A 57,671-nucleotide genomic window follows, 5' to 3' on the forward strand; every position below is an offset into this window, starting at 1 on the left:
TCGTCGTCGTGCGGGAGCCCGCGCAGGGGGACCACGACCGTGTCCCGTTCCCCGACCGTCATGGCCCGTAGTGTGCCGAGCCCCCCTGCCGTCGCGGGGCCGTTCCGCGGAACTGGCGGCCGGGCGGACCGGAGTCGGACCTGTGGCGCCCCCGGCAGGACTCGAACCTGCGACCTTGGCATTAGAAGGGCCTTGCTCTGTCCATCTGAGCTACGGGGGCCGACCCGTCACCAGCCTAGTCGGGGTGGTCGGGATCGCAGCCCGTGCCCGACGCGGCCCCTACCCTGGAGCCGTGGCCGGACCGAGCACGACCGACGCCGGGGCCCCGCCCGGGCCTCGTGGCCGTCCGTCGACCACCTCCACCGTGCTCTCGCAGGTCCTCCCCGGTGCGGCGGTGGCGGCGGTCGTCGCGCTCGCGCTCACCGCGCTGTCCGGTGCGGAGACCTACGCCCGGCTCGGTCTCCCCGACCCGGGCCCCGTCGTCACCTACGGCCTCCCCGTGGTGCGCGCCCTCACCGAGTCGGCGGCCGTCGTCACGGCCGGGCTCCTGCTCCTCGCAGCGCTCCTCGTCCCGCCGCGCGGTCTCGGCTGGCTCGGCGCGGACGGCTACCGGGCCGTGCGCATCGCTTCCTGGACGGCGGCGGCCTGGGCCGGGGGCGCGCTGGTCACGGGCGTGTTCGCCGTGGCCGACGCCTTCGCCCGCCCGCTGTCGGTGGTCCTGACCACGAGCACGCTCAGCGAGTCCCTCGGCGGCCTCCCCGCCGCGCGCACCTGGTTCCTGACGGCGGGTGTGGCGCTCTGCTGCGCGGTCGTCTGCCGCCTCGGGTTGTCCTGGCTCACGACGACGGGCGCCTTCGCGCTGTCCGTGCTCGGGCTCCTGCCCGCCGCCTTCGGCGGCCACTCCGGGACGGGCTCGGCGCACGACGTCGCCATGAACAGCCTCGCCCTGCACGTCGTCGCCGCGGCGCTGTGGATCGGCGGGCTGGTGGCCGTCCTCGTGCACGCCTCCGTCGGAGGGGGCGACCTCGCGACGGGCCTGCGCCGCTTCTCGACGACGGCCTTCTGGTGCTGGGTGGTGCTGGCGCTGTCCGGGACCGTCAACGCCCTCCTGCGCGTGAACCCGGCCGACCTGCTCACGAGCACCTACGGGCTCCTCCTGCTCGCGAAGGTCACCGGACTCGTGGTGCTCGGTGTCTTCGGGGCGGCGCACCGCACCCGCACGGTGCCCGAGGTGGTCGCGGGCTCCCGGGCGGCGCTGGTGCGGTTGGGCGGCGTCGAGGTCCTGATCATGTTCGCGACCGTCGGTGTCGCGGTCGCCCTGGGGCGCACCCCGCCCCCGGAGATGTCGGGGCCGCTGCCCACGCGGGTCGAGGCGCTCCTGGGCTACTCGCTCGACCGACCGCTCGACCTGACGGGACTGGTCACCGCCGCACGCCCGGATCTCCTGCTCGGCACCGCCGCCGTCGTCGCCGCGCTCGCCTACCTCGCGGGTGTCCGCCGCCTCCGTCGTCGGGGGGTGTCGTGGCCCGCCGCCCGGACGGCTTCCTGGCTCGTCGGGAGTGCGGTGCTGCTCGTGGCCACCTCGAGCGGGATCGGGGCCTACGCGCCGGCGCAGTTCAGCGTGCACATGCTCCAGCAGGTCCTGGTGATGGTCGTCGTCGCTCCCGCCTGGGTGCTCGGACGACCGGTGGCCCTGCTCGCCGCGGTCCGCCCGCCCGCCGCGGAGGGGCCGCCCGGACCGGTGGAGTGGCTCGCCGCGGTCGGCCGCTCCCGCCCCGGCCGGGTCCTCACGACGCCGGTGGCCGCGGGTGCGCTCTTCGTCGGCACGGGGTGGGTGCTCGACGCGGGTGGGTTGTTCGACGTCCTGGTGACCGGTCACGTCGGGCACCTGACGATGACGGTCTGGGCCCTGGTCGCCGGGTGCCTGCTCGCCCGGGCCGTCACCGACCCCGACCGCTCGACCCGCGCCCGGGTCGCGACGGTGCTCGTGGCTGCCGCCGCGCAGATCGCTCTCGCGCTCACGGTGGGCACGTCGTCCCGCATCGTCGGCGCGGAGTACTGGCGACAGTTGGGGTTGGCGTTCATCGACCGTCCGGCCGACCAGATGGCGGGGGCCGTCGTCCTCGCTGTCGCCGCCCTCCCGGTGCTGGCGCTGGCCGCGGTGGTGCGCAGACCCGCTGACGTGCAGGTTTCGACCTGACCGACCCCCGGTGAACGGGCCCTGCCAGCGGGGCGTAGTGTTCTCTTCGCACCCGGGGAACGGACGCTGACAGCGGCCGGCCGGGACATCGGATCACTGCTGAGGAGCACTCCTCCGGGTCCGGTACAGTCGAAGACGGAGCGGTCCACGAGCCTTCGTGGCGGAGTCGGACCGCTTCCCGGTTGCTTGCCCAAGGGCGGGCCCACTCCGGGGTTCACCCCCTGGATTCGGGTCCGAAGAGCTTCCGGTACAGTGGAATCACCGCGACGGAATCCGCCGAGAAATCGGCCGGCACAAGCGCGTGTGGTCGTCCTTTGAGAACTCAACAGTGTGCTGACGTTTTTGTGTTCTGGCCCCGACTGTGGTTGGGGTTTGTTTGGATTGCTAGTTTTTGTCAGGGACTTTGATCGTCTCTAACTGTTTTTGTTGGAGAGTTTGATCCTGGCTCAGGACGAACGCTGGCGGCGTGCTTAACACATGCAAGTCGAGCGGTAAGGCCCTTCGGGGTACACGAGCGGCGAACGGGTGAGTAACACGTGGGTGACCTGCCCTCCACTCTGGGATAAGCCCGGGAAACTGGGTCTAATACCGGATAGGACTACTGGGTGCATGCCTGGTGGTGGAAAGTTTTTTCGGTGGGGGATGGGCCCGCGGTCTATCAGCTTGTTGGTGGGGTGATGGCCTACCAAGGCGACGACGGATAGCCGGCCTGAGAGGGTGATCGGCCACACTGGGACTGAGACACGGCCCAGACTCCTACGGGAGGCAGCAGTGGGGAATCTTGCGCAATGGGCGGAAGCCTGACGCAGCAACGCCGCGTGGGGGATGACGGCCTTCGGGTTGTAAACCTCTTTCGCGATCGACGAAGGCCCACTTTCTGTGGGTTGACGGTAGGTCGAGAAGAAGCACCGGCCAACTACGTGCCAGCAGCCGCGGTAATACGTAGGGTGCGAGCGTTGTCCGGAATTATTGGGCGTAAAGAGCTCGTAGGCGGTGTGTCGCGTCGGCCGTGAAAACCTGGGGCTCAACTCTGGGCGTGCGGTCGATACGGGCATCACTTGAGTTCGGCAGGGGAGACTGGAATTCCTGGTGTAGCGGTGAAATGCGCAGATATCAGGAGGAACACCGGTGGCGAAGGCGGGTCTCTGGGCCGATACTGACGCTGAGGAGCGAAAGCATGGGTAGCGAACAGGATTAGATACCCTGGTAGTCCATGCCGTAAACGTTGGGCGCTAGGTGTGGGGTCCATTCCACGGGTTCCGTGCCGCAGCTAACGCATTAAGCGCCCCGCCTGGGGAGTACGGCCGCAAGGCTAAAACTCAAAGGAATTGACGGGGGCCCGCACAAGCGGCGGAGCATGTGGATTAATTCGATGCAACGCGAAGAACCTTACCTGGGTTTGACATGCACCAGACAGGCGTAGAGATACGTCCTCCCTTGTGGTTGGTGTGCAGGTGGTGCATGGCTGTCGTCAGCTCGTGTCGTGAGATGTTGGGTTAAGTCCCGCAACGAGCGCAACCCTTGTCCCATGTTGCCAGCGGGTTATGCCGGGGACTCATGGGAGACTGCCGGGGTCAACTCGGAGGAAGGTGGGGATGACGTCAAGTCATCATGCCCCTTATGTCCAGGGCTTCACACATGCTACAATGGCCGGTACAGAGGGCTGCGAAGCCGTGAGGTGGAGCGAATCTCGTAAAGCCGGTCTCAGTTCGGATCGGGGTCTGCAACTCGACCCCGTGAAGTCGGAGTCGCTAGTAATCGCAGATCAGCAACGCTGCGGTGAATACGTTCCCGGGCCTTGTACACACCGCCCGTCACGTCACGAAAGTCGGTAACACCCGAAGCCCGTGGCCCAACCCGCAAGGGGGGGAGCGGTCGAAGGTGGGACTGGCGATTGGGACGAAGTCGTAACAAGGTAGCCGTACCGGAAGGTGCGGCTGGATCACCTCCTTTCTAAGGAGCATCTGCCTCGGATCGTCGTCACTGGTCCTGGTGACTGCTGCCTATTTCGGGTGGCGGCCGGAGTCCGGTGCGGCGGAGGGCCACCGCATCTCGCAGTGTCGTCTTCTTGGATGGTGCTGTGTGGGTGGGTGGTTGCTTACTGGATTGAAGTGGAACGGAACACGAGCTTCTCCTGGTTTTCGGGCCGGGGGGCGTTGGCACACTGTTGGGTCCTGAGGGGACGACGCGCCCTCACATTCATCGGCCTGCTTCTCCTTTCGGGGGGAGGGTTTTCGGGTTGGTTGGGTGTGGGGGTTGTTGTTTTCTCTGGACAGTCACTGCCGGTGCCCCTGTGGGGTGGTTCGGTGGTGGTCTGTGGGTTGGGTTGTCAAGTGGACAGTGGACGCGAGCATCTTTTTTCTGGTCGCCACGATGCTTCCGGTCTGTTCTCTTCGGAGGGCGGGGTCGGTGGTGGTTGTGGTGTGACCGAGTTTTGCTTGATGACTATTGTTGATCGCCGATGGCCGCATGCATGTGTGTGTGGTTGTTGTTGGTGTGTTGGTCAAGTTGTCAAGGGCGCACGGTGGATGCCTGGGCATCAGGAGCCGATGAAGGACGTGGGAGGCCGCGATAGGCCTCGGGGAGCTGTCAACCGAGCTGTGATCCGAGGGTGTCCGAATGGGGTAACCCGGCAGCCGTCATGGGCTGTCACCCCCGCCTGAATGTATAGGGCGGGTGGAGGGAACGCGGGGAAGTGAAACATCTCAGTACCCGCAGGAGAAGAAAACAACAGTGATTCCGTGAGTAGTGGCGAGCGAAAGCGGAAGAGGCTAAACCCCGCTTGTGTGATAGCTGGCAGGTGTTGCTGGTGGGGTGTTGTGGGGCGTCATGTCCGGGGGCTGCTGACCCTGGGCGTGGTGGTGGATGGTTAGTCGAAGGCGTTGGGACGCGCCGGCGTAGAGGGTGAGACCCCCGTAGACGAAAACTGTTCATCATCGCGTGGTGACGTGCCCGAGTAGCAGCGAGCCCGTGAAATTCGCTGTGAATCTGCCGGGACCACCCGGTAAGCCTAAATACTTCCTGATGACCGATAGCGGACAAGTACCGTGAGGGAAAGGTGAAAAGTACCCCGGGAGGGGAGTGAAATAGTACCTGAAACCGTGTGCCTACAAGCCGTCAGAGCCTGGTCTTCGGATCGGTGATGGCGTGCCTTTTGAAGAATGAGCCTGCGAGTTAGCGGTACGTGGCGAGGTTAACCCGTGTGGGGTAGCCGTAGCGAAAGCGAGTCCGAACAGGGCGTCGATAGTCGCGTGCTCTAGACCCGAAGCGGAGTGATCTACCCATGGCCAGGGTGAAGCGCCGGTAAGACGGTGTGGAGGCCCGAACCCACCAGGGTTGAAAACCTGGGGGATGAGCTGTGGGTAGGGGTGAAAGGCCAATCAAACTCCGTGATAGCTGGTTCTCCCCGAAATGCATTTAGGTGCAGCGTCGCGTGTTACTCACCGGAGGTAGAGCACTGGTTGGCCTAGGGGGCCTACAAGCTTACTGAAGTCAGCCAAACTCCGAATGCCGGTGAGCTCGAGCGCGGCAGTGAGACTGCGGGCGATAAGGTTCGTAGTCGAGAGGGAAACAGCCCAGATCGCCGGCTAAGGCCCCTAAGCGTGCGCTAAGTGGGAAAGGATGTGGGATCGCCCAGACAACCAGGAGGTTGGCTTAGAAGCAGCCACCCTTGAAAGAGTGCGTAATAGCTCACTGGTCAAGTGGTCCTGCGCCGACAATGTAGCGGGGCTCAAGCGCACCGCCGAAGCCGCGGCAACACCACGGACACCTAACGGTGGTGGTGTTGGGTAGGGGAGCGTCATGCGGGTGGTGAAGCGGCGGAGTGATCCAGCCGTGGAACCCGTGTGAGTGAGAATGCAGGCATGAGTAGCGACAGCAGAGTGAGAAACTCTGCCGCCGGATGACCAAGGGTTCCTGGGCCAGGTTTTTCCGCCCAGGGTGAGCCGGGACCTAAGGCGAGGCCGACAGGCGTAGTCGATGGACAACGGGTTGATATTCCCGTGCTCGTGTAGGCGCGTCCATGGCGAGCCCAGGTGTGCTAACCGCCCGAACCCCATGACTCCTTCGGGAGTCGGACGGGGGAGCGCGGGATCCTGCCTGGTAGTAGCCAAGCGATGGGGTGACGCAGGAGGGTAGCTCCGCCAGTGAGTGGTTGTACTGGTGCAAGCGTGTAGGCCGGCGTATAGGCAAATCCGTACGCCACATAAGGCTGAGACGTGACGCATAGCCGTTGAGGCGAAGCAGAGTGATCCCATGCTGCCGAGAAAAGCCTCTAGCGAGTTCCTACGCGACCCGTACCCCAAACCAACACAGGTGGTCAGGTAGAGAATACCGAGGCGTTCGAGCGAACTGTGGTCAAGGAATTCGGCAAAATCCCCCCGTAACTTCGGGAGAAGGGGGACCCTGTTACCTGAAGCTCTTCGCGGGCTAGGGTGGTGGGGTCGCAGAGACCAGGGGGAAGCGACTGTTTACTAAAAACACAGGTCCGTGCGAAGTCGCAAGACGATGTATACGGACTGACTCCTGCCCGGTGCTGGAACGTTAAGGGGACCGGTTAGGCCTCACGGCCGAAGCTGAGAACTTAAGCGCCAGTAAACGGCGGTGGTAACTATAACCATCCTAAGGTAGCGAAATTCCTTGTCGGGTAAGTTCCGACCTGCACGAATGGAGTAACGACTTCCCCGCTGTCTCGACCACAGACTCGGCGAAATTGCACTACGAGTAAAGATGCTCGTTACGCGCGGCAGGACGGAAAGACCCCGGGACCTTCACTACAGCTTGGTATTGGTGCTCGGTTCGGCTTGTGTAGGATAGGTGGGAGACTGTGAAGCTCGCACGCCAGTGCGGGTGGAGTCGCCGTTGAAATACCACTCTGGTCGAATTGGGCATCTAACTTCGGGCCATGATCTGGTCCAGGGACAGTGCCTGGTGGGTAGTTTAACTGGGGCGGTTGCCTCCCAAAGGGTAACGGAGGCGCCCAAAGGTTCCCTCAGCCTGGTCGGCAACCAGGTGTCGAGTGCAAGTGCACAAGGGAGCTTGACTGTGAGACCGACAGGTCGAGCAGGGACGAAAGTCGGGACTAGTGATCCGGCACCACCTTGTGGAAGGGGTGTCGCTCAACGGATAAAAGGTACCCCGGGGATAACAGGCTGATCTTGCCCAAGAGTCCATATCGACGGCATGGTTTGGCACCTCGATGTCGGCTCGTCGCATCCTGGGGCTGGAGTAGGTCCCAAGGGTTGGGCTGTTCGCCCATTAAAGCGGTACGCGAGCTGGGTTTAGAACGTCGTGAGACAGTTCGGTCCCTATCCGCCGCGCGCGCAGGAGACTTGAGGAAGGCTGTCCCTAGTACGAGAGGACCGGGACGGACGAACCTCTGGTGTGCCAGTTGTCCCGCCAGGGGCACGGCTGGTTGGCTACGTTCGGAAGGGATAACCGCTGAAGGCATCTAAGCGGGAAGCCCGTTCCAAGATGAGGTCTCCCACCCCATGAGGGTTAAGGCCCCCACCAGACCAGTGGGTTGATAGGCCAGACATGGAAGTACCGCAAGGTATGCAGTGGACTGGTACTAATAGGCCGAGGACTTGCCCGACACACCACCAACACCCACACACTGGGTCGGCGGTGACTCAACAAGTCCCTCAAGCGCAACCGAAAAGCTCTGCTCGCGTCCACATCCACACAACCCGACCCCCCACAGCACGACCGTGGGGGTGGTTCGGTGTTCCGGTGGTCATAGCGGAGGGGAAACGCCCGGTCCCATCCCGAACCCGGAAGCTAAGCCCTCCAGCGCCGATGGTACTGCGACCGCCAGGTCGTGGGAGAGTAGGACACCGCCGGAACACCCAACCACCCCCACCACAAGCCCCCCGAGCCACAGGCCCGGGGGGCTTTCGTGCATCCAAGGCACACACGCGCCCCACCCGCTCCCGCCATCTGCCGGCCCTCGGCCCCCACCGGCGCAGCCGCGAGATACACACCAGGCACCCGGAAAGTGCTCGAAGCCTGACTGATGTGCACCTCGGCGAACCGGGCGCCTGTGGGTTCGCCCCACGAGACCCCGAGACGCACACCAGGCACCTGGGAAGGGCTCGGAGCCTGCCTCATGTGAACCTCGCCGAACGAGCTGGGCTTTGGTACCGCCAGCACAACGCGAGATACACACCAGGCACGTCCCAAGCGGCCGGGCCTGCCTGACGTGCACCTCGCGAACGGCCCCCGAGGGCTTACTGCCCGCGGACTCGAGATGCACACCAGGCATCCGAACGGCCGTCACGGCCTGCCCCACGTGCACCTGGCCGATCGGGCCCGCCAGTCGACCGACGCGGAGCACCGCGAGACGTACGCCAGGCACGTTCAAGGCGGCCGAAGGCTGCCTCATGTGAATCTCGCCGAGGGGCGAGTTGGTCGCCCCCGGGAGCTGCGGCCACGAGATGCACACCAGTCATGTTCGGGGCCTCCGGGACCTGCCCCACATGCACCTCACCGAATGGGCTGACGACGAACCCACGGCACGCGCGACGGGCCTGCCGGCTTCCTGGTGAACGCTGTCCACGCGAGATGCACGTCAGGCACGGCCCGAGGCCGCCACGAGCTGCTACCGATAGACCGTGCACAGGCATTCCGAAGCCCTTGATGCACTCCAGTGGCTCCCGTGGTCCGGGACGCATCTCCTTCAGTCCCGACTGCGCGAGGTCGCGGCGAGTCAGGCTTCTCGAGGTCGCTCGTCCGGCAACCCGCACTCTGTCCCCGCCTTCCCGGCCGGTCGTACTCACCGTTCGATCGCGCCTCCGCCGCACGGTTCCTTGCTCCGGACGGTCCACCGACTTGTCCCCACCGGCACATCCGCCGGCAGTTCTCCACAAGGCGGACGTCGAGATTCCCGGTCTCCGTCCCGACGCGGGCAGGCTCGAACCCGCACGAGCCGGCCGTCCGCCGGCGCAGCGAGGGGATGAGAACCATGTACGAGACCTGGGTGACGGTGTCCGGCAACGTGGCCACCGATGTGACGTGGCGACGGGTCGGGGAGAGCACGGTCGCCAACTTCCGACTGATGAGCAACGAGCGCCGCTTCGACGGACAGAGTGGTACCTGGCAGGACGGCAAGCGGCTCGCCGTGCGCGTGACCTGCTGGCGGGCGCTGGCCGAGAACGTCCGCATGTCGGTCACGAAGGGCGACCCGGTGGTCGTCCACGGCCGGCTCCACACGAGCGACTACGAGCAGGACGGCGTCAAGCGCAGCTCGACCGAGATCGACGCGCAGAGCGTCGGTCTCGACCTCCGCAAGGTGTGCACGAAGGTCGTCGTGCTGCAGGACGCCGGAGTGGACGACGGCCGCGGACCCGTGGACGTCTCGCACCTGACCGTGGTGGAGGACGACCTGCCGGCCGCCCGGTACACGGACCTGAGCGGTCCGCCCGCGGGGCCGATGTCGGACCTGGAGGACGACGAGGTGTTGGGGGAGGAGGCCCTCGCGGGCTGAGGGGCGACCGGGCCCGGGGAGCGGTGCGTACCGCCAACTACCATCGAGGGCGTGGCTGAGTTCATCTACACCATGAAGAAGGTTCGCAAGGCCCATGGCGACAAGGTGGTTCTCGACGACGTCACGCTGAGCTTCCTGCCGGGAGCGAAGATCGGCGTCGTCGGACCGAACGGCGCGGGCAAGTCGAGCGTTCTCAAGATCATGGCCGGACTCGACCAGCCCAACAACGGCGACGCGTTCGCCGCTCCCGAGGCCACGGTCGGGATCCTGCAGCAGGAGCCCCCGCTCAACGAGGAGAAGACGGTCCTCGGCAACGTCCAGGAGGGCGCCGGGGATGTCGCGGTGAAGCTCGCGCGCTACAACGAGATCGCCGAGCTGATGGCCACCGACTACTCCGACGAGCTCATGGAGGAGATGGGTTCGCTCCAGGAGGACCTCGACAACGCCGACGCCTGGGACCTCGAGTCCCAGTTGCGGCAGGCGATGGACGCCCTGCGCTGCCCGCCCGGTGACTCGCCGGTCACGCACCTCTCCGGAGGGGAGCGTCGTCGGGTCGCGCTCTGCAAGCTCCTGCTGAGCAAGCCCGACCTGCTCCTGCTCGACGAGCCCACCAACCACCTGGACGCCGAGAGCGTGCAGTGGTTGGAGGGTCACCTCGCGTCCTACGCGGGTGCCGTCCTCGCCGTGACGCACGACCGGTACTTCCTCGACAACGTCGCCCAGTGGATCCTCGAGCTCGACCGCGGTCGGGCCTACCCCTACGAGGGCAACTACTCCACCTACCTGGAGAAGAAGGCGGAGCGCGTCGCCGTCCAGGGCCGCAAGGACGCGAAGCTGCGCAAGCGGCTCGCGGACGAGCTGGCGTGGGTCCGGTCCGGCGCGAAGGCGCGGCAGGCGAAGAGCCGGTCCCGTCTGGCCCGCTACGAGGAGATGGCGGCGGAGGCCGAGAAGACGCGCAAGCTGGACTTCGAGGAGATCCAGATTCCGCCGGGTCCGCGTCTCGGCAACGTGGTCGTCGAGGTGTCGCACCTCGACAAGGGCTTCGACGGCCGGGTGCTGATCAAGGACCTGTCCTTCTCCCTGCCCCCGAACGGCATCATCGGCGTCATCGGACCGAACGGCGTCGGCAAGACGACGCTGTTCAAGACGATCGTCGGGCTCGAGCAGCCCGACAGCGGCACGGTGAAGGTCGGCGAGACGGTCAAGCTCTCCTACGTCGACCAGAACCGCGAGGGGCTCTCCGGCACCGAGAACGTCTGGCAGGTCGTGTCCGACGGGCTGGACTACATCCACGTCGGGAACGTCGAGATGCCCTCCCGTGCCTACGTCTCCGCATTCGGCTTCAAGGGGCCCGACCAGCAGAAGCCGGTCAACGTGCTCTCCGGTGGCGAGCGGAACCGGCTGAACCTGGCCATGACGCTGAAGCAGGGCGGCAACCTGCTGCTGCTCGACGAGCCGACGAACGACCTCGACGTCGAGACGCTCTCCTCGCTCGAGAACGCCCTGGAGAACTTCCCGGGCTGCGCGGTGGTGGTCTCCCACGACCGCTGGTTCCTCGACCGCGTCTGCACGCACATCCTGGCGTGGGAGGGCACGGACGACGACCCGGCGTCGTGGTTCTGGTTCGAGGGCAACTTCGCGGACTACGAGCAGAACAAGATCGCTCGGTTGGGTCAGGAGGGCGCGCGCCCGCACCGGGTCACGCACCGCAAGCTCACCCGGGACTGAGGTCCCGCGGGGTCGCGGGAGGGTCCTGCGGCCGGGTCGAGAAGGGAGCGGTCGTGGCCGCACGTCGCGAGCACGGCGCGCCGTCCGCGCTCACCGTCCTCGAGGTCGCCGAGGGGCTGCGGTGGAGCGACCCCGCCCTCGGGGCCTCGCTGGCCGAGCACGTCCGGCGTCTCGCCGGGGACGACCCGACCGTGCGGGCGGCGGCCGACCGCTCGGTGATCCGGTCCCTCAGCGAGTCCGACCGGTACGACGACGTCGTCGAACGCGGGGTCCCGTTGCTCACGGAGGCACGCAGTCGGGGCGATCGCGAGGACGGTGCCGCCGTCCTCGTCGAGCTCGCGGCCGCGGCCACCGCCCTGGGGGACCCGCAGCTCGCCCGCCGTGTCCTCGACCGTCTCGGACCGGTCCACGACCTGCCGGCCCGCGTCGGTGCCACGGCCTGCGCGGCCCGGGCGGAGGCCTGCGCGGCGGAGGGCGACGTCGCCGCCACGGATGCCGCCGGCGATGCCGCTGCCACCATGCTCCTGCGCGTCGCCCAGCCGGAGTCCGCCGTGGTCCGGGCCCGCATCGAACTCGCGCGCGGCGTAGCCCGCCGACGAGCCGGCAATGTCGAGGGTGCACTCGCCGTGCTGACCTCCACGGTCTCCGCCGATCCTTCCGGGGACGTCGACGGTGGGCGGCGGTCCCTGGCGGCCGCCGCGGAGGTCGCCGAACTCCTCGTCGAGGCCGGACGTGCGGAGGAGGCGGCGAGCCGGGTCCGCACGCTCCTGCCGGACGGGACTCCGGGCCCCCACGTGGTTGCGGCGGTCGGGCGCATCCGTCTGGCGCTGGCGGCAGGCTCCGACGACGGCGGCGCAGCGGCGACCAGAACGGCCGAGGAGCTCGAGGCGGCCGGACGGAGTGCGGACGCCGCGCGCGCCTGGGACGTGGTCGCCGCCCTCGCGGAGGCGAGCGGAGACCTCGGGCGGGCCCTCGCGGCGCTCCGTCGCGGACACGCGCTGGCGTCGACGGCGCGGGGCACCGGTGACCGTGCGCTGCGGGACCTGTCCGCGGTCGCAGAAGGTGCTGGTCTGCTGGCCGAGCCGACCGGCCCGGAGAGCCTCGGGGGGCCCGATGGCACGGGGACTGCCGGTGGCTCGAACGACTCCGACGGTGTCGCGGCGACGCCGACGCCGGTCGGGCGTCGTGGCCGGCGCAACGGCACCGCCGGTGAGCCGACAGCGCCACCGCAACCGGTAGCGGCGGCTCCGGAGTCGGCGGCCGGTGAGCCGGGAGAGGCGATGCCACCGGAACCCGGCGCCCCGGCGCGTCCCTCGGTCGACCTCGCACCTCCTCCACCGCTCGCAACGTGGCCGGACGCGAAGGAGCTCGTCGGCCACGGAGCGGTCGAGGGATCCCCGGAGCGCACTGGTGCGGCCTCCCCCTCCGAGGGAGTCGCCGAGTTCTCCGCTCCCGCGTCGTCCGGTCCGACCTTGCCGCCCGCGGAAGCGGCTCCACCGGAGCAGGAGCTCACGGCAGCCGTCGGTGCGCCCCGTTCCTCCACCCGCGACGAGCTCGCCGAACTCCTGGCCTCCCTCACACGCTCCGTCGACTCGTCCCGTGCGGCGGCCTCGGCGATGGGACTGGAACCCGCGCCGCCGGCGTCCGCGCCCGAGAACCCGTCGGCGTCCACGGACCGGCTTGTCGAGCACGCCCCGGCGCCCTTCGCCTTCGGCGCGGAGCCGGCCGTGGACGCGGACCCGCCGTCGAACCCCCGACCGACGGCGGAGCCGTTCGCGACGCGTCCGACGTTCGACGCCTTCTCGACGGCGCCGTTGCGAGACGACGCGGCGGACACCGACGGTGCGAGGACGCCGGTTGCGCCGCTTCCTGACGACAGGTTCGCCCCGGCGGACGACGGCCGGTCGAACGACCGATCCGCCGAGATCGCCCCCGGGACCACCGTCGGGTCCTATGCCGCCGGCACTTCGGACGACCTCCTCGGAGGTTTCTCCGGGTGGGGGGCCTCCGACGACCGCGCGTCGGAGGTCCGACGGGCGGCGGGCGCCGCCACGACGCCGGCTGCCGGGGACGACGGGCGACGGCTCGACCCCGGTGTCGCGCCGACCCGTCCTGCTCCGTCGCCGCGGCCGGTGTCCGCGGCCTCGAACGGGAGCACATCGCCTCGTTCCGAGGACCGGCGGGCCGAGTCCGACGACCAGGGCCCGTCGGCCTCGGGAGCGGAAGCCGGTCTGACGAGGCGGGACGAGGCGGCGGTCGGCTCGACGACGACGTCCGCCCCGGAGAACGGGACGAGGCCGCCCGCCGATGCGCGGCCGCGCTCGCGGAGCAGCGCGCCGCACGACGGCGATGCGAACGGACTCTCCGACGGGGACGTTCGCCGTGCGTCGTCGGACGACCCGATTCGACGCGGGTCCGGCGCGGACGCCGAGGTGCGTCGCGAGGTGCGAGGGGATGTGGGACGTCCGCGGCCGGACCAGGATGCCGTCGCGCGCTCCGAGCAGACGCGACCGGACGAGCACCGCCGGACGCCTGCGCCCACGCCGGGCCCTGCAGCCGATCGGCCTGTCGACGAGTACGGCGAGGAGCTCGCGCTCACGCTCGCCACCGTGCTGGGCGAGTACCACCTCCCGGACGTGCCGATGCCGCCGCGTCGTGACGGTCGACGTGCGACGCCCCCCGACCCGGCCGGAAGCGGAGCGGCCGGCGAGGTGTCGGTCCCCTCCGCACGCCGACACACGTCGGGCTCGATGCCCGTGCCCGGGGAGCCCGGTCGCGTGTCGCGCGCCGAGCCGCCGGTCGACCCCGCGTCCCCCGTGGCGGGCGCGCAGGGGCGGGACGGTTCGTCGGCCGGTCGGGGGCGGCCACCCGAGTCCGGAGCACGTCTGGCCGACCTCCTCGCCGAGGCGATGGACGCCTTCCGGCACGTGGGGCCCGACGCCCAGGATGGCGCTCGCGGGCCCGGAGTGGGGTCACGGAGGGCCTGAGCTGCGAAAAGCCCGAAAGTGGACCCCCCTGAAACGGGCCCTGATCGGGCGTGTAATGTTCTCCATGTCGCCAGAGCGAAGGGGTTGCCCCGGAGCCGGGCGGCGGGATAGGTTCGAGGGGTTGCCCTCCAGCTAGTCTGGTAGGCTGAAGCCTCGAACGGAACACCGAGCGGTGCCGCATCCCGGTGGGGTGCAGGGCAGGTTCGTGTGGTCGTCCTTTGAGAACTCAACAGTGTGCTGACGTTTTGTGTTCTGGCCCCGACTTTGGTTGGGGTTTGTTTGGATTGCTAGTTTTTGTCAGGGACTTTGATCGTCTCTAACTGTTTTTGTTGGAGAGTTTGATCCTGGCTCAGGACGAACGCTGGCGGCGTGCTTAACACATGCAAGTCGAGCGGTAAGGCCCTTCGGGGTACACGAGCGGCGAACGGGTGAGTAACACGTGGGTGACCTGCCCTCCACTCTGGGATAAGCCCGGGAAACTGGGTCTAATACCGGATAGGACTACTGGGTGCATGCCTGGTGGTGGAAAGTTTTTTCGGTGGGGGATGGGCCCGCGGTCTATCAGCTTGTTGGTGGGGTGATGGCCTACCAAGGCGACGACGGATAGCCGGCCTGAGAGGGTGATCGGCCACACTGGGACTGAGACACGGCCCAGACTCCTACGGGAGGCAGCAGTGGGGAATCTTGCGCAATGGGCGGAAGCCTGACGCAGCAACGCCGCGTGGGGGATGACGGCCTTCGGGTTGTAAACCTCTTTCGCGATCGACGAAGGCCCACTTTCTGTGGGTTGACGGTAGGTCGAGAAGAAGCACCGGCCAACTACGTGCCAGCAGCCGCGGTAATACGTAGGGTGCGAGCGTTGTCCGGAATTATTGGGCGTAAAGAGCTCGTAGGCGGTGTGTCGCGTCGGCCGTGAAAACCTGGGGCTCAACTCTGGGCGTGCGGTCGATACGGGCATCACTTGAGTTCGGCAGGGGAGACTGGAATTCCTGGTGTAGCGGTGAAATGCGCAGATATCAGGAGGAACACCGGTGGCGAAGGCGGGTCTCTGGGCCGATACTGACGCTGAGGAGCGAAAGCATGGGTAGCGAACAGGATTAGATACCCTGGTAGTCCATGCCGTAAACGTTGGGCGCTAGGTGTGGGGTCCATTCCACGGGTTCCGTGCCGCAGCTAACGCATTAAGCGCCCCGCCTGGGGAGTACGGCCGCAAGGCTAAAACTCAAAGGAATTGACGGGGGCCCGCACAAGCGGCGGAGCATGTGGATTAATTCGATGCAACGCGAAGAACCTTACCTGGGTTTGACATGCACCAGACAGGCGTAGAGATACGTCCTCCCTTGTGGTTGGTGTGCAGGTGGTGCATGGCTGTCGTCAGCTCGTGTCGTGAGATGTTGGGTTAAGTCCCGCAACGAGCGCAACCCTTGTCCCATGTTGCCAGCGGGTTATGCCGGGGACTCATGGGAGACTGCCGGGGTCAACTCGGAGGAAGGTGGGGATGACGTCAAGTCATCATGCCCCTTATGTCCAGGGCTTCACACATGCTACAATGGCCGGTACAGAGGGCTGCGAAGCCGTGAGGTGGAGCGAATCTCGTAAAGCCGGTCTCAGTTCGGATCGGGGTCTGCAACTCGACCCCGTGAAGTCGGAGTCGCTAGTAATCGCAGATCAGCAACGCTGCGGTGAATACGTTCCCGGGCCTTGTACACACCGCCCGTCACGTCACGAAAGTCGGTAACACCCGAAGCCCGTGGCCCAACCCGCAAGGGGGGGAGCGGTCGAAGGTGGGACTGGCGATTGGGACGAAGTCGTAACAAGGTAGCCGTACCGGAAGGTGCGGCTGGATCACCTCCTTTCTAAGGAGCATCTGCCTCGGATCGTCGTCACTGGTCCTGGTGACTGCTGCCTATTTCGGGTGGCGGCCGGAGTCCGGTGCGGCGGAGGGCCACCGCATCTCGCAGTGTCGTCTTCTTGGATGGTGCTGTGTGGGTGGGTGGTTGCTTACTGGATTGAAGTGGAACGGAACACGAGCTTCTCCTGGTTTTCGGGCCGGGGGGCGTTGGCACACTGTTGGGTCCTGAGGGGACGACGCGCCCTCACATTCATCGGCCTGCTTCTCCTTTCGGGGGGAGGGTTTTCGGGTTGGTTGGGTGTGGGGGTTGTTGTTTTCTCTGGACAGTCACTGCCGGTGCCCCTGTGGGGTGGTTCGGTGGTGGTCTGTGGGTTGGGTTGTCAAGTGGACAGTGGACGCGAGCATCTTTTTTCTGGTCGCCACGATGCTTCCGGTCTGTTCTCTTCGGAGGGCGGGGTCGGTGGTGGTTGTGGTGTGACCGAGTTTTGCTTGATGACTATTGTTGATCGCCGATGGCCGCATGCATGTGTGTGTGGTTGTTGTTGGTGTGTTGGTCAAGTTGTCAAGGGCGCACGGTGGATGCCTGGGCATCAGGAGCCGATGAAGGACGTGGGAGGCCGCGATAGGCCTCGGGGAGCTGTCAACCGAGCTGTGATCCGAGGGTGTCCGAATGGGGTAACCCGGCAGCCGTCATGGGCTGTCACCCCCGCCTGAATGTATAGGGCGGGTGGAGGGAACGCGGGGAAGTGAAACATCTCAGTACCCGCAGGAGAAGAAAACAACAGTGATTCCGTGAGTAGTGGCGAGCGAAAGCGGAAGAGGCTAAACCCCGCTTGTGTGATAGCTGGCAGGTGTTGCTGGTGGGGTGTTGTGGGGCGTCATGTCCGGGGGCTGCTGACCCTGGGCGTGGTGGTGGATGGTTAGTCGAAGGCGTTGGGACGCGCCGGCGTAGAGGGTGAGACCCCCGTAGACGAAAACTGTTCATCATCGCGTGGTGACGTGCCCGAGTAGCAGCGAGCCCGTGAAATTCGCTGTGAATCTGCCGGGACCACCCGGTAAGCCTAAATACTTCCTGATGACCGATAGCGGACAAGTACCGTGAGGGAAAGGTGAAAAGTACCCCGGGAGGGGAGTGAAATAGTACCTGAAACCGTGTGCCTACAAGCCGTCAGAGCCTGGTCTTCGGATCGGTGATGGCGTGCCTTTTGAAGAATGAGCCTGCGAGTTAGCGGTACGTGGCGAGGTTAACCCGTGTGGGGTAGCCGTAGCGAAAGCGAGTCCGAACAGGGCGTCGATAGTCGCGTGCTCTAGACCCGAAGCGGAGTGATCTACCCATGGCCAGGGTGAAGCGCCGGTAAGACGGTGTGGAGGCCCGAACCCACCAGGGTTGAAAACCTGGGGGATGAGCTGTGGGTAGGGGTGAAAGGCCAATCAAACTCCGTGATAGCTGGTTCTCCCCGAAATGCATTTAGGTGCAGCGTCGCGTGTTACTCACCGGAGGTAGAGCACTGGTTGGCCTAGGGGGCCTACAAGCTTACTGAAGTCAGCCAAACTCCGAATGCCGGTGAGCTCGAGCGCGGCAGTGAGACTGCGGGCGATAAGGTTCGTAGTCGAGAGGGAAACAGCCCAGATCGCCGGCTAAGGCCCCTAAGCGTGCGCTAAGTGGGAAAGGATGTGGGATCGCCCAGACAACCAGGAGGTTGGCTTAGAAGCAGCCACCCTTGAAAGAGTGCGTAATAGCTCACTGGTCAAGTGGTCCTGCGCCGACAATGTAGCGGGGCTCAAGCGCACCGCCGAAGCCGCGGCAACACCACGGACACCTAACGGTGGTGGTGTTGGGTAGGGGAGCGTCATGCGGGTGGTGAAGCGGCGGAGTGATCCAGCCGTGGAACCCGTGTGAGTGAGAATGCAGGCATGAGTAGCGACAGCAGAGTGAGAAACTCTGCCGCCGGATGACCAAGGGTTCCTGGGCCAGGTTTTTCCGCCCAGGGTGAGCCGGGACCTAAGGCGAGGCCGACAGGCGTAGTCGATGGACAACGGGTTGATATTCCCGTGCTCGTGTAGGCGCGTCCATGGCGAGCCCAGGTGTGCTAACCGCCCGAACCCCATGACTCCTTCGGGAGTCGGACGGGGGAGCGCGGGATCCTGCCTGGTAGTAGCCAAGCGATGGGGTGACGCAGGAGGGTAGCTCCGCCAGTGAGTGGTTGTACTGGTGCAAGCGTGTAGGCCGGCGTATAGGCAAATCCGTACGCCACATAAGGCTGAGACGTGACGCATAGCCGTTGAGGCGAAGCAGAGTGATCCCATGCTGCCGAGAAAAGCCTCTAGCGAGTTCCTACGCGACCCGTACCCCAAACCAACACAGGTGGTCAGGTAGAGAATACCGAGGCGTTCGAGCGAACTGTGGTCAAGGAATTCGGCAAAATCCCCCCGTAACTTCGGGAGAAGGGGGACCCTGTTACCTGAAGCTCTTCGCGGGCTAGGGTGGTGGGGTCGCAGAGACCAGGGGGAAGCGACTGTTTACTAAAAACACAGGTCCGTGCGAAGTCGCAAGACGATGTATACGGACTGACTCCTGCCCGGTGCTGGAACGTTAAGGGGACCGGTTAGGCCTCACGGCCGAAGCTGAGAACTTAAGCGCCAGTAAACGGCGGTGGTAACTATAACCATCCTAAGGTAGCGAAATTCCTTGTCGGGTAAGTTCCGACCTGCACGAATGGAGTAACGACTTCCCCGCTGTCTCGACCACAGACTCGGCGAAATTGCACTACGAGTAAAGATGCTCGTTACGCGCGGCAGGACGGAAAGACCCCGGGACCTTCACTACAGCTTGGTATTGGTGCTCGGTTCGGCTTGTGTAGGATAGGTGGGAGACTGTGAAGCTCGCACGCCAGTGCGGGTGGAGTCGCCGTTGAAATACCACTCTGGTCGAATTGGGCATCTAACTTCGGGCCATGATCTGGTCCAGGGACAGTGCCTGGTGGGTAGTTTAACTGGGGCGGTTGCCTCCCAAAGGGTAACGGAGGCGCCCAAAGGTTCCCTCAGCCTGGTCGGCAACCAGGTGTCGAGTGCAAGTGCACAAGGGAGCTTGACTGTGAGACCGACAGGTCGAGCAGGGACGAAAGTCGGGACTAGTGATCCGGCACCACCTTGTGGAAGGGGTGTCGCTCAACGGATAAAAGGTACCCCGGGGATAACAGGCTGATCTTGCCCAAGAGTCCATATCGACGGCATGGTTTGGCACCTCGATGTCGGCTCGTCGCATCCTGGGGCTGGAGTAGGTCCCAAGGGTTGGGCTGTTCGCCCATTAAAGCGGTACGCGAGCTGGGTTTAGAACGTCGTGAGACAGTTCGGTCCCTATCCGCCGCGCGCGCAGGAGACTTGAGGAAGGCTGTCCCTAGTACGAGAGGACCGGGACGGACGAACCTCTGGTGTGCCAGTTGTCCCGCCAGGGGCACGGCTGGTTGGCTACGTTCGGAAGGGATAACCGCTGAAGGCATCTAAGCGGGAAGCCCGTTCCAAGATGAGGTCTCCCACCCCATGAGGGTTAAGGCCCCCACCAGACCAGTGGGTTGATAGGCCAGACATGGAAGTACCGCAAGGTATGCAGTGGACTGGTACTAATAGGCCGAGGACTTGCCCGACACACCACCAACACCCACACACTGGGTCGGCGGTGACTCAACAAGTCCCTCAAGCGCAACCGAAAAGCTCTGCTCGCGTCCACATCCACACAACCCGACCCCCCACAGCACGACCGTGGGGGTGGTTCGGTGTTCCGGTGGTCATAGCGGAGGGGAAACGCCCGGTCCCATCCCGAACCCGGAAGCTAAGCCCTCCAGCGCCGATGGTACTGCGACCGCCAGGTCGTGGGAGAGTAGGACACCGCCGGAACACCCAACCACCCCCACCACAAGCCCCCCGAGCCACCGGCCCGGGGGGCTTTCGTGCATCCACAGCAGTTTGCGGGCCGCCCGACACAGGCCAGTCCTCCTCCACGAGATGCGCACCAGACACCCCGCCAGCCCCCGCAACCTGCCTGATGTGCACCTCGCCGGCCGAGCAGGTGCAGCATTCCCTCGCGGCGCACCGCGAGATACACACCAAGCACCTATTCGGACCTCGGAACCTGTCTGATGTGCACCTCGCCGAACCGGGCGCCTGTGGGTTCGCCCCACGAGACCCCGAGACACACACCAGGCACCTGAGAAGTGCTCGGAGCCTGCCTCATGTGAACCTCGCCGAGTGAGCCCGCCGAACTCCTGGCACATGCCGAGCGGGTTCGTGTCATCCAGCCCAGAACGCAACGGGCACCCGCTGTCGGGCGCAGCGAGATGCACATCAGGCAGCCCGACAGGGATCGGCACCTGCCCCACGTGAACCTCGCGGAACGGGGCTCGGGGCACTCGTCGCACGCGGCCGCTAGATACACACCAGGCATCCCGGCAGCAGCCAGGACCTGCCTCACGTGAACCTCGCGGAGCGGGGCGCCGTTCCCGTCACCGCACCGCGCGGACGTCAACCCATTCGTCGGCGTCGTCCACCGTCCACGCCGACGAGCGCCCGCCGGTCGGCGGATGGCTCTACTCCGCAACGCCGCCGTTACAGTGGCCGACGTGCTCACGCCCTGGTGTGGCCCTGTCCCTGCGCCCCCGGTGGTGTGTCGATGACGGCCCCGGCGGCCGTCGACGTGCAGGCGCTGCGCGAGGCGGCGCGGGACTCGGCCGCGGACGACGCACAGCTCGGTGACCTCGCGGCGCTGTACTACGCCCGGGTCGGTCCCGGGGAGATCGGGCCGGACCCGCAGGCGGCGCTCGCGATCGTGCGGGCCCACCGGAGCCTGGCCCGGCTGCGGGTGCCCGGGCGTCCGGTCACCGCCGTGCTCGGTGCGGGTGCGGAGCCGGCGCCCGGTCTCGTCGCGCCGGACCCGGAGCGGGTGTCCGTCCTCGTCGTCACCGAGGACATGCCGTTCCTCATCGACTCGGTGGTCGCGGAGCTGTCGCGCACCGGGGCCACCGTGCACCGGGTGGTGCACCCCGTGGTCGTCGTCCGCCGGGACACCGACGGCGCCCTGCTCGAGGTGTGCCCCGACGCGGACCCGAGCGACCCGCCGTCGGGAACGGTGGCCGAGTCGTGGATGAACCTGGAGCTCGAGCCGGAGACGGCGTCGGTCCGGGACCTGGCACGGGACCTGCACGAGCGGTTGTCCGCGGTGCTGGCCGACGTCCGCGACGTGGTCGAGGACGGCGCGCGGATGCTGGAGCAGGCCCGTCGTCTGGCGGAGGAGCTCGAGGCCACCCCGCCGCCGGTCGCGGAGTACCGCACCGCCGAGACCGTCGCCCTGCTGCGGTGGCTGGCGGACGGCAACCTGACCTTCCTGGGCCACCGGTACCGACCGGTGACCGGAGAGGGTGCCGAGGGCCTCGGCATCCTGCGCCGCGACACGGAGTACGCGCGCACGCTGACCGCGGGTCCCGATCTCGCCGAGCAGGAGGAGACGGTCGACGAGGACGGGGTGCTCCTCGTTCTCACGCGGGCCGGTGCCCGGTCGACCGTGCACGCTCCGGTGCACCCCCTCTTCGTCGGCGTGAAGGTCTACGAGGGCGGGCGGGTGGTCGGGGAGCACCGGTTCCTGGGTGTTCTGTCGGTCGCGGCCCGCAGCGCGGACGTCACACGCATCCCGGTGGTGCAGCGTCGGGTGACCGACGTGATCAGCGGGATCGAGCTGCCGGTCGAGTCGTGGTCGGGCCAGCGGATGCTCGAGGTGCTGCAGACCTACCCGCGGGCCGAGCTGCTCTGCACGGACCGGGCCTCGCTGCAGGAGACCGTGACCGGGGTGCTCGCGCTCGCCGAACGACGGCGGGTGCGGCTGTTCCTGCGCCGGGACCGGTGGGGCCGCTACTTCTCGGCGATGGTCTACCTCCCGCGCGACCGGTACACCACGGCCGCCCGGCTCCGCATGCAGCAGCTGCTCCTCGACCGTCTCGGCGGCGCCGACATCGAGTACACGGCGCGCGTGACCGAGGACCAGCTCGCGCTCCTGCACGTCACGGTGCACACCGGGCAGCGCGAGCCGGTCCGGCCCGACGTCGCCGCCCTCACCGACGAGCTCGCCGAGGCCGCCCGCACGTGGGACGACCGGCTGCGCGCCGCCGCCGGGCCCGGGGTCCGCGCGGCGATCGCCGCGGTGGGCGAGCCGTTCAGCCAGGCCTACCAGGAGGACTTCCCGCCCGAGCGCGGCGTGGCCGACCTGCTGGTCCTCGACGGGCTGCAGGGGCCGGACGACCTCGCGGTGCGGCTCTACCGTCCCGACGACGACGGGATCGACCCGGAGGCCGGCGACCGGCGCCTCAAGCTCTACCTCGTGGGGCGGCGCATCACGCTCTCGACGGTGCTGCCCGTGCTGCAGTCGATGGGCGTGGAGGTCGTCGACGAGCGCCCCTACGAGGTGCGGCGCAGCGACGGCCGCCTCGCCTGGATCAACGACTTCGGGCTGCGGATGCGGCTCGACACCGCCGCGGCGCAGGACGAGGACCTCACCCGCCGGGCCGCCGAGGCGTTCACCGAGATCTGGCGTGGCCGGGTCGGCACCGACGGGTTCAACGCGCTCGTGCTCACCGCCGGGCTGACCTGGCGGCAGGCCGGCCTGCTGCGCGCCCTCGCCCGGTACCAGCGGCAGATCGCCAGCACCTACGGCCAGAGCTACATCACCGACGTGGTCGCCGCCCACACCGACGTGGCGGTCGGCCTGGTCCGGCTGTTCGAGGCGCGGTTCGACCCGGACCAGGACGACGACCGCGAGGCCCGGGTGGCCGAGCTCGACGGGCAGGTCGAGGCCGCCATCGACGCGGTGACCAGTCTGGACGCCGACCGCATCCTGCGGGCCCTGCTCGGCCTGGTCCGCGGCACGCTGCGCTCCACGTACTTCCTCCGCGACGCCGAGGGCGCCCCGCGGGACGTGCTGGCGTTCAAGCTCGATCCCTCCCTCGTCCCGGGGGTGCCGGAGCCGCGGCCCGCCATCGAGACGTTCGTGCACTCGAACCGCGTCGAGGGCGTGCACCTGCGCTTCGGGCCGATCGCGCGCGGGGGACTGCGCTGGTCGGACCGGCTGCAGGACTACCGCACCGAGATCCTCGGCCTGGTGAAGGCGCAGGCGGTGAAGAACGCCGTCATCGTGCCGGTGGGCGCCAAGGGCGGGTTCGTGGTCAAGCGTCCGCCGGCGCCCACGGGCGACCCGGGGGCCGACCGCGACGCCCAGCGCGCCGAGGGGGTGGCCTGCTACCGGTTGTTCATCGGGGCGCTGCTCGACCTCGTCGACGACCGGCGGGGGCACGCGGCGGACTCGCCGTCGGTGACCCCGGAGCGGATCGTGCGCTACGACGGGGACGACACCTACCTCGTCGTCGCCGCGGACAAGGGCACCGCGACGTTCTCCGACATCGCCAACGACGTCGCCATCTCGCGCGGCTTCTGGCTCGGCGACGCGTTCGCCTCCGGCGGGTCCGTCGGCTACGACCACAAGGCCATGGGCATCACCGCCAAGGGCGCATGGGAGTCGGTGCGCCGCCACTTCCGCGAGCTCGGCCGGGACGTCGCGTCCGACGAGATCACCGTGGTCGGCGTCGGCGACATGTCCGGCGACGTCTTCGGCAACGGCATGCTGCTCTCCGAGCACCTGCGCATCGTCGCCGCGTTCGACCACCGGCACGTCTTCCTCGACCCCGACCCGGACCCGGCGGTGTCCTTCGCGGAGCGTCGCCGCCTGTTCGAGCTGCCGCGGTCGTCGTGGGCGGACTACGACGAGTCGTTGATCAGCGCCGGCGGCGGGGTCTATCCGCGCACGCTCAAGCGGATCCCGGTCTCCGAGCAGGTGGCCGCGGTCCTCGGCACCACCGAGGGCGACCTCGACCCGCCGTCGCTGATGCGCGCCATCCTCCAGGCCCCCGTCGACCTGCTGTGGAACGGCGGCATCGGCACGTACGTCAAGAGCACCGAGGAGACCCACGCCGACGCCGGCGACAAGGGCAACGACGCGGTGCGGGTGAACGGCGACGAACTGCGGGTGAAGGTCGTCGGCGAGGGCGGCAACCTGGGCCTCACCCAGCGCGGCCGCATCGAGTACGCCCGGGCCGGCGGCCGGGTGAACACCGACGCCATCGACAACTCCGCGGGCGTCGACTGCTCCGACCACGAGGTCAACATCAAGATCCTGCTCGACTCGCTGGTGGAGCGCGGGGAGCTCGTCGAGGAACGGCGCGACGAGCAGATCGCGGCGACCACGGAGGACGTGGCCGCGCTCGTCCTCGCCGACAACATCGCGCAGAACGACGTGCTCGGCGTCGCCCGCGCGCACAGCGCCGACATGCTCAACGTCCACGAGGCCCAGGTGACCGACCTCGAGGCCCGCGGGCGGATCGACCGCGAGCTCGACGTGCTGCCCGACGCCGAGGGGTTCGAGGCCCGGCGGCAGGCGGGGGAGGGGCTGTCCGGGCCGGAGCTCGCCCAGCTCATGGCGCACGTGAAGCTCGACCTCACCGAGGCGCTGGCCGAGAACGACCTGCCCGACGCCGAGATCTTCACCCGACGCCTGCCGTCGTACTTCCCGCCCGTGCTGGCGTCGACCTACCCGTCGGCGATCGCGGCGCACCCGCTGCGGCGGCGGATCGTCACGACGATGGTGGCCAACGAGGTCGTCGACGGCGGCGGGCTCTCCTACGTCCACCGCCTGGTCGCGGAGGTCTCGGCGACCCCGGCGGACGCGGTGCGCGCCTACCAGGTCGCGACGCGCGTGTTCGGGCTCGACGCCCTCGCCGCGGACGTCGCCGACGCGACGGCCGCCGGGCTCCCGACGACGGCCGCGGACCGGCTGACGCTGGCCTCCCGGCGGATCCTCGACCGGGCGGCGCGCTGGCTGCTCACCCACCGCCCCCAACCGCTGGCCATGGGCGCGGAGATCCAGCGCTTCTCACCCGTCGTCGGGACCCTGGGGCCGCAGGTCGCGGGGCTGCTGCGCGGCACGGAGGCCGAGGGGCTCGCCGAACGCGTCGACGCGATGGTCGCGCTGGGCGCGCCGGCGGAGCTCGCCGGGCGCGTGGTGGGCGGGCTGTACGGCTTCGGGCTGCTCGACGTCACCGAGATCACCGAGATCGCGGAGGCCGACCACGACGACGACCCGGACGACCTGCGGGCGGTCGCGGAGCTGTACTACGCGGTGTCCGACCACCTCGGGATCGACCGGCTGCTCACGGTCGTGGCGTCGCTGTCGCGGCGGGACCGCTGGGACGCGCTGGCCCGGCTCTCGCTGCGCGACGAGCTGTACTCCTCGTTGCGCGCGGTGACGCTGGACGTGCTGGCGGACACCGACAACAGCGAGACCGCGGATGAGAAGATCGCGCACTGGGAGCAGGCGAACGCCTCGCGGCTGATGCGTGCGCGCACGTCGCTGGCCGAGATCGCCCGCTCCGGTCGGACCGACCTGACCACGGTGTCCGTGGCCGCCCGCCAGATCCGGAGCATGGTGCGATGAGTTCGACCTACGACGTCGACGTGGCGGTGCGCTGGTCCGACCAGGACCCGTACCAGCACGTCAACCACGCGAAGGTCGTCACGTTGCTGGAGGACGCGCGCACCGCGCTCCTCTTCGACGCCGCCGCCCGCGCGGGGGTCGCGGCCTTCGAGGCCGGCCTGCTGGTGGCGCGGGTGGACGTGCGCTACCGCCGTCCGATCCCGTGGACCCGGCGCGGCGTGCACGCACGGATGTGGGCGCACTCGGTGCGGGCGGCGTCGTTCACCGTCGGCTACGAGCTGCTCCTTCCCGACGACGGGAACGGCTGGGATCCGAAGCCCGCGGTCACCGCGGACACCCAGCTGGTGCCCTACGACCTCGCCGCCGCGCGCCCCCGTCGTCTCACCGACGAGGAGCGCACGTTCCTGGCCCGCTACGAGGTGTCGGCGTGATCGGGACCGGAGACGCAGCGGAGCGGAGCTCGACCCGCGTGCGGGCCGCGCTGTCGGTGCCGGACGCCGCGCACCGGGAGGACCTGGCCGGGTTCGTGGGCCGGGCGGTGCGGCTGGACCCCGCCGTCGTGGTCCGGCTGCGGGCCCGCCCGGGGGAGGTCGACGCCGTCGAGGCGTTCGCGCCCACCCCGTTCGACGCGCTGGTCACCCGCAGCGCCCCGGGCACGCTCGAGCCCGCGGACGTGACGGTGGTGGGGTCGGATCTGCTGGCCGCCCTGGCCGTCGCGGGTGGCCCGTCCGTGGAGCCGGGGACGTCGGTGGACGAGCGGTGGCGCGGTCCGCTGCCGCCGCTGCGCCCGGACGCGCGGTGGCAGGTGGTGGGGGAGGTCCCGGCGAGCGCCCTGGACGGGCTCGCGGAGAAGGGCGTCGCCGCGGCGCGGGCCGGCGACCCGAGCGGGCGGCCGTCGGCGGCCCTGCTCGACCAGATCGTGCTGACCGTGACCGACGACGCGTCGGGGGCCGAGGTGCGGGTGCCGATGCGCTGCGTGTTCGCGCTGTCGGGGATGGGCTTCGTGGGGCCCGGCGCCGACGGCGACGACGTGGTGCGCGTGTCGACCGACGGCGGGTGGTTGCGGCTCGACGCGCGCGGCGGCGCCGTGGTCCGACGCCGCCGCGCGCAGCTGCCGCTGCTGTAGGTCAGCCCAGCTTCGCGCGCAGGAAGTCGCGCGTGGCGCTCCAGGCCTTGACGGCCTGCTCGGGGTCGTAGGTGCCCATGTGGTTCTCGTCGTTGAAGAAGGCGTGACCGGCCGGGTAGATCCGGAAGTCGGGGCGCACGCCCGACTCGGCCTCGATGCGCTCCGCGAGCTCCTCGACGGCGTCCGGCGGGGCCATCTCGTCCTCCTCGCCGAAGTGGCCGAGCAGCGGCGCGGACAGCTTCTCGAAGCTCGGGTAGTCCTCGCCGAGCACGCCGTAGAACGGCACCGCGGCCCCGATCTTGTCGCCCTGCTGGGCCGCGAGGACGAGGACGAAGCCACCGCCCATGCAGAACCCGACGGCGCCGACCTTGTCCCCGACGACCGCCTCGTGGCCGAGCAGGTAGTCGACGGCGCCGCCGAGGTCGGTGGCGGCCTGCTGCACCGGGAGCTCCTGCATGAGCTTCCCGGCCTCGTCGGAGTCGTGCGTGGTGGTCCCGCCGTAGAGGTCGGGGGCGAGCGCGACGAAGCCCTCGGCGGCGAGCCGGTTGGTGACGTCGGCGATGTGGGAGGTGAGTCCCCACCACTCCTGGATCACCACGACGCCGGGCCCGGAGCCGGACTCGGGCAGCGCGAGGTAACCGTGGGCGGTGTGCCCGTTGGAGGGGAAGGAGACGTTCTGGAGCGGGTTCTCGGTCATCGGGGCCGGAGTTCCCCGGGCGGGCACCGCAGGAACACCGCAGGAGCTCAGAAGCTCTTGTTCATCATGCTCATCGCCGCCATCTCCATGTACTCCCAGATCTGGCGGTGCCGCTCGGGGGAGAGGTTCTCCTCGTCGACGGCGACCTTCATGCACCGCAGCCAGGCGTCCCGCTCGAGCGGACCGATCGGGAACGGTGCGTGGCGCATCCGCAGGCGGGGGTGGCCGCGCTGCTGGGAGTAGGTCTGCGGGCCGCCCCAGTACTGCTCGAGGAACAGGCGGAGACGGTCCTCGGCGGGCCCGAGGTCCTCCTCGGGGTAGAGCGGACGCAGGACCGGGTCGTCGGCCACCTGCTCGTAGAAGCGGTGGACGATCCGGTGGAAGGTCTCGTGGCCGCCGACCGCGTCGTAGAAGGTCTGGGGACTGCTCACACGCTCCACCGTCTCACGGGTGGGCTCACGGGCGCGCGGACCCGTGCGCCCGGGTGGCGGTGGCCCCGCCGAAGGGGGTCGGGGCCGGCACGCCGGCATCGTCGAAGGCGGACTTCACCGCACCCGCCACGGCCCGCTGCACGGCCCACTGCTCGCCGGGGCGGGTGCGCACGGTGAGGCGCAGCAGGATGCCCTCGGCGGTCACCGACTGGACGCCGAGCATCTCCGGCGGCGCGAGGACCTTCGAGGCGATCGCCGGCTCGGTGCACTCCTCGGTGGCCGCGCGCTGCGCCAGCTCGGAGGTGTCGTCGACGTCCGCGGAGTGCCCGACCGGGATGTCGACCACCGCGACCGAGTAGCCCTGGCTGGAGTTGCCGACGCGCAGGACCTCGCCGTTGCGGACGTACCAGACGGTCCCGGCGATGTCCCGCAGCGTGGTCACCCGCAGGCCGACCGCCTCGACCGTGCCGATCGCCTCCCCGAGGTCGACGACGTCCCCGACCCCGTACTGGTCCTCGAGCATCATGAAGATGCCGGAGAGGAAGTCCCGGACGAGGTTCTGGGCGCCGAACCCGATCGCGACGCCGAGGATGCCGGCGGAGGCGATGATCGGCGCCAGGTTGACGCCGAACTCGCCCAGGATCAGCGTGAAGGCGACCCCGTAGATCACGAGCGTGACGAACGAGCGCAGCACCGACCCGATGGCCTGGGCCCGCTGCGAGCGCCGTTCGATCATCTGGGGGGCGGACTCGCGCAGGCTCGCCGCCGCCCGGTCCCGCAGCGGGCGCAGCAGGCGCGGCACCCGTCCGGAGCTGGCGCCGTCGACGATCCGCCGGATGGCGCGGTGCAGGGCCGACCGCAGGACCACGGCCACCACGATGATCACGATCGTCGTCACCGCGTGGGAGACGATCGCGTCGGCGGACCGGGAGAGCCAGGACGCGTGCGTGTACTGGAAAACCCGCGCGCACAGCGAGCCGACGTCGGAGGCGCACGACGGGGCGTCGACCGGGACGTCCGGCACCACCGAGGAGCCGGTGCCGGGCGAGGGCGTCGGGGTGGGCGTCTGGTCGACCATGCCGGAGAAGAACAGCACGCCCCGGCACGATACGGACCGCAGTGGATCTCGGTCGCGATGCCCGGGCGGAGGTGAACGGTCCGTTATCACACGTGCACGACGCGGTCGGATGTGGTCGACTGTGCCCACATCCCGGTGGGAGGTGGTCGTGTGGCCGAGCGACAACTCAGGACCGTGACGCCGCTGGTCAGCGGGGTCGAAGGGCCGAGCGTGCGGACCGAGCCTCCTGACGTCGTCCCCCTCGTCCCAGACACCCCCGCCGAGGTGGCCGCGGACGTCACGGTCACCGCCCCGGTCACGCCCGCCCCGTTCCTGGGCCGCCGCCGGGTACTGCTCCTCAACGCCACCTACGAACCGCTGACGGCGCTCCCGCTGCGCCGCGCGATCGTCCTGCTCGTGTGCGGCAAGGCCGACGTCGTGCACGGCGACTCCTCCGGGCTCGTGCTGCACTCCGCGACGGGGGCCGTGGAGGTCCCCTCGGTGATCCGGCTGCGGGTGTTCGTCCGCGTCCCGTACCGGGCACGGGTCCCGCTGACCAGGGCGGCGCTCATGCACCGCGACCGCTTCCGCTGCGCCTACTGCTCCGGCAAGGCGGAGACGATCGACCACGTGGTGCCGCGCAGCCGCGGCGGGACGCACACGTGGGAGAACTGCGTCGCGTGCTGCGCTCGGTGCAACCACAAGAAGGCCGACAAGCTCCTCGCCGAGCTCGGCTGGCCGCTCCGGACGATGCCGACCGCCCCGCGCGGCCGCCACTGGCGGCTGCTCGCGGGCCTCGTCGACGCCGACCCGCAGTGGCTGCCGTACCTGGGGGAGAGCGCGGCCTGACGGGAGACGGAGCGCAGCGGAGCTCGACCCGGAGTCGCGGCACCGTGCATGATCGGCCGACGTGAGCGATCTGCACGAGCTGACGGCGCTGGAGACGGCTGCGGCGGTCCGGCGCGGGGACACCTCCGTGCTCGAGGTCGTCGACCACGCCCTGGCGCGCGCCGAGACCCTCGGTGCGCGCCTGGGCGCCTTCGCCGTCCTCACCCCCGACCGCGCGCGGGACGCCGCGCGGGCGTTGGACGCGACCGGCCCCGACGCCCTATCGGCGTGCTCGAATGCATTGTCGGGACGTCCGTTGTGGGGCGTCCCGACCGCGATCAAGGACCTCACCGCGACGGCGGGGGTGCCCACCGGGCGCGGGTCGGTCGTCTCCCGCGGGTGGGTGCCGGACACCGACGACGACCTGGTCGGATTGCTGCGCGCCGCCGGGACCGTCAGCCTCGGCAAGACCGCGGTGCCCGAGTTCGGTCTGCCCTGCTACACCGAGCCGGCCGGCGCGGCGCCCGCCGTCACGCCGTGGGACGTCTCGCGCTCGGCCGGCGGCTCGTCGGGCGGGGCGGCCGCGGCGGTGGCGGCCGGGGTGGTTCCGGTCGCGCAGGGGTCGGACGGCGGCGGATCGATCCGCATCCCGGCCTCGGTGTGCGGGCTGGTGGGGCTGAAGACCACGCGCGGGCGCGTCCCGGCCGGACCGGCGGGGGGCGACCCGGCGGGGCTCTCGGTGGCGGGCCCGCTCGCGCGGACGGTCGCCGACGCCGCCGCCCTGCTCGACGCCCTGTGCGGGGGACGGGCGTGGCCGGGGGAGCCACTGGTCCCGGGGCGTGTTCCCGACGACGGGTACCTCGGGGTCGTGCGGCGCGGGCCGGGCCCGCGACGGCGGATCGGGGTGTCGACCGCGGTGCCCTACGGCGACCTCTCCGGGCTCGTCCCGGGCTGGGCCGGCGCGTCGGTCGACCCGGTGTGCGTGGCCGCGGCCGAGGACACCGCCCGGGCGCTGGAGTCCCTCGGGCACACGGTGGAGCCGGTGGAGGTGCGGCTGCCGGACGAGGTGGTCGGCGCCTTCCTCGCGCTGTGGGCGACCCTCGCGCTCGCCGACCCCGTCGACCCGGCCGACGAGCCGCGGTTGCAGCCGCTGACCCGGCTGCTGCGCTCGCGCGGACGGTCGGTGTCGGGCATCGCGGCCCTCGGCGCGCTGCAGACGGTGCAGGTCGCGACGCGCCGGATGGTCACCGCGCGGGCCGGACTGGACGCGGTGCTCACGCCGTCGGTGGCGCTGCCCCCGCGGCCGGTGGGCTGGTTCTCCGCGGACGGGCCCGAGGTCGACTTCGCGCGCCAGGTCGCGTTCACGCCGTGGACGGCGATCGCCAACCTGACCGGCGAACCGGCCCTCGGGCTGCCGACGGGGTGGCCGACGGTGGACGGGGTGACGCTCCCGGTGGGCGTCACGCTGCGGGGGCGTCGGGGCGAGGAGGACGTGCTGCTGGGGCTCGGGGCCGAGCTCGAGGCGGCGATGCCGTGGGCGCACCGTCGACCGCCCGTGTGGTGAGTCGTGTGGTGAGTGGGGTGGTCACGGCACCTACGACACGACGTCGGAGCTGCTTTCCACTACGGTTCGGGCCGTGAGTCCGATCGAGACGATCCTGATCTACGCGGTGATCCCGGTCGTCGCGCTGCTCCTGCTCTTCGCCCTGACCGCGGTCCGGGGCAAGGGCAGGGCGGCGTCCTACCGGGCCGGCGACGACTGGCCGCACGAGCCGCTCTGGTGGATCGGGAACCCCAAGGGGACCGGCCTGCCGGAGCCGACCGTCGAGGCCGTCGGCGCCACCGCGACCCGCACCGCCCGAGGAGGCGCACGTGGCACCTGGTGAACTCGCGCGCCCGCAGGCGCGCCCCGGCGAGACGCCGATGATCAACGAGACCGGGTTGGCCGAGGACCCGGTCTACGGGCACTCCCGCGTGCCGACCGCCTCCGGCCGCATCTCCGAGGCCACCGAGGTCCTCGCCGACGACCAGAAGGTGCCCTTCTCGTCGTCGCAGCTCTCCCGCATCGACGAGGCGCTCACCCGCACCTCGGCCGAGACCGGGCTGCTGTTCAGCGTGTGGGTCGGCGAGCTCGGCCCCCGCTCCCGCGAGCGCGCCGAGGAACTGCACGCCGCCCTCGGTGAGCAGGCCGACGAAGCGGTGCTGATCTGCGTGTCGCCCGGCGAGCGGGTCGTCGAGGTCATCACCGGCGAGGAGTCCGTCCGTCGCGTGGACGACCGTGGCGCCAAGCTCGGCGTCATGGCGATGGTCTCGTCGTTCACCGAGTCCGACCTCACCGGCGGCATCGTCGAGGGCCTGCGGGTGCTCGGCGACCACGCGGGCAGCAAGCACTAATCCGATCGGCCCAAGGCCCGTCCTGAACGAACGGCACTCTCGCAGCATCTATGTGCGCGAGAGTGCCGTTCGTTCGTTCAGGGGGTGCGGCTGAACGGCCTAACCCCGGTCGGCCTCCCGCGCCGCCAGGGCCCGGACGATCCCGGCCCGCCCCTCGGTGACCAGCCGGGTCAGGGCCGACGGGTGTTCGTCGGCGAGCCAGCGGTCGGCCGCCTCGACCGTCGCCTGCTCGACGGCCCAGGACGGGAACAGGCCCTGCACCATCGGCTGCGCCTGCTCGCTCGAGCGCCGGCCCCACACCTCGTCGACCGACGCGAAGTACTTCTCGCGGTAGTCGGTGAGCAGGGCGCCCTGCGACGGGTGCGAGAAGCCCATGATGATCGCCATGTTGATCGCGTTGGGCAGCGTGTCGTCGTGGACCGCCCGCTGCCACGCGGTCGCCTTCGCCTCGGGCGTCGGCACCAGCGCGCGGGCCCGCTCGGCCATGCGCAGGCCGGTCGCGGTGTTGTCCCGCGCCAGCTCGGCCTCGATCTCGGCCTCGCCCACCGTCCCGTGCGCGACCAGGGCGTGCAGCAGCCGCCACCGCAGGTCGGTGTCCACGGTCAGGCCCTCGAGCGGCGCACTCCCGTCGCGCCACCCGGCCAGCGCCGTCAGCGCCTCCGGGGTCAGCACCGAGCCGGTGAGGGCGTTGACGATCGCCAGCTGGTGGTCCGAGCCGGCCTCGGCGGAGTGCGCGAGCTCGAGCAGCGTCGCGACGAACGACGGCCAGCCCTCCTCGACCGCCCACTGCGGGTCGGCGTAGGAGGCGAGCGCGGTCTGGGCCTGCAGCAGGAGCCGCTGGACCACGCCGACCTCGGTCTCGGCCGCGATCCCCCCGACGACGAGGGCGACGAAGTCGCGGGCGCGCAGCTCGGCCTCGCGGGTCATCTCCCACGCCGCCGACCAGCACAGCGTGCGGGGCAGCGGCTCGGCGATCTGCCCGATGTCCGCGATCAACGTCGTCAACGAGCGCTCGTCGAGGCGCATCGTGCAGTAGGTCAGGTCGTCGTCGTTGACGAGCACCAGCGAGCCGGCGGGGACCCCGACCAGCTCGGGCACCTCGGTGCGCTCGCCGGTGACGTCGAGCTCGGTGCGGTGCACGCGGACGAGCCGGCCCGCGTCGTCGGGGGCGTAGATCCCGACGGCGATGCGGTGCGTGCGGGTCTCGCCGGCCCCCGGCTTCGCGCCGCCCTGGAGCACCGCGAACTCGGTGTACGTGCCGTCGGCGCCCACGGCGAACGACGGCGAGAGCGAGTTCAGACCCGTCGTCCGGAGCCACTCCGCCGACCAGCCGGAGAGGTCGCGGCCCGAGGACTCGGTGAGTGCACCGAGCAGGTCGTCGAAGGTGGCGTTGCCGTAGGCGTGGCGGGAGAAGTACAGCCGCAGCCCGGCGAGGAACTCGTCCTGCCCGACGTAGGACACGAGCTGCTTGAGCACCGACGCGCCCTTGGCGTAGGTGATGCCGTCGAAGTTGACCTCGACGGCCTGCAGATCGGGGATGTCGGCGGCGATGGGGTGGGTCGAGGGCAGCTGGTCCTGCCGGTAGGCCCACGACTTCTCGACGTTGGCGAACGTCGTCCACGCGTTCCGGTACTCGGTGGCCTCGGCCTGGCTGACCACCGACGCCCAGGTGGCGAACGACTCGTTCAGCCACAGGTCGTCCCACCAGCGCATGGTCACGAGGTCGCCGAACCACATGTGCGCCATCTCGTGCAGCACGGTCTCGGCGCGGCGCTCGTAGAGGTAGCGGGTGACGCGGCTGCGGAAGACGTAGTCCTCGAGGAACGTCACGGCGCCGACGTTCTCCATCGCGCCCGCGTTGAACTCGGGGACGAAGAGCTGGTCGTACTTCGCGAAGGGGTAGGGCACCCCGAAGTTGCGGTGGTAGAAGCCGAAGCCCTGCTTGGTCTCGGTGAACAGGCGGTCGGCGTCCATGTGCTCGGCGAGCGAGCCGCGGCAGTAGATGCCCAGCGGGATGGTGCCGTGCTCGTCGGAGTACTCGTCGGTCCACCGGGCGTACGGGCCGGCGATCAGCGCGACCAGGTAGGTCGAGATCCGCGCGGTGGTGTCGAACGCGTGGTGGACCGCGCCGGTGTCGAGCGTCGTGGTCGTGGAGAGGGCGCCGTTGGAGATGACGTGCCAGTCGGGCGCGGCCAGGGCGGTGAGGGTGATCGTCGCCTTGAGGTCGGGCTGGTCGAAGCAGGCGAACATCCGCTTCGCGTCGGCCGTCTCGAACTGGCTGTAGAGGTACACCGCACCGTCGACCGGGTCGACGAACCGGTGCAGGCCCTCGCCGGTGTTCATGTAGCGGCAGTCGGCGTCGACGACGAGCTCGTTCTCGGCCGCGAGGTCGGGCAGGGCGATGCCCTTCTCCTCGTCGTAGCCGGAGACGTCGAGCGGGATGCCGTTGAGGATGGCGCTGCGCACCCCGGCCGCGACGATGTCGATCCAGCTCGCCGTCCCCGGCGACGAGGACCGGAACCGCACCGTGGTGGTCGAGCGGAACGTCGACTCACCCGGCTTGTCGGTCCCGTCGGTGAGGTCGAGGGCGATGAGGTACGAGTCGACCTCGAGGGCCTCGGCGCGGGTCCGCGCGTCGTCCCTGGTCAGGTTCGGAGCAGCCACCCCCGCACCCTATCCGCGGCCGCCCGTCGAGGCCCGGAACACACTTGTACCTCGAACCGTTGCTCCCGGATACCTGTCGTCGATCGAGGGAAGCCTCCAGACATGAGCACCGACAAGTCCAAGGTCGATTTCTGGTTCGACCCGCTCTGCCCGTTCGCGTGGATCACCTCGCGGTGGGTTCTCGAGGTGGAGAAGGTCCGCGATGTCGAGGTGCACTGGCACGTCATGAGCCTGTCGGTGCTGAACTCCGGCCGCGATCTCGACGAGAAGTACCAGGCGATGATGGAGGAGGGCTGGAAGCCCGTCCGCGTCTGCATCGCCGCGGCGCAGAAGCACGGGGACGAGATCCTCGCGCCGCTCTACACCGCCATGGGCACCAAGATTCACAACGAGGGCAACAAGGACTTCGACGACGTGATCGCGAAGTCGCTCGCCGAGGTGGGCCTCGAGGCGGAGCTCGCCGAGGCGGCCACCTCCACCGACCACGACGACGCCCTCAAGAAGTCCCACCACGAGGGCATGGACCCCGTGGGCATGGACGTGGGCACGCCCGTCATCCACGTCGAGGGCTCGGCCTTCTTCGGCCCCGTCATGACGCGCATCCCCAAGGGCGAGCAGGCCGGCCAGGTGTGGGACGGCGCCAAGCTCCTCGCGGGCTACGAGCACTTCTACGAGCTCAAGCGCACGCGCGACGCGGAGCTGTCCTTCGACTAGGACCTCGTCCCGACGGCGGGTGGCGCGGCCACCCGCCGTCGGGAGGCGGGTCAGCCCGCCGCGCCCTGCTCCTCGACGAGCGTCCGGATCCGGTCGAGGGTCTCGTCGACGCCGTTCTGGACCTCGTGGTCCCCGGCCTCGACCCGCGTGGTGTGGATGTGCACCTCGACGGTCGCGCCGTGCTCGGCGGGCCGCACGTCGAGATACCCGTGGTACTCGCTGCTCCCCTCCGCGCCCCAGCTGAGGTGCTGGGCGTCGCGGTCGACCTCGAACCACGCCTCGCCCTCGACCGAGGAACCGTCCGGCAGTTCGGCCGTGGTGTGCACGGCATTGCCGCCGGTCGACTCGGCGCTGGTCATGCGTGCGAAGTAGCGGGGCAGGTTGCCCACGTCGGAGAGGAACGCGAAGAGGTCGTCGGGTGAGGCGTCGACCGTGGTGGTGGAGCTGAAGTCAGCCATCGTCCCGGCTGCCCGGCCGGTGACGAGGAGAACCCTCAGAGCGCCACGCGATTTCCCTGCTCGCCGGAGGTGACCGTGACGGTCCGCCCGAGCGGGTCCGTCGTCGCGAGGGCCTCCAGCGAGGCGGCGTCGTCCGGGGCGACCCGGGCGAGGAAGCGCCGGCCGTCGTCGTGCGTCCGCCCGACCACCACGGCCCCGTACGGCCGCCCGTCACGCCCGTACTCGACGGTGTAGGTCTCGACGGTCGCCGCGCCGTCCACGCGGGCGACCTTCCCGGGCGCCCCGCTCGCGTGGGTCGCGTCGACCTCGGCCTGGGCAGCGGCGTCGTCGCCGTCCTGCCACGGGGCCGGGCGCGTCGAGTAGACCCCGGCCGAGTACTTGTGGATCGCGCCGCCGTTGGCGCCGACCAGCCCGTACGTGCCCGGCCGGGCCCGCAGCGCGGTGACCGTGTCGGCGATGGCGTGCATCGAGTAGTCGTTGCCGGGACCGCCGAAGAACGGGAGGCCGCCGGTGACCGTCAGCCCGCGCGGGTCGTCCGCGGTGAGCCCGAGCGCGTCGGTGACCACCCGGACGGCGATCGGGAAGCAGCTGTAGAGGTCGATCGTCGCGAGGTCGTCCGGGCCGATCCCGGCCTGGTCGAGGGCCCGGCGGACCGCGGTCGCCGCGGCCGGGCTCGCGCCGAGGTCGGCGCGGTCGAGCACCGGGGGCTCGACGAGGTCCGCGTGCCCGTGCAGGTGGACCCACCGGGCTCCACCGTCGCTGGGAATCCCCAGCTCCCGGGCGACGTCGGTGGCCGCGAGGACGACGGCCGCGCCCTGGTTGACCTGGTCCCGCGACACGAGGAAGCGCAGGTAGGGGTCGGTGATGGGGCGGTTGTCGCCCGACGGCGTGGCCAGCTCGTCCACGCCGCGCACCGTGGGCGCCGCCGCGTGCGGGTGCTTCGCGGCCACCTCGGTGAACGGTGCGAACAGCTCCGCCATGTCGCGGCGGTACGCCTCGCGGTCCAGCCTGAGCCGGCCGCGACGCGCGTGCTCGAACAGGGCGTACTGGACGACCGGCGCGAGGACGTCGTGCTCGACCTGCTCGGGGACGATGAAGGTCTCCAGGCCGAGCCCGCGGTCGTCGAGCTGCCCGCCGACCTGCTCGCTCCAGTCGGGACGCTCGTCCTCGGCGACCTTCGTCAGCAGGTGGCGTGCCGTGGACATCGCCTCGGCCCCGACGAGGAGCGCGACGTCGATCTCGCCGGCGGCGATGCGGCCGGACGCCTCCGTGACGAGGGACTGCGGGGTCTGGCCGCCGACGACCGCGAGCACGGCGACGCGCGGCTCGGCGCCCACGCGGGACGCGATCGAGCGCGGCACGTTGTCCGAACCCCCGAGGGGCGCGACGGCCCCGGGTGCGGAGGCCTCGAACTGCCGGACGGCCGCGACGAGGTCGACGCGCGCGGCCACCGCGGCCGGGTCGGCGCCGGTGTCGGCGAGCGCCCGGCGGGCGGCCTCGGCGCCGAGCTCCACCGGGGAGAGGCCCTGGTAGCCGGGCTCGTCCAGGCGCTCGGAGACCTGGCCGACCCCGACGACGACGGGGGTGCGGTCGGTCACGACGACGCCAGCTCCCCGAGGGCGCGCAGGCGGGCCCGGCAGCCGTCGACCATGTCGCGTGTGATGTCGCCGGCACCGCGGAGCTCTCGGAACCCGCCGACGACCTGCCCGATGAAGTAGGTGTCGAGCGCGATCGCGCCGGGGTTCCCCGCGGCGGCGGCGTCGTGCACCCGGTCCCACACGCGGCCGATCAGCATCGGCTGCAGCGGGAGGGGCAGCGGGGCGGGGGCGTCGGGGCGGTCCCACGCGTCGTGCCAGGCCGAGCGCAGCTGTCGGGCCGGCTTGCCGGTGATGGTGCGCGAGCGCAGCGTGTCGCTGCTGCCGGCGGCGAGGAACTTCTCCTTCACCGGCAGTGGCGTGATGTCCTCGTGGCTGCCCAGCCACACCGAGCCGCACCACACGCCGGCGGCGCCGAGGGCGAGGGCGGCGGCCATCTGATCGCCGGTCGCGATGCCGCCCGCGGCGAGCACCGGGCGGCCGTCGGCGATCTCGACCACCTCCGGCGTCAGGACCGTGGTCGCGACCGTGCCCGTGTGCCCACCCGCCTCGGTCCCCTGGGCGACGAGCACGTCGACCCCGGCCGCGAGCTGGCGTTCCGCGTGCTTGCGCGCGCCGACCAGCGAGGCGACCACGATGCCCGCGGCGTGCGCCCGCTCGACGAGGTCGGCCGGGGGCGGGCCGAGGGCGTTGGCGACCATCGAGATCCGGTGGGAGAAGGCGACGTCGAGCAGGGCCTCGGCGCCGGCCGGGTTGATCGCGGCGGCGATCTCGTCGCTCGTGTCCTCCCGGGGGTCGTGCGCGTCGGCGGGGACCCCGTACTCCTCGAGCAGCGCGTCGACGAACGCCCGGTGCTCGTCGGGGATCTGCGCGCGCAGGCTCGCGACCAGCTGGTCGGGGTCGCCGACGGCGAACTTCTCCGGCACGAGCAGGTCGACGCCGTAGGGGCGGCCCTGGACCTGCTCCTCGATCCAGTGCAGCTGGGCGTCCAGCTCGGCCGGGGTGTACATGCTGGCGGCCAGCACCCCGTACCCGCCGGCGTTGGTCACCGCGGCGACCACCGCGGGGGAGCGGTTGAAGCCGACGAGCGGGTGCTCGACGCCCAGCAGCTCGGTCAGGGCGGTGCGCATACGGCTCCTCGGAGGTCGGCGGCTCGTGTGCCGGACTCGGTGTATCACATACCGCCGACGGAAACCGTCAGTCGTGACCGGCAGCGCGACCCGGCGTCAGGAACAATTCACGGCATGAGCGCGAGCATCGGGACGCTGACCGACCACTGGATCGACGGGGCGCGGGCCACCGGCGGGAACGGCTCGATCGAGGTCGTGAACCCGGCGGACGGCTCCGTCCTCGCCGAGGTGCCCCGCGGCGGGGCGGCCGAGATCGACGCCGCGGTGCTGGCGGCCCGGCAGGCGTTCGTCTCGTGGTCGCGGGTACCGGTCGCCGACCGTGCCGCGATGGTGCTGCGCATCCGCGAGGGCATCAAGGCCCGTCACGAGGAGCTCGCGCGCTCGATCACGGCGGAGATGGGCTCGCCGATCACGTTCGCCCGCAGCGTCCAGATCGGGATGCCGATGGCGACCTCGAAGGGCGTCGCGGCCCTGGCCGAGGACTTCGCGTGGTCCGAGGAGATCGGCAACTCCCTCGTCGTGCGCGAGCCGGTCGGCGTGGTCGGCGCGATCACGCCGTGGAACTACCCGCTGCACCAGGTGGTCGCGAAGGTCGCGCCCGCGCTCGTCGCGGGGTGCACGGTGGTGCTCAAGCCCTCGGAGATCGCGCCCCTGACGGCGGGTGCGCTCGCGGAGATCGCGGCGGACGCGGGCCTCCCGGCCGGCGTGTTCAACGTCGTGCACGGCACCGGACCCGAGGCCGGCGAGGCGCTCGCGGCGCACCCGGGGGTCGACATGGTGTCGTTCACCGGGTCGGTCGGGGCCGGGCGCCGGGTGCAGGAGGTGGCGGCTGGGACGATCAAGCGGGTCGCCCTCGAGCTGGGCGGCAAGTCGGCCAACATCGTGCTCGACGACGCCGACCTGACGAAGGCGGTCAAGGTCGGGCTCGGCAACTGCTTCATCAACGGCGGCCAGACCTGCACGGCGTGGACGCGGCTGCTGGTGCCGGCGTCGCTGCACGACTCCGTCGTCGAGCAGCTCGTCGCCGCGGCCGCCAAGTACACCGTCGGCGACCCCACCGACGAGTCGGTGCGGATCGGGCCGATGTCGTCGGCGATGCAGCAGGAGCGGGTGGAGGGCTACATCGCGCGCGGCGTCGAGGAGGGCGCGGAGCTCGCGGTCGGCGGGCCCGGGATGCCCGACGGCCTGGCCGACGGCGCCTACGTGCGGCCGACGATCTTCGCCGGGGTGCGGCCGGACATGACGATCGCCCAGGAGGAGATCTTCGGCCCGGTGCTCTCGGTGCTGCCGTACTCCGACGTCGACGAGGCCGTGTCGATCGCCAACAACACCATCTACGGGCTCGCGGGGGCGGTGTTCGCCGGGTCGCAGGAGCGCGGGATCGAGGTCGCGCGCCGGATGCGGACGGGGCAGGTCGACGTCAACGGCGGCGCCTTCAACCCGCTCGCCCCGTTCGGCGGCTACAAGCAGTCCGGCACGGGCCGCGAGCTCGGGCGCTACGGGCTGGAGGAGTTCCTCGAGGTGAAGTCGATCCAGCTCTAGGCCACCCCCACCGCGGTCGCCCCGACGGCGACGACGAGGGCGAGCGCGGGCAGGGCCGCGGCCCGTCGGCCGGCCGGGTCGAGGACGGCGACGACGGGCAGGCCGAGCAGCGCGAACGCGACGGCCGGGATCGGGGTGGCGACACCTCCGATCCCGAACGCCGCGACCGCGAACGGGGCGAGGAACACGACCGACGGCACGGCGGCGAGCACGGTGGCCGCCGTGCTGTTCCTCGTCGCGACCGACAGCGCCTGCCCGATGACGAGGCCGAGCGCGGGCCACGTCGTCAGGAAGGCGGCGCCGGGGACGAACGCGGCGGCGAGGAGGCCGAGCACGGCGAGCGGCGCGGCGGCGCCGAGGGCGGCCGCGCACGGCCCGACCCGTCGTCGCACCCGGACGTGCCAGACCGAGACGGCGAGGACGGCGAGCGCGACGGTGGCGACCTCGTAGGGCACCGGCCGGTCCAGGAACGGGCGGTCCGCGTACTCGGGGCGGAGCACGAGCAGGAGCTGCCAGAGTCCGATCGCGAGCGCCGCGGCGCCGACGAGGGGCAGCGGGCTCGTCGCGCCGGCGAGCAGGGCGTCGCGGGTGGTCAGGAGCTCCCGGCGGCGGGCCAGGGCCGCGACGACGACGAGGCCGACGACGGCGAGCCCCGCGAGCGGCCACTCCCAGGCGACCGGGTAGGTGACCAGGACGTCGCCCAGGGGGAAGTAGACGGCGTCGGGCTGCGGGGGCAGGTCGCTCGCCGTCGGGTCGAGCGGGGCGAGGTCGGTGGCCCCGAGCTCGCGGGCGAGAGCGAGCATCGTGGACCCCTGGCTCTGGATGCTCGCGGGGTCGAGGTTCGCCGGGCTGTCGGCGGCCGTGTGGTACTTCTCCGGCTCCTCGACGAACGCCGAGTCGATGCCGGGCCGGCCGGCGGGGATGACGACGGACAGGTCGGTGTCGTTCGGCAGCAGGCGGAAGATCGCGACGAGGCTGGAGTCGCCCGCCGGGTGCGGCACGGCCCGCATCGCGTGGACCAGCCCGGCGTTCCCCGGTGAGGTGCGGAACAGCAGGCTCGCCCCGGAGACGCCGCGGGCCTCGTGGTTGAGGACGACGATCGGCGTGCTCGGCGGGCGCCACTGCCGGATGCCGAGGAGCCCGGCCTCCTCGCCGTTCGTGAGCAGGACGGTGACGTCGTTGCGCAGGGGCGGGCCGGCCCGCAGGGCGCGGACGGTCTCCAGGACGGCGGCCACCGCGGCGGCGTCGTCGGCGGCGCCCGGTCCCTGCGGGACGGAGTCGACGTGCGCGGCGAGGACGACCTGCCCGGTCGGTGCGGTGCCGGGGAGGGTCGCGACGACGTTGCCGAACGGGCTCTCGACCCGCGGCGTCAGGCCCAGCGTGGTGAGGCGGGCGTCGAGGTCGTCGCGGACCCGCGCGTTCGCGGCGCTGCCCAGGGGACGGGGCTCGCGGGCGATGTCGGCGACCACGGGGAGGGCCCGCGCGGCGCTGAACTCCGTGGCCGGGGTGTCGGCGGGGACCGGGTCGGGCGGGCGGAGCCCGAGGAAGGTGGCCACGCCGGCGGCGACCAGGACGACGAGGGCGATCAGGCGGGCCACGGGTCCGGGTCGCACGGGGCCCAGTGTGGGGGAGCCCCGAGGGCCGGGCCGGCCGCGAGGGTGACGAGGGGCAGGTTCTCGACGGCGTGGGCGTGCATGGTGTGCATCTCGGGGTGGGCGGGTGCCGTCCGGGGCGCGATCCATGTCTGCGGAACCGAGTCGTGGTGACTCGGATGGTGTCGGGGGAGTCCCGGCTGCTGCGGGTCCAGGTCGGCGAACTTCCGTGGCACGGAGCGCCGTCAGGGTGCCGCCATGCCACTGAAGTCCGGTGACCCGGGCGCGGACTGCCCGCGACGGCCGCGCCGAGGGTCACGTGGGGCAGGTCCGGTAGCGCTCGGACCTGCGTAGTGTGCACCTCGGCGGCGCGAGTTTGTCCAAAGCGCACCCACGGCCCGGCCCGCTTCTCTAGCGTCCGCTCGCGGAGGTGGGTGATGCGGCGGACCGCGCCCGGCCGGCGACGAGCGGAGCTCGTGGCCGTGTTCGTCGCGCTGGTGCTGATCTTCGGCGTCGGGGTGCCGCTCGGACTCGCGAGCGCGATCGGGACGGTGGCCCGGCAGGCGGCGGCCGCGGTCGGGGTGGTGCTCGTCGCGGACACGGACGACGAGGGCGACGGCGACGACGGGTCCGGCGACGACGAGGACTCGGGCAAGGACAAGTCCGGCGAGGAAAAGTCCGGGGCCGACAAGAGCTCGGGCAGCGACAAGTCCGGCGAGGACGAGGACTCGGGCGACGAGGACTCGGGCGACAAGGACTCCGGCAGTCAGGAGAACGGGTCCGCCGCCACTGCGGGCGAGGGCGGTTTCGAGGGGCGCGACCAGATCGGCCGGGCGTCCGCGCAGGAGTACGTCAACATCGACGACGTCGAGCCGAACGGCAACATCAAGAACGGCGGCGACTTCTCCGGCGGCAGCTACTCGTTCTCCTGCCCGCTCTCCGACCACCACAACTCCGACAACTTCATCGTCGCCCCCGGCAAACGCAACGGCGCCCAACACACCCACGACTACGCGGGCAACGAGTCGACGAACGCGGCGTCGTCGGAGAACCAGGACGCCCTCGAGCAGGCGGAGACGACCTGCACGAACGGCGACAGGTCGCCGATCTTCTGGCCGGTCCTGCGTGACCTGGAGGGGGTCGGACCCGACGTCGGGATGGACGGCGGGAGCCTGGACGGGAACATCGGGTCGTTCATCGTGCCCGCCTCGGTCGACTACACCTTCCACGGGCACGGCACGCAGCGCACCGAGCCGATGCCGCTGAACATGCAGCTGATCACGGGTTCGGCGAAGGCGGGGAGCACGGGGGAGGGGTCGAACTCGAAGTTCACCTGCTCCGGGTTCGCCGACCGGCTGACCGAGCGCTACCCGATCTGTCCGTCGGGGGCGCAGCTGCAGCGGGTGTACGACTTCCCGAGCTGCTGGAACGGCGAGGACCTGTCGTCGGTGGACTTCGTCAGCCACCTGCAGTACCCCGACGAGACCGGGGAGTGCGACGGGGACCTGATCCCGGTGCCGGCGCTGCGCATCACGGTGTCCTACGACCAGCCGCCGGGCCGTTCGTTCGCCATCGACAGCTTCCCCGAGCAGCAGCACGACCCGGTCACCGACCATGCCCTGCTCGAGTACCTCTCCACCGAGTCGCGCGCCCAGGCCGGCGCGGACTGCATCAATGACGCCGAGCGGTGCGAGCAGGGCGCCGACGACGCCACCGCCGCCGGGCCGCGCGGTCGGAGCGACGAGCTCGCCGTCACGAAGAACTTCGCGGCCGCGATGTCCGGCCACAAGAACGCGGGCGTCGCCCACGCCGGGGGGCACCGGTGAACCCGCGGGTGGTCCCCCACCTCGTGCTCGCGGCGCTGCCGTTGCTGTCGATCACCGCGCACGTCGGCGGGCTCGTGCCGATGCACGTCTCGGCCGGTCTGGTGATCGTCCCGGCCGCCGCGGTGCTCGTGCTCCTCGCGGTCTTCCGGCCGGTGCCGGAGGACCGGCTCGTGCTCGACGGGCTGCGCTGGGGGATCGTCGCGACGGCCGTCTACGACGTGTTCCGGCTCGACACCGTCGCGCTCCTCGGCTGGTGGGACGACTTCATCCCGACGATGGGCACCTGGCTGCTCGACGTCGACCGCTCCGAGCAGGTCCTCGGCGGGGTCGCGGGCTACGTGTGGCGCTACGCGGGGGACGGCGGGGGGCTCGGCGTCGTCTTCGTGACCCTCGCTGCCGCGACCGGTCTGCGCCGGCTCGGCCCGCGGTGGACGGTGGGCGCGGCGGTGCTGTTCGCGGTCGGCCCGACCTGGTGCGGGCTCATGGCGACGGTGCTGCTCCCGCGCGGCCAGCAGCTGATGTTCCCGCTGACGCCGGTCACGGTGACGCTGTCGTTCCTCGGCCACGTCGTCTTCGGGCTCGTCCTCGGGCTGGGCACGTGGCGGGTCGCCGGCATCGAGGAGCGCTGGTCCGGCCCGGCGCTCGTGGATCTGCCCGCGCTCGTCGGGCGGCTCACCCGCCGTGGCAGCGGTGCGTCGTCGCTGCCTCGGGGTGACAGCGACGACGCTTTCCTGCCACGCGGGGAGCGGGGTGTTCCCGACGGCGGGTCGGTGCCGGTGGGCGCGCGGGTCCCGGGCCCGCCGCTCGCGCCGGCCCCGCCGCTCGCACCCGCCCCGCCGCACGCACCCGTCCCGCCGCTCGCGCCCGTCCGGGCGCTGCGGCCCGCGCCGGAGCCGGCGTGGACGCCGTCGGCCGATCCCTACGCCGCCGACCCGCTGCCGCTCGAACCGTGGCTGCCGGAGCCGTTCGAGGACCCGTCCCCGACGGGCGAGGTGACCGTGCTGCCCTGGGGCGCCCACCCGTCGTCGGGACGGGGCCCCGAGGTGTTCGGCCTCGGCCGGGCGCATGAGGGGAGGCTCCGGGCGCTCTAGCGGTGTGAGGGTTCCCCTCGCGGCGGCGTGGTGGCGGTGAGGCCGAAGTGCGTGGTCAGCCAGTCGGTGACCGCGTGGACGAACGTGCGGCGGTTGTCGAGGCGCTGGATCTCGTGGCCCTCGTCCTCGAAGAGCAGGTAGCGCACGTCGACGCCGGCCGCCTTCGCGCCGTGCACCGCGAGCTCGGCCTCGTGCACCGGGACGTTGGTGTCGTTGCGTCCGTGCACCACGAGCAGCGGCGCGGCCAGGCGCTCCATGCGGTGCACGGGGGAGAGCTCGCGGAGCAGGTTGCGGTCGTGGATCGGGTGCCCGTACTCGCCGACGGCGGCGTCGGCGATCCACGGCTCGGTGCGGGCGAAGAACGTCTCGAAGTCGGCCATCCCGCAGACGTCGACGCCGACGGCGAACAGCTCCGGGTGGTTCACCAGTGCCGCGAGGGTCAGGTAGCCGCCGTAGGAGCGGCCCATGACACCAACCCGGGCGGCGTCGGCGACCCCTGTTCCGACGAGGTGCTCGACGCACGAGGCGACGTCGCGGATCGCGGCGAACCGACCGGCCCCGTCGTCGGCGTTGACGAAGGACCGGCCGAAGCCGGACGACCCGCGCACGTTCGCGGCGTACACGGCGATCCCGTGCTGCAGCAGCACCTGGTAGAGCGGGGTGAACACCGGCCGCTCCTGGGCCTCCGGGCCACCGTGGAGGTAGATGAGCGTCGGCATCGGGCCGACCGTGCCGGGTGGGCGGTAGAGCCAGCCGGGCAGGGCGAGGCCGTCCGGCGTCGTCACCGTCTCCAACGTCGGGTGCACGACCGGCGCCCGCGGCCCGTCCGGTGGGCAGATCAGCGCCGTGGTCTGGGAGGACAGCTCGTGGCACCACACCGCGGCCGGGACCGACGGCGACTGGATGCCGAGCACGAGCGAGTCGGCGTCGTGGCTGAACACGGCGGAGGTCACGACGTCGCCGGGCGGGGTGTAGGACACGGGCTTGCCGGTGGCGAGGTCGAGCAGGTCCACCTCGCTGCGGCCCAGGGCGTTCCACACGAGCGCCGCGGTGCCCGCGTCCTCGGCGAGGGCGAACCGCTCGAGCTCCGCGTCCACCCGTTCGGCCAGGACCTCGGGGAACCTCGGGCTCGCGTCGGTGGCCACGTCCACGCTCACCAGGGCGGCCCGCTCGCGCCCGCCGTCGGTGAGGATGAGCATGCGGGTGCCGTCCGGGGTGAAGCGGGCGGCGACCACCGAGGAGTCGCGGGTGATCGCGACGGGGTGCTCGACGGCGCCGGGCGGGCCGCCCGGGCCGCGGCGGCTGTCGATCTCGTGCCAGCCCTCGGTGCCGTCGAGGTCGACGATCCCCACGTGCCGCGACCCGCGGCGTCCCCGGCGCAGGAGCACCCGGCGCCGGTCGCGCGACACGTCGAGGATCTGCAGCGCGTGGCCGGAGCCGAGCCGCTGGCGCAGGTCGGTGTCGACGTCGACCAGCCACGCCGTCGTCGTCTCGTAGTCGGACTCGGTGACGGCGAGGACGGCGCCGGTGTGGGTCCAGCGGTCGAGCGAGACGGCGCCGCGGTCGTCGTCCCCGACCCCGCGGACGGGGCGCATCCCGGTGCCGTCCGGGCGGACGACGAACACGTTCGTCCGCTCGCCGCCGTCGGCCGCCGCCTCGACCGCGAGCCACTGCCCGTCGGGGGACCAGCGCACGGTGGAGACGAGGTCGTCCCCCGTGTCGAGGGACCACTCCCGGCCGGTTCGCCGCTCGTGCAGCCGCACGTCGGGCCGCCCGTCACCGTCCCAGACGAACGCGATCGTGGTGCCGTCGGGCGACGGGCTGGGCGACCAGCACCGGGTGGCCCCGATCCACTCGTCCACCGCTGCCGACCTCCCGATCCGTTCCCGACGATGTGGTTCTCCTGCCACTGGACGACAGCAACGACGCTTCGCTGCCGCAGGGGCGGAGGGCGAACCTACGTCAGTCGATCTCGTGGGCCTGCAGCCACATCTCCAGGAGTGCGACCTGCCACAGTGCGTTGGCACCGAGGTTGGTCCGACCCGAGTTCGGGTCGTCGAGCATCGTCGCGACCGCGTCGGGCCGGAACAGGCCCCGTCGCTTCGCCGCCGGGTCGGTGAGCGCCGCGGTGACGCGCTCCAGCACGGGCCCGGAGAGCTGGCGGATCGCCGGGACCGGGAAGTAGCCCTTCTTCCGGTCGATGATCTCGTCGGGCAGCACACCGCGGGACGCGGCCTTCAGCACGCCCTTCCCGCCGTCCGCCATCTTGTACGCCGGCGGGCAGGCGCCCATGGTGTCGACGAAGTCGTGGTCGAGGAACGGCACGCGCGCCTCGAGGCCCCAGGCCATCGTCATGTTGTCGACCCGCTTCACCGGGTCGTCGACGAGCATCACGGTGGTGTCGAGCCGCAGGGCGGCGTCGACCGCCTCGTCGGCGCCGCGCCGGGCGAAGTGCGTGCGGACGAGGTCGAGCGACGGGTCACCCGCCGTCAGGAACTCGGGCGCGACGAGGTCGGCGAGCGCCTCGGACGGCCGGTCGAAGAAGGCCCGGTGGTAGGCGTCGACGGCGCCCTCGCGGCCGACCCGCGCGATCGGCGGGTACCAGTCGTAGCCGCCGAGCACCTCGTCGGCGCCCTGACCGGACTGCACCACCTTGATCGACCGCGAGACCTCCCGGGAGAGGAGGTAGAACGCGACGACGTCGTGGCTGGTCATCGGCTCCGACATCGCCGCGACGGCACCGGGCAGCGCCTCGTCGGTCTCGATCTTCGGCACCTCGATCCGGGTGTGGTCGGTGCCGTAGGTCTTCGCGACCAGGTCGGAGTAGTCGAACTCGTCGCCACTCTGCCCGCCCTCGGACTCGAAGCCGATCGAGAAGGTCTTGAGGTCCTGCTGGCCCTCCTCGGCGAGCAGGGCCACCACGATCGACGAGTCGATGCCGCCGGAGAGCAGCACCCCGACCGGGACGTCGGCGACCATGCGCCGACGGACGGCCGTGCGCAGCGACTCCAGCGCGATCTCGGCCCACTCCTCCTCGGTGTGCTCGACGCCGCCGCGCACGAACTCCGGCTCCCAGTAGGTCCAGTCGCTCGAGGACCCGTCCGGCTCCACGGTCCGGACGACGGCGGGCGGGAGCTTGCCGACGCCCGCGAGGATCGTCCGGGGGGCGGGCACCACGGCGTGGAAGCTCATGTAGTGGTGCAGGGCCACGGGGTCGATCGAGGTGTCGACGCCGCCCGCGGCGAGCAGGGCGGGCAGCGACGACGCGAAGCGCAGTGCGCCGGCCACCGGGGCGACGTAGAGCGGCTTGATGCCGAGGCGGTCCCGGCCCAGGGTGAGCCGGCCGGTGGCCCGGTCGGCGATCGCGAAGGCGAACATGCCCTTGAAGTGCTCCACGCACCGCTGGCCCCACCGGTGGAAGGCCTTGATGATCACCTCGGTGTCCGAGGTGGAGAAGAACCGGTAGCCCTCGGCGCCCAGCTCCTCGCGCAGCTCCGGGTAGTTGTAGATGCACCCGTTGAAGACCGCGGTCAGGCCGAGCTCGGCGTCGACCATGGGCTGCGCCCCGGTCTCGGTGAGGTCAATGATCTGCAGGCGCTGGTGGGCGAGCGCCAGCGGGCCGTGCCCGACCACGCCCCAGCCGTCGGGGCCGCGCGGCTCGAGCACCTGCGCCATCGCGAGGACCGCCCGGACCTGGGCGGCGCCCCCGTCGAACCGGAACTCACCGGCGATGCCGCACATGCGACGACTCCTCTCGCGACCCGGGTCCCGGGTCTCGCCTGCAGGGAAGGCGCGGGTCGGGGTCCGCCCCGCCGCGTCTCGCGGTCAGCGCAGGATCCACGTGTCCTTCGACCCGCCACCGCGTGACGAGTTGACCACGAGGCTCCCGGCGGGCGCGACTCGCGTCAGGGGGGTCGGCAGCACCGCCGGGGCGTCACCCAACACCACGAAGGCCCGGAGGTCGACGACCCGCGGCGCGAGGTCGGCGCCGGTGAACGTCGGGTGCGTGGAGATCTCGATGGTCTCCTGCGCGACGTAGCTGGCCGGGTTCGCCCGCAGGTCCGCCGCCGCCTCCCGCAGTTCCTGCTCCGACGCGTCCCGCCCGATCACGATGCCCGCCCCGCCGTAGCCGTCGACCGGCTTGAGCACGAGCGTGTCCAGGTGCTCCAGGACGTGCGCGAGCTGGTCCGGCTCGGCGCAGGAGTAGGTCGTGACGTCGTCGAGCAGCGCCTTCTCCCCGAGGTAGTACTCGGTGAGCGCGCGGACGTAGGGGTAGACGGCCTTGTCGTCGACCAGCCCGTTGCCGGGGGTGTTGAGCAGTGCGAACCGGCCCTCGGACACCGCGGCCTGCATCGGGTCGCGCAGCGTGCGCCCGTCGGCGTCCGGCGAGGCGTAGAGCTTCTCCTCGTCGATGCGCCGGTAGGCCACGTCGATCCGCCGCCCGGTCACCGCGACCGTGAGCGTCCCGTCGTCGGTCACCCGGATCCCGGAGGGTTCGAGCAGCGGGACGCCCATCTCCTCGGCGAGCATCGCGTGCTCGAAGTACGCCGAGTCGTGCGGTCCCTCGGTGAGCACCACCAGCGACGGGTCGTCCCCGGCGGCGGGCGGCGCGCAGGAGAGCAGCGCGGCGCGCAGCACCGCAGGGCCCTCGTCGGAGTCCACGACGCCCTCGGGAGCCTGGAGCTCGGGCAGCACCGAGCGCACCACGCGTCGGTCGGCCATCGCGTACCCGATGCCCGACGGGATGCGCAGGTTGTCCTCGAGGACCTTCCAGCGGCCCTCGCCGTCGCAGACCACGTCCAGCCCGCTGATCAGTGCCCGGGTGGCACCGGCCGGGACCAGCGACGAGGCGTCGCCGGGCTCGGGCAGCCACCGCAGGGCCGCACGCGGCAGCACCCCGTCGGCCAGGCAGGCCCGCTCGCCGTGCAGGTCCTGCAGCAGCGCCTCGAGGGTCCGGGCCCGCTGCACGAGTCCGGCCGAGAGCCCCGCCCAGTCCTGCGCGGTGATGAGGCGCGGGATGAGGTCGAGCGGGAAGAGCCGCTCCGGGTCGTCGGGCTGCGGGAAGAACATCGAGCGCGCCCGCTGCTCGGCGTCGCGGCTCTTCTCGTGGGCCAGCAGGCCGCCGGGCCCGATGCGCTCGAGCGCGGACACCATCCACGCGTAGGTGGGCCGGACGTGCCCGTCGGTGTCCACCGCCTCGTCGTACGACGGCGGGTGGTAGCCGCCGAGCAGGACGGGCGCGGCCACCTCGGGGACGGGCAGCACGACGTCGACCTGCGGTTCGCCCCGGGTCTCGGCGACGAGCAGGTCGACGACGCCCTCGAGCGTGCCGGTCCGCGCGAACCGCTGCCGCTGCCGGGCGGCACTCGAGCCCTTGTCGAGGGCCTGGAGCGCCAGGTCGGAGACGACGTCCCAGTCGCCGGCCTCCTCGAGGTCGTCGCGCAGGTGGTCGAGGAGCATCCGGACCGCCCGCGACGGCGGCACCAGCTCGCGACCGGTCACGTCGACGAGGTCGCCCTCCACGCCCGAGCGGGCGGCGCGCCACGAGGCGGCGCGGAGCAGCTCCGGGCGGTACCGCGGCTGCGGGCGTCCCTCCAGGTGCGCGCGGATGCCGTACGTCGTCAGCGCCCGGGCCAGACCGGCGATCAGCACGACGCCGTCGACGGTGGGGGAGGCGTCGCAGATCCGCAGCTCGACGGTCTTCTGGTGCGCCGAGGGCCGCATGTCGAAATAGACCATGCCGGGGTCGGACATCGTCCCCGAGCGCACGAGGTCCTCGATGAGGGCGTCGTAGTCCGCGGCGTCGCGGAGCGGGGCCGGGGGGCCCGCCGTCGGCCAGCGGTGCCAGGCGAGGGTGCGCGAGCTGGCGTAGCCGGTGTCCTCGGAGTGCCAGAACGGGCTCGACGCCGAGAGCGCGAGCAGCACCGGGAGCCATGGCGCGGAGTGCTGCATGACGGCGACGGCGGCGTCCCGGTCGGGGACGTCCACGTGCACCTGCGTGCCGCAGATCTGCTGCTCGAAGACGAGCATCTGGTACTCGTCGCGCATCCGTTCGTAGCGCGGGTTCGGGGTGATGTCCGACGGCGAGCCCTCCACCAGCGGCACGCTGCCCGCGCCGACGACGCCGAGGCCGCGGTCCTCCGCCAGTGAGAACAGCATCCGGCGCAGCCGCACCAGGTCCGCCCGCAGGTCGGTCAGGCTCGACGTCGGGTCGGAGTTCGTCTCGATGATCGACGGCTTGAGCTCCGCCGCGAAGGCGTCCGCGTCGAGCGCCGCGAGTTCGTCGAGCATCTCGGGCACCCGGGGCACCGCGCACCGTGAGTCGAGGTCGACGAGGTGGAACTCCTCCTCGACCCCGAGCACGACGCCGCCCGCTCCGCCGGGGCCCGCCAGTCCCTCCGCCATGGGTGAGCACGCTAGATCGGTCGTGTCACGGGGATGTTTCGCGACCCGCGGTCGTGACGTTCCCCCGATCGGGCCGCACCCGTCGTCGGGACCGGGTAGGGAGCTGGGAGACTCGGCACCGTGCGCGTCTACATCGGCTCCGACCACGCCGGCTTCGAGCTCAAGGCCCACCTGCTCACGGCGCTGGCCGACGCCGGGCACGAGGTGGTCGACGTCGGGCCCGCGGAGTACGACGCCTCCGACGACTACCCGCCGCACTGCACCGCCACCGGGGAGCGCGTCCTCGCCGACTCCGGGTCGCTCGGCGTCGTCATCGGCGGCTCGGGCAACGGCGAGCAGATCGCGGCCAACAAGGTGACCGGCATCCGCGCCGCGCTCGCCTACAACACCGAGACCGCGGAGCTCGCGCGCCGGCACAACGACGCGCAGATCGTGTCGATCGGCGCGCGCATGCACACGGCCGACGAGGCGACGACGATCGTCGAGGCCTTCCTCGCCACCGGGTTCGAGGGCGGCCGGCACCAGCGCCGCATCGACATGCTCACCGAGTACGAGAAGACCGGGCACATCACGGGTGCCTGAGGGCCACACGATCCGGCGGCTGGCGAACGTCCACCGCCGCCGCTTCCGCGGCAAGCCCCTCGAGGTGTGGTCGCCGCAGGGGCGCTTCACGGCCGGGGCGGAGCTCGTCGACGGCCGCGTCCTGCGTGACGTGGACGCGCACGGCAAGCACCTCTTTCACGTCTACGAGGCTGACCTCGTGGTCCACGTCCACCTCGGGCTCTACGGCAAGTTCTCGATGAGCCCCGTTCCCGACGACGGGGTGCCGGAGCCGCGCGGGCAGGTCCGGATGCGCATGGTCGGGCCCACCCACTTCGCCGACCTGCGCGGGGCCACGGCCTGTGAGGTGCTCACCGAGAGTGAGGTCGAGGCGCTGCACGCGCGCCTCGGACCGGACCCGTTGCGGGCCGACGCCGACCCGGATCGCGTGTGGGCGCGGATCGCGCGGTCGCGTGCGCCGCTCGCGACGCTGCTGATGGACCAGGCCGTCATCGCCGGCGTCGGGAACGTCTACCGCGCCGAGGTGCTGTTCCGACACGGCATCGACCCGCTGCTCGAGGGGCGGGCCCTGGGCCGTCACCGCTTCGACGCCGTGTGGGAGGACCTGGGGGAACTCCTGCGGGACGGGGTGAAGCGCGGGTCCATCCGCACCCTCCGTCCGGAGCACGCGGACCTCGCACAGGACCGCCCGGTCTACGTCTACCGGCGGGACGGCCGGCCGTGTCTGCTGTGCGGGACGGAGATCGTCCGGAGTACGCACGTCGCCCGGAACCTGTTCTGGTGCCCGGCCTGCCAGACAACGGTCTGATGCAGGTGCTATAACGGCCGGGTCACTCGACCGGGTGACATGCGAGGAGGTCGCCCTGTGCGTTCCGTCGTGCTGCGCACGCGTCAGGGTCGGCCGGTCTGGCAGCTCACCACGCGCGCCTCGACCGCGGCGGTGCTCGCACTCGTCTCGCTGGCCGCGGCCGGGGTGCAGGTCGTGCTGTTCTCCTCGCCGCCGCCCTGGTACCAGGTCGCGGTCGTGGCGTTCTGGGTCGTCGTGGGGCTCGCCTTCGTCGCCTCCGCCCTCGGGACGCGTTCGCGCGCGCGACGCCGTGCCACGACGCCCGCGCCGCCCCCGGTCGACGCCGCGCCCTTCGTGCCAGTGCCCGTGCGGCCAGCCCGGCCGCGCCGGCGGGAGACCGACGCGGTCGCGGAGGTCGGGGAGCCCACCGATCCCGTGGCGGCGCCCACGACCACGGTGCGGCCCACCCCCGCGCCGCGTCGGCCCGCCGTCGAGGAGCGCACGACCACCGTCGCCCGGCCGACCCCGGCGCGCCGCCCGGCGGCGGCTGCCCCCCTCGAGGAGCGCTCCCGCACCGCGGTGCGTCCGAGCCCCGGGTGGCGTCCCTCGCCGGCCGCCGAGGAGCGGACGACCACGGTCTCCGTCGCGCAGCGCAGCGCCACCGTGGCGCGCGGACTGACCGCCGAGACCGTCGCCATCCGCGACGGCCGGGTGCGCCCGGCCGCGGCACCGGAGGGCCGAGCCACCGAGCGGGTCCGCGTCGGCGCGGACGACCGGACCGCCGCGCGCACCGCAGCCGAGCCCTCGGCGGCGCCGCGGACCACCTCCCGGCGTGCCGCGTCGGAGCGGACCTCGTCCGAGCGCGCCTCGGCGGAACCGACCGCCCGCCCCACCGGTGGCGGACGTCGACGTCTCGCCGACGAGTCCCGCGCGGCAGCGGTGCCCCGCCGCGGCGGTGCGGCCCCCGCGGACGCCGTTCCGTCACCCCGCCCGGTGCCGAGCGAGGAGCGGCCCCGGCCCTCGACGCACCGGAGCGCCACGACGCCGCGACCGACCCCGGCCCGCGCCGAGGCGACACCGGCCGCCGGGCCGGTCGCCACCGTCACGCGCTCCGCCCACGCCCGGCGCACGGCGGCAGAGGACCGGGACCGGCCCGCGCTCCGTGAGGAGGTCGCCGACGCCCGTCCCGCGCACCAGCGGCACGGCCGGGCGTCCGCGCTGTCCGCGCCGTCCGCGCCGTCCGAGGCCCCGGTCGCGTCGGCCACGAAGGCCGAGCGCGCCGCGGCGCCGGCCCCGACCCGTCGTCGGGAAGGACCTCCGGGATCCACGGAGACCACGGCCCCGTTCGGCGGCGCCATGACCTTCGGCGGCGGAGCCGCCCCGGCACCCCGCACGCCCGCCGCCCCCGTCCCGGAGCCCGCCACCGGTCGGCACGCCGCCCTCGTCGCCCCGTCGGGCGAGAGCGCACGCGGTGTGGCCGCCCGGCACGCGGCGGTCGCGACCGAGAGCGGGCGTCGCCGAGCGAGCTAGCGACCTGGCGCCGTCACCCCTCCTCGCCGACCGGTAGCCTCGAACCGGACGAACCGGACGAGCGAGGGACTGACGGGTGAGCGACGACCAGCGCGACGGCGAGCTCGACACCGCCCCCGCGCCGTGGACGAAGATCGTCACGGTCGTGGTGCTGCTGGCCTTCGTGCTGGCGCTCCTGGTGGGGGCTCTGCTCGTCTAGGAGCCGTGGACCCCGAGCCGCTCCTGCACCGCGTCCGCGCCGCCTGCCTGGCTCTGCCCGAGGTCGTCGAGCGCCCGAGTCACGGCACCCCGTGCTGGTTCGTGCGGGGGCGGAAGACGTTCGTCATGTTCGCCGACCACCATCACGGCGACCCGCACGTCGCGCTCTGGGCCGCGGCCCCGCCCGGCGTCGCCGAGCAGCTGATCGACGACGAGCCGACGCGGTTCTTCCGACCGCCCTACGTGGGGCACCGCGGCTGGGTCGGCCTCCGCCTGGACCTCGACGGCGCGGACGCCCTCGACGACGACGAGCTGCGCGGCCTCGTCACCGACGCCTACCGGCACGTCGCCCCGGCGAGCCTCGTGCGTCTGGTCGGCGGCTCCACCCCTCCCGGGCGCTAGGCAGTGGATCATGCCGAACGCGACACGTCGCGTTCGGCATGATCCACTGCCTAGCGCACCGACCCCGGGACGTCGGCCTCCTCCGGGGCGTCACCCCGGTCCTGGTCGGCCTCCGCACGCAGTTCCCGCACCATCTCCGGCCGCGCGAGCATGTGGGCCACACCGCTGCGCACGCCCCAGGCGTAGATCGCGAGCGCGAACACGGCGACCACCACGCTGTCCCACGGCGCCGGGAGCACGCCGGCGCCGTCGAAGCTGCCGAGCGCGGAGAGCACCGTGATGCCGGCGAGGTAGACCACGAGCCACCAGCCGCCCGAGAGCTGGCCCGCGGGTCGACCCGAGCGCAGCCACACCACGATGTAGACGATCACCCCGATCACGGTGATCGCCATGGCGATGCGCAGCTTCGGCCAGGACACCCAGAAGATCACCAACGAGGACACGACGAAGGCGACCGGGGCGACCACGGTCATGCCGCGCAGCCGGGTGTCCCGACGGGTCAGGCCCGAGCGCCGGAACGCGATGAGCGAGACCGACCCGATCTGGAAGGTGAAGGCCGCGATCGACCCCGTCACCGAGATGATCGAGTGCCAGCTCGGCAGCGGCAGCAGGTACGCGAGGCCGATGAGGAAGTTGACCGCCAACGCCCGGGCGGGCACGCCGCGCGCGTTGAGGCCGGTCAGCCAGGAGGGGAAGAAGCCGTTCTTGGCCAGGCCGAAGACGTTGCGGGCGTTGGCGGCGGTGAAGACGATGCCGGAGCCGGACGGCGAGAGCATCGAGTCGGCGATCAGCGTCCACGACAGCCAGGTCAGCCCGAGCACCATCGCGAGGTCGGCGAACGGCGAGTCGAAGTTGACCCCGTGCCACCCTCCGAGCAGCGACGACGCGGGGACGGCACCGAGGAACGCGAGCTGGAGGCCGAGGTAGAGCACGATCGTCACGAGGATCGTGATGATGAGCGCGCGGGGCACGGTGCGGCGGGGGTCGCGCGCCTCCCCGGACAGCTCGACGACGTTGCGGAAGCCGGTGTAGGCGAACACCATCCCCGCCGTCGCGATCGAGCCCAGCGCGGCGCTCCAGCCGTAGGGCGCGAAGCCGCCGTGGTCGGTGAGGTTCGAGGAGTCGAAGCCGCTGGCAACGAGCAGGACGATCGTCGTCACCGGGATCAGGATCTTGATCGCGGTGATCGTGGTGTTGGACCGGGCGAACAGCCGCACCCCGAACCAGTTCAGCGCCACGAACGCGGCCATGAGCACCACCGCGAGGGCGACGCCGAGGCCGGTGAGCTGCTCGCCCTCGTAGACCCCGGGCAGGTAGGCGGCGGCGTACTGCACGACGCCTGCGGCCTCGGTGGGCGGGTTTCCGACGTAGCTGATCCAGTTCGCCCAGCCGACGATGCCCGCGGCGAGCCCGCCGTGGGAGTACATCGGGTACCGCACGAGCCCGCCGGACTCGGGCTTCGCCATGCCCAGCTCGGCGAACACCAGCGCGACGCAGAGCATCAGCGCGCCGCCGATGACCCACGCGAGCATCGCTGCCGGCCCGGCGTCCTGCGCGGCGTACAGCGAGGAGAACAGCCAGCCGGAGCCGATCACGCTGCCCAGCCCGGCGGCGAGCAGGGACCAGAACCCCAGATCCTTCCGGAGGCCGCTGTCCACCCGGGTCGCCGTGGCCGCGTCGCGGATCTCGGTCATGGGAGTCGCACTACCCCCGGCACGTAGATCATCACACCGTGTGCCCGATACGTCCGAACCCGACCGCACCCGACCGCGTGCGCGGCCGAGTTCGGCTAGGAGGCGAGGCGGAGGGGTGCGAGCCTGGACCGACGCCGCCGACGGCCGGAGCCATTGCCGGCCAGCGCCAGGGCCGCCCCGATCCCGACGAGCCACACGTCCTTCGCGAGCGGGATGCCATCGGGCGTCGGGAAGACGCTGCCCGGGCGGCGCATCCCGGGGGTGGCCGCGTAGAGCCCGAGCAGTCCCGCTCCGAAGGCGAGCAGTCCGACCCCGACGACGGCGTTCGGCACGACGGGCAGCAGCAGCGCGGCACCGAGGCCCACCTCGCCCGCCGCCAGGCCCCTCGCGAAGGTGATCGGGTCGACCTGCTCGAGGAACGGGTAGGCGCCGCGAGCGAACCCGTGCAGGTACTTGGCGGTGGCCTCGTCGGCGCCCCACTTGGAGAGGCCGGAGTCGAGGACGTAGCCGCCCGACACCAGCCGCAGCGGGATCACCCAGGCCCGGTCGCGCAGGCCCGTCGTCGCACCGGTCGTCGCGTTCGTCAGCGTGTTCGCCACCGCGCTCGTCATCAGGTCGTCTCCTTCGCGTGGGGGGTGGTCCCGGCGTCGGCGCCGAGGGACTCGTCCAGCCAGGTGCGCAGCGTCGGGAGCGGCGCCGCGCCGGCCTGCCGGGCGACGACGTCGCCCCGACGCAGGACGAGCAGGGTGGGGACCGCCATGACCTCGAAGCGCCGGGCGGTCCCGGGATTCGCGTCGATGTCGACCTTCACCAGCTTGATCCGGCCCGCCCGCTCCGTGGCGAGCTGCTCGAGGGCCGGGCTCACCATGCGGCAGGGCCCGCACCACGGGGCCCACAGGTCGACCAGCACCGGCAGGGGCGCCCGCTCGGCGATCTCGGTGAAGTCGGCGTCGCCCGCCTCGGCGATCCACGGCAGGTGCGCGTGGCAGTTCCCGCACGCCGGCCGCCCGGTACCCACGGCGGGCACCCGGTTGCGCATGCCGCAGTTCGGGCAGGTGACCACCGGCTCGCGGCCCGTTCCGGCCGTCATACCGGCACCACCGCCTGGTCGGTCCGGGTGGGGGCGTCGTGGCCGACGACGAGCCGGCCGTCGCGGACGTCGACGTCGACGGT

Annotated in this window: 35 protein-coding genes, 1 tRNA gene and 6 rRNA genes (1 of these 42 running past the window's edge); 26 read left to right on the forward strand and 16 right to left on the reverse strand. The window is 71.0% G+C overall.

Translation table 11 applies throughout. The annotated features are described in order from the left end of the window. Window positions 1-143 precede the first annotated feature (143 nt). A tRNA-Arg gene (locus BJ983_RS00005) sits at window positions 144-220 on the reverse strand. A gap of 72 nt (window positions 221-292) precedes the next feature. Here BJ983_RS00005 and BJ983_RS00010 point away from each other — a divergent pair. The 13 genes from BJ983_RS00010 (at window position 293) to BJ983_RS00070 (ending at window position 26,902) form a co-directional block, all read left to right on the forward strand. Further along, entirely contained in the window at window positions 293-2,200 is a 1,908-nt protein-coding gene (locus BJ983_RS00010) for a cytochrome c oxidase assembly protein (RefSeq protein ID WP_179791921.1), read from the forward strand. A gap of 423 nt (window positions 2,201-2,623) precedes the next feature. After that, a 16S ribosomal RNA gene (locus BJ983_RS00015) occupies window positions 2,624-4,153 on the forward strand. Between the two features lie 548 nt (window positions 4,154-4,701). Next, window positions 4,702-7,793, forward strand: a 23S ribosomal RNA gene (locus BJ983_RS00020). Between the two features lie 133 nt (window positions 7,794-7,926). Next, window positions 7,927-8,043: ribosomal RNA gene (gene rrf, locus BJ983_RS00025) — 5S ribosomal RNA — on the forward strand. Together the 16S, 23S and 5S rRNA genes form the textbook arrangement of a ribosomal RNA operon. 1,118 nt (window positions 8,044-9,161) lie before the next feature. After that, window positions 9,162-9,683 carry a single-stranded DNA-binding protein gene (locus BJ983_RS00030; protein ID WP_179791922.1) on the forward strand — a complete coding sequence of 174 codons (522 nt, stop codon included), beginning with the start codon at window positions 9,162-9,164 and terminating at the stop codon, window positions 9,681-9,683. 51 nt (window positions 9,684-9,734) lie between these two features. Continuing rightward, the gene (gene ettA, locus BJ983_RS00035; RefSeq protein WP_179791923.1) at window positions 9,735-11,411 is read left to right on the forward strand and encodes an energy-dependent translational throttle protein EttA; all 1,677 of its coding nucleotides are present in this window, start codon (window positions 9,735-9,737) and stop codon (window positions 11,409-11,411) included. 53 nt (window positions 11,412-11,464) lie between these two features. Further along, window positions 11,465-14,398 carry a hypothetical protein gene (locus tag BJ983_RS00040; protein ID WP_179791924.1) on the forward strand — a complete coding sequence of 978 codons (2,934 nt, stop codon included), beginning with the start codon at window positions 11,465-11,467 and terminating at the stop codon, window positions 14,396-14,398. Window positions 14,399-14,724: 326 nt separating this feature from the next. Continuing rightward, a 16S ribosomal RNA gene (locus BJ983_RS00045) occupies window positions 14,725-16,254 on the forward strand. 548 nt (window positions 16,255-16,802) lie between these two features. Next, a 23S ribosomal RNA gene (locus BJ983_RS00050) occupies window positions 16,803-19,894 on the forward strand. Between the two features lie 133 nt (window positions 19,895-20,027). Continuing rightward, window positions 20,028-20,144 (forward strand): 5S ribosomal RNA (rrf, locus tag BJ983_RS00055). Window positions 20,145-20,916: 772 nt separating this feature from the next. Further along, the gene (locus tag BJ983_RS00060; RefSeq protein WP_179791925.1) at window positions 20,917-25,776 is read left to right on the forward strand and encodes an NAD-glutamate dehydrogenase; all 4,860 of its coding nucleotides are present in this window, start codon (window positions 20,917-20,919) and stop codon (window positions 25,774-25,776) included. After that, window positions 25,773-26,207, forward strand: a complete 435-nt coding sequence (locus tag BJ983_RS00065; RefSeq protein WP_179791926.1) for an acyl-CoA thioesterase — start codon at window positions 25,773-25,775, stop codon at window positions 26,205-26,207. The genes BJ983_RS00060 and BJ983_RS00065 overlap by 4 nt, the downstream gene beginning before the upstream one ends. Beyond that, complete coding sequence (locus BJ983_RS00070) at window positions 26,204-26,902, forward strand: DUF8185 domain-containing protein (protein WP_343053552.1); 699 nt, start codon at window positions 26,204-26,206, stop codon at window positions 26,900-26,902. The genes BJ983_RS00065 and BJ983_RS00070 overlap by 4 nt, the downstream gene beginning before the upstream one ends. 1 nt (window position 26,903) lies before the next feature. Here the strand turns inward: BJ983_RS00070 and BJ983_RS00075 are convergent, their stop codons facing one another. Genes BJ983_RS00075 through BJ983_RS00085 form a run of 3 tightly spaced genes read right to left on the reverse strand, consistent with a single transcriptional unit; the run spans window position 26,904 to window position 29,126 of the window. Then, window positions 26,904-27,599 carry a dienelactone hydrolase family protein gene (locus tag BJ983_RS00075; protein WP_179791927.1) on the reverse strand — a complete coding sequence of 232 codons (696 nt, stop codon included), beginning with the start codon at window positions 27,597-27,599 and terminating at the stop codon, window positions 26,904-26,906. Window positions 27,600-27,646: 47 nt separating this feature from the next. Next, a complete protein-coding gene (locus tag BJ983_RS00080) occupies window positions 27,647-28,030 on the reverse strand; it encodes a globin domain-containing protein (protein WP_179791928.1) in 384 nt (127 codons plus the stop codon). A gap of 25 nt (window positions 28,031-28,055) precedes the next feature. Beyond that, window positions 28,056-29,126, reverse strand: coding sequence for a mechanosensitive ion channel family protein (locus BJ983_RS00085; RefSeq protein WP_343053553.1), 1,071 nt, complete (start codon window positions 29,124-29,126; stop codon window positions 28,056-28,058). Between the two features lie 246 nt (window positions 29,127-29,372). Here BJ983_RS00085 and BJ983_RS00090 point away from each other — a divergent pair, with 246 nt between their 5' ends. From BJ983_RS00090 to BJ983_RS00105, 4 genes are all read left to right on the forward strand, one after another. Continuing rightward, window positions 29,373-29,936 (forward strand): HNH endonuclease, encoded by a 564-nt coding sequence (locus tag BJ983_RS00090; RefSeq protein ID WP_343053555.1) that lies wholly within the window; start codon window positions 29,373-29,375, stop codon window positions 29,934-29,936. Window positions 29,937-29,997: 61 nt separating this feature from the next. After that, a complete protein-coding gene (locus tag BJ983_RS00095; RefSeq protein ID WP_179791929.1) occupies window positions 29,998-31,479 on the forward strand; it encodes an amidase family protein in 1,482 nt (493 codons plus the stop codon). Window positions 31,480-31,552: 73 nt separating this feature from the next. After that, entirely contained in the window at window positions 31,553-31,801 is a 249-nt protein-coding gene (gene ctaJ / locus BJ983_RS00100) for an aa3-type cytochrome oxidase subunit CtaJ (RefSeq protein WP_218890018.1), read from the forward strand. Next, complete coding sequence (locus BJ983_RS00105; protein WP_179791930.1) at window positions 31,788-32,309, forward strand: DUF5130 family protein; 522 nt, start codon at window positions 31,788-31,790, stop codon at window positions 32,307-32,309. Before ctaJ ends, BJ983_RS00105 begins: the two co-directional genes overlap by 14 nt. Before the next feature lie 99 nt (window positions 32,310-32,408). Here BJ983_RS00105 and pepN read toward each other — a convergent pair whose 3' ends face one another. Then, window positions 32,409-34,973 (reverse strand): aminopeptidase N, encoded by a 2,565-nt coding sequence (gene pepN, locus BJ983_RS00110; RefSeq protein WP_179791931.1) that lies wholly within the window; start codon window positions 34,971-34,973, stop codon window positions 32,409-32,411. A gap of 102 nt (window positions 34,974-35,075) precedes the next feature. On the opposite strand from pepN, the gene BJ983_RS00115 reads away from it, so the two are divergent. Continuing rightward, window positions 35,076-35,687: a mycothiol-dependent nitroreductase Rv2466c family protein gene (locus BJ983_RS00115; protein WP_179791932.1), complete on the forward strand. Its 612-nt coding sequence runs from the start codon at window positions 35,076-35,078 to the stop codon at window positions 35,685-35,687. 50 nt (window positions 35,688-35,737) lie between these two features. Here BJ983_RS00115 and BJ983_RS00120 read toward each other — a convergent pair whose 3' ends face one another. Genes BJ983_RS00120 through BJ983_RS00130 form a run of 3 tightly spaced genes read right to left on the reverse strand, consistent with a single transcriptional unit; the run spans window position 35,738 to window position 38,870 of the window. After that, entirely contained in the window at window positions 35,738-36,145 is a 408-nt protein-coding gene (locus tag BJ983_RS00120; protein WP_179791933.1) for an SRPBCC family protein, read from the reverse strand. A 35-nt stretch (window positions 36,146-36,180) separates the two neighbouring features. Then, on the reverse strand, window positions 36,181-37,743 hold the full coding sequence (locus tag BJ983_RS00125; RefSeq protein WP_179791934.1) for an acetyl-CoA acetyltransferase: 1,563 nt from the start codon (window positions 37,741-37,743) through the stop codon (window positions 36,181-36,183). Further along, window positions 37,740-38,870 (reverse strand): nitronate monooxygenase, encoded by a 1,131-nt coding sequence (locus BJ983_RS00130; protein WP_179791935.1) that lies wholly within the window; start codon window positions 38,868-38,870, stop codon window positions 37,740-37,742. The genes BJ983_RS00125 and BJ983_RS00130 overlap by 4 nt, the downstream gene beginning before the upstream one ends. A 114-nt stretch (window positions 38,871-38,984) precedes the next feature. Here BJ983_RS00130 and BJ983_RS00135 point away from each other — a divergent pair, with 114 nt between their 5' ends. Then, window positions 38,985-40,412, forward strand: coding sequence for an aldehyde dehydrogenase family protein (locus BJ983_RS00135; protein ID WP_179791936.1), 1,428 nt, complete (start codon window positions 38,985-38,987; stop codon window positions 40,410-40,412). On the opposite strand, the gene BJ983_RS00140 is transcribed toward BJ983_RS00135, so the two are convergent. Then, window positions 40,409-42,025 carry a M28 family peptidase gene (locus BJ983_RS00140; RefSeq protein ID WP_179791937.1) on the reverse strand — a complete coding sequence of 539 codons (1,617 nt, stop codon included), beginning with the start codon at window positions 42,023-42,025 and terminating at the stop codon, window positions 40,409-40,411. The genes BJ983_RS00135 and BJ983_RS00140 overlap by 4 nt on opposite strands. A gap of 455 nt (window positions 42,026-42,480) precedes the next feature. Between BJ983_RS00140 and BJ983_RS00145 the strand changes: the two genes are divergently transcribed. Continuing rightward, window positions 42,481-43,830, forward strand: a complete 1,350-nt coding sequence (locus tag BJ983_RS00145; protein WP_343053558.1) for a DUF1996 domain-containing protein — start codon at window positions 42,481-42,483, stop codon at window positions 43,828-43,830. An 8-nt stretch (window positions 43,831-43,838) separates the two neighbouring features. Continuing rightward, window positions 43,839-44,921, forward strand: a complete 1,083-nt coding sequence (locus BJ983_RS00150) for a hypothetical protein (protein ID WP_218890019.1) — start codon at window positions 43,839-43,841, stop codon at window positions 44,919-44,921. On the opposite strand, the gene BJ983_RS31980 is transcribed toward BJ983_RS00150, so the two are convergent. From BJ983_RS31980 to BJ983_RS00170, 3 genes are all read right to left on the reverse strand, one after another. Beyond that, the gene (locus BJ983_RS31980) at window positions 44,918-46,783 is read right to left on the reverse strand and encodes a prolyl oligopeptidase family serine peptidase (RefSeq protein WP_179791940.1); all 1,866 of its coding nucleotides are present in this window, start codon (window positions 46,781-46,783) and stop codon (window positions 44,918-44,920) included. The two genes, BJ983_RS00150 and BJ983_RS31980, sit on opposite strands and share 4 nt — an antisense overlap. 100 nt (window positions 46,784-46,883) lie before the next feature. Continuing rightward, window positions 46,884-48,662 carry an N-acetylglutaminylglutamine amidotransferase gene (locus tag BJ983_RS00165; RefSeq protein ID WP_179791941.1) on the reverse strand — a complete coding sequence of 593 codons (1,779 nt, stop codon included), beginning with the start codon at window positions 48,660-48,662 and terminating at the stop codon, window positions 46,884-46,886. 84 nt (window positions 48,663-48,746) lie between these two features. After that, the gene (locus tag BJ983_RS00170) at window positions 48,747-51,326 is read right to left on the reverse strand and encodes a carboxylate--amine ligase/circularly permuted type 2 ATP-grasp protein (protein ID WP_179791942.1); all 2,580 of its coding nucleotides are present in this window, start codon (window positions 51,324-51,326) and stop codon (window positions 48,747-48,749) included. Window positions 51,327-51,446: 120 nt separating this feature from the next. On the opposite strand from BJ983_RS00170, the gene BJ983_RS00175 reads away from it, so the two are divergent. The 5 genes from BJ983_RS00175 to BJ983_RS00190 all read left to right on the forward strand — a co-directional run bounded on the left by BJ983_RS00175 (window position 51,447) and on the right by BJ983_RS00190 (window position 54,804). Next, window positions 51,447-51,908: a ribose-5-phosphate isomerase gene (locus BJ983_RS00175; protein ID WP_179791943.1), complete on the forward strand. Its 462-nt coding sequence runs from the start codon at window positions 51,447-51,449 to the stop codon at window positions 51,906-51,908. Next, complete coding sequence (locus tag BJ983_RS00180) at window positions 51,901-52,695, forward strand: Fpg/Nei family DNA glycosylase (protein WP_179791944.1); 795 nt, start codon at window positions 51,901-51,903, stop codon at window positions 52,693-52,695. Before BJ983_RS00175 ends, BJ983_RS00180 begins: the two co-directional genes overlap by 8 nt. A 57-nt stretch (window positions 52,696-52,752) precedes the next feature. Next, window positions 52,753-54,204, forward strand: a complete 1,452-nt coding sequence (locus BJ983_RS00185) for a hypothetical protein (RefSeq protein ID WP_179791945.1) — start codon at window positions 52,753-52,755, stop codon at window positions 54,202-54,204. 76 nt (window positions 54,205-54,280) lie between these two features. Then, window positions 54,281-54,403: a hypothetical protein gene (locus BJ983_RS31395; RefSeq protein ID WP_281376241.1), complete on the forward strand. Its 123-nt coding sequence runs from the start codon at window positions 54,281-54,283 to the stop codon at window positions 54,401-54,403. A 5-nt stretch (window positions 54,404-54,408) separates the two neighbouring features. After that, a complete protein-coding gene (locus tag BJ983_RS00190; RefSeq protein ID WP_179791946.1) occupies window positions 54,409-54,804 on the forward strand; it encodes an MmcQ/YjbR family DNA-binding protein in 396 nt (131 codons plus the stop codon). A gap of 50 nt (window positions 54,805-54,854) precedes the next feature. Here BJ983_RS00190 and BJ983_RS00195 read toward each other — a convergent pair whose 3' ends face one another. From BJ983_RS00195 to clpB, 4 genes are all read right to left on the reverse strand, one after another. Further along, window positions 54,855-56,498 (reverse strand): APC family permease, encoded by a 1,644-nt coding sequence (locus BJ983_RS00195; RefSeq protein WP_179791947.1) that lies wholly within the window; start codon window positions 56,496-56,498, stop codon window positions 54,855-54,857. 95 nt (window positions 56,499-56,593) lie between these two features. Further along, window positions 56,594-57,109: a hypothetical protein gene (locus BJ983_RS00200; RefSeq protein WP_246325499.1), complete on the reverse strand. Its 516-nt coding sequence runs from the start codon at window positions 57,107-57,109 to the stop codon at window positions 56,594-56,596. Continuing rightward, window positions 57,109-57,588 (reverse strand): thioredoxin, encoded by a 480-nt coding sequence (gene trxA / locus BJ983_RS00205; protein ID WP_179791948.1) that lies wholly within the window; start codon window positions 57,586-57,588, stop codon window positions 57,109-57,111. The genes BJ983_RS00200 and trxA overlap by 1 nt, the downstream gene beginning before the upstream one ends. After that, window positions 57,585-57,671: the 3' end of an ATP-dependent chaperone ClpB gene (gene clpB, locus BJ983_RS00210; RefSeq protein ID WP_179791949.1), read on the reverse strand. Its footprint extends 2,553 nt past the window's final position; the window shows 87 of its 2,640 coding nt (coding positions 2,554-2,640); the start codon falls outside the window, past its right edge; it ends in the stop codon at window positions 57,585-57,587. Before clpB ends, trxA begins: the two co-directional genes overlap by 4 nt.

The organism is Actinomycetospora corticicola (assembly GCF_013409505.1).
GTDB lineage: Bacteria > Actinomycetota > Actinomycetes > Mycobacteriales > Pseudonocardiaceae > Actinomycetospora > Actinomycetospora corticicola.

Excerpts from the sequence above, each read along its gene's own strand:
- BJ983_RS00170 (WP_179791942.1), bottom strand. The coding sequence starts at position 51,326 with ATGGCGGAGGGACTGGCGGGCCCCGGCGGAGCGGGCGGCGTCGTGCTC.
- BJ983_RS00065 (WP_179791926.1), top strand. The coding sequence starts at position 25,773 with ATGAGTTCGACCTACGACGTCGACGTGGCGGTGCGCTGGTCCGACCAG.
- BJ983_RS00135 (WP_179791936.1), top strand. The coding sequence starts at position 38,985 with ATGAGCGCGAGCATCGGGACGCTGACCGACCACTGGATCGACGGGGCG.
- BJ983_RS00075 (WP_179791927.1), bottom strand. The coding sequence starts at position 27,599 with ATGACCGAGAACCCGCTCCAGAACGTCTCCTTCCCCTCCAACGGGCAC.
- BJ983_RS00165 (WP_179791941.1), bottom strand. The coding sequence starts at position 48,662 with ATGTGCGGCATCGCCGGTGAGTTCCGGTTCGACGGGGGCGCCGCCCAG.
- BJ983_RS00060 (WP_179791925.1), top strand. The coding sequence starts at position 20,917 with ATGACGGCCCCGGCGGCCGTCGACGTGCAGGCGCTGCGCGAGGCGGCG.
- trxA (WP_179791948.1), bottom strand. The coding sequence starts at position 57,588 with ATGACGGCCGGAACGGGCCGCGAGCCGGTGGTCACCTGCCCGAACTGC.
- BJ983_RS00120 (WP_179791933.1), bottom strand. The coding sequence starts at position 36,145 with ATGGCTGACTTCAGCTCCACCACCACGGTCGACGCCTCACCCGACGAC.
- BJ983_RS00030 (WP_179791922.1), top strand. The coding sequence starts at position 9,162 with ATGTACGAGACCTGGGTGACGGTGTCCGGCAACGTGGCCACCGATGTG.
- BJ983_RS00130 (WP_179791935.1), bottom strand. The coding sequence starts at position 38,870 with ATGCGCACCGCCCTGACCGAGCTGCTGGGCGTCGAGCACCCGCTCGTC.
- BJ983_RS00200 (WP_246325499.1), bottom strand. The coding sequence starts at position 57,109 with ATGACGAGCGCGGTGGCGAACACGCTGACGAACGCGACGACCGGTGCG.
- BJ983_RS00115 (WP_179791932.1), top strand. The coding sequence starts at position 35,076 with ATGAGCACCGACAAGTCCAAGGTCGATTTCTGGTTCGACCCGCTCTGC.
- BJ983_RS00195 (WP_179791947.1), bottom strand. The coding sequence starts at position 56,498 with ATGACCGAGATCCGCGACGCGGCCACGGCGACCCGGGTGGACAGCGGC.